The 55,347-nt window shown below is 66.9% G+C and carries 53 protein-coding genes (2 of these 53 only partly in view); 16 read left to right on the top strand and 37 right to left on the bottom strand.

The window, feature by feature from the left end; all coding sequences use genetic code 11:
* Positions 1-572, bottom strand: the beginning of a protein-coding gene (locus H0A72_RS07120) for a gamma-glutamyltransferase family protein (protein WP_218953207.1). Its footprint begins 1,024 nt before the window's first position; only the first 572 of its 1,596 coding nucleotides appear in the window; its start codon is at positions 570-572; the stop codon falls past the left edge of the window.
* 12 nt (positions 573-584) lie between these two features.
* Positions 585-1,550 carry a Bug family tripartite tricarboxylate transporter substrate binding protein gene (locus H0A72_RS07115; protein WP_180154368.1) on the bottom strand — a complete coding sequence of 322 codons (966 nt, stop codon included), beginning with the start codon at positions 1,548-1,550 and terminating at the stop codon, positions 585-587.
* 103 nt (positions 1,551-1,653) lie between these two features.
* On the opposite strand from H0A72_RS07115, the gene H0A72_RS07110 reads away from it, so the two are divergent.
* Both H0A72_RS07110 and H0A72_RS07105 read left to right on the top strand, forming a co-directional pair.
* Positions 1,654-2,493, top strand: coding sequence for an IclR family transcriptional regulator (locus tag H0A72_RS07110; RefSeq protein ID WP_180154367.1), 840 nt, complete (start codon positions 1,654-1,656; stop codon positions 2,491-2,493).
* Positions 2,494-2,620: 127 nt separating this feature from the next.
* A complete protein-coding gene (locus tag H0A72_RS07105; protein ID WP_180154366.1) occupies positions 2,621-3,724 on the top strand; it encodes a mechanosensitive ion channel family protein in 1,104 nt (367 codons plus the stop codon).
* Here the strand turns inward: H0A72_RS07105 and H0A72_RS07100 are convergent.
* On the bottom strand, positions 3,705-5,303 hold the full coding sequence (locus H0A72_RS07100; RefSeq protein ID WP_180154365.1) for a PAS domain-containing sensor histidine kinase: 1,599 nt from the start codon (positions 5,301-5,303) through the stop codon (positions 3,705-3,707). The two genes, H0A72_RS07105 and H0A72_RS07100, sit on opposite strands and share 20 nt — an antisense overlap.
* 191 nt (positions 5,304-5,494) lie before the next feature.
* On the bottom strand, positions 5,495-5,794 hold the full coding sequence (locus H0A72_RS07095) for a DUF1488 family protein (RefSeq protein WP_180154364.1): 300 nt from the start codon (positions 5,792-5,794) through the stop codon (positions 5,495-5,497).
* Positions 5,795-5,980: 186 nt separating this feature from the next.
* Here H0A72_RS07095 and H0A72_RS07090 point away from each other — a divergent pair, with 186 nt between their 5' ends.
* Positions 5,981-6,592: a BPSL1445 family SYLF domain-containing lipoprotein gene (locus H0A72_RS07090; protein WP_180154483.1), complete on the top strand. Its 612-nt coding sequence runs from the start codon at positions 5,981-5,983 to the stop codon at positions 6,590-6,592.
* An 18-nt stretch (positions 6,593-6,610) separates the two neighbouring features.
* Here the strand turns inward: H0A72_RS07090 and H0A72_RS07085 are convergent, their stop codons facing one another.
* The gene (locus H0A72_RS07085) at positions 6,611-8,104 is read right to left on the bottom strand and encodes a M81 family metallopeptidase (RefSeq protein ID WP_180154363.1); all 1,494 of its coding nucleotides are present in this window, start codon (positions 8,102-8,104) and stop codon (positions 6,611-6,613) included.
* Complete coding sequence (locus H0A72_RS07080; RefSeq protein WP_180154362.1) at positions 8,101-9,111, bottom strand: Bug family tripartite tricarboxylate transporter substrate binding protein; 1,011 nt, start codon at positions 9,109-9,111, stop codon at positions 8,101-8,103. The genes H0A72_RS07085 and H0A72_RS07080 overlap by 4 nt, the downstream gene beginning before the upstream one ends.
* A gap of 125 nt (positions 9,112-9,236) precedes the next feature.
* On the opposite strand from H0A72_RS07080, the gene H0A72_RS07075 reads away from it, so the two are divergent.
* Both H0A72_RS07075 and H0A72_RS07070 read left to right on the top strand, forming a co-directional pair.
* On the top strand, positions 9,237-10,577 hold the full coding sequence (locus tag H0A72_RS07075) for an aspartate aminotransferase family protein (protein ID WP_180154361.1): 1,341 nt from the start codon (positions 9,237-9,239) through the stop codon (positions 10,575-10,577).
* Between the two features lie 27 nt (positions 10,578-10,604).
* Positions 10,605-11,468, top strand: a complete 864-nt coding sequence (locus tag H0A72_RS07070; protein WP_180154360.1) for a MurR/RpiR family transcriptional regulator — start codon at positions 10,605-10,607, stop codon at positions 11,466-11,468.
* Between the two features lie 6 nt (positions 11,469-11,474).
* On the opposite strand, the gene H0A72_RS07065 is transcribed toward H0A72_RS07070, so the two are convergent.
* The 5 genes from H0A72_RS07065 to H0A72_RS07045 are packed head-to-tail and all read right to left on the bottom strand — an operon-like array spanning position 11,475 to position 17,665.
* Positions 11,475-13,091: a dipeptide ABC transporter ATP-binding protein gene (locus tag H0A72_RS07065; protein ID WP_180154359.1), complete on the bottom strand. Its 1,617-nt coding sequence runs from the start codon at positions 13,089-13,091 to the stop codon at positions 11,475-11,477.
* Positions 13,088-13,900, bottom strand: coding sequence for an ABC transporter permease (locus H0A72_RS07060; protein WP_180154358.1), 813 nt, complete (start codon positions 13,898-13,900; stop codon positions 13,088-13,090). Before H0A72_RS07060 ends, H0A72_RS07065 begins: the two co-directional genes overlap by 4 nt.
* Before the next feature lie 8 nt (positions 13,901-13,908).
* Positions 13,909-14,853, bottom strand: coding sequence for an ABC transporter permease (locus H0A72_RS07055; protein ID WP_180154482.1), 945 nt, complete (start codon positions 14,851-14,853; stop codon positions 13,909-13,911).
* Positions 14,854-14,911: 58 nt separating this feature from the next.
* A complete protein-coding gene (locus tag H0A72_RS07050; RefSeq protein ID WP_180154357.1) occupies positions 14,912-16,501 on the bottom strand; it encodes an ABC transporter substrate-binding protein in 1,590 nt (529 codons plus the stop codon).
* A gap of 45 nt (positions 16,502-16,546) precedes the next feature.
* The gene (locus H0A72_RS07045) at positions 16,547-17,665 is read right to left on the bottom strand and encodes a C45 family autoproteolytic acyltransferase/hydrolase (RefSeq protein ID WP_180154356.1); all 1,119 of its coding nucleotides are present in this window, start codon (positions 17,663-17,665) and stop codon (positions 16,547-16,549) included.
* A gap of 107 nt (positions 17,666-17,772) precedes the next feature.
* Between H0A72_RS07045 and H0A72_RS07040 the strand changes: the two genes are divergently transcribed.
* Positions 17,773-18,648, top strand: coding sequence for a GntR family transcriptional regulator (locus tag H0A72_RS07040; protein ID WP_180154355.1), 876 nt, complete (start codon positions 17,773-17,775; stop codon positions 18,646-18,648).
* A gap of 149 nt (positions 18,649-18,797) precedes the next feature.
* The gene (gene aptA / locus H0A72_RS07035) at positions 18,798-20,123 is read left to right on the top strand and encodes an omega-aminotransferase AptA (protein ID WP_180154354.1); all 1,326 of its coding nucleotides are present in this window, start codon (positions 18,798-18,800) and stop codon (positions 20,121-20,123) included.
* Positions 20,124-20,157: 34 nt separating this feature from the next.
* Here the strand turns inward: aptA and H0A72_RS07030 are convergent, their stop codons facing one another.
* Genes H0A72_RS07030 through H0A72_RS07000 form a run of 7 tightly spaced genes read right to left on the bottom strand, consistent with a single transcriptional unit; the run spans position 20,158 to position 26,538 of the window.
* A complete protein-coding gene (locus H0A72_RS07030; protein ID WP_180154353.1) occupies positions 20,158-21,051 on the bottom strand; it encodes a spermidine synthase in 894 nt (297 codons plus the stop codon).
* A 45-nt stretch (positions 21,052-21,096) separates the two neighbouring features.
* Positions 21,097-22,473, bottom strand: coding sequence for an MmgE/PrpD family protein (locus H0A72_RS07025; protein WP_180154352.1), 1,377 nt, complete (start codon positions 22,471-22,473; stop codon positions 21,097-21,099).
* The gene (locus tag H0A72_RS07020) at positions 22,473-23,357 is read right to left on the bottom strand and encodes an ABC transporter permease (protein ID WP_180154351.1); all 885 of its coding nucleotides are present in this window, start codon (positions 23,355-23,357) and stop codon (positions 22,473-22,475) included. Before H0A72_RS07020 ends, H0A72_RS07025 begins: the two co-directional genes overlap by 1 nt.
* Positions 23,350-24,138 (bottom strand): ABC transporter ATP-binding protein, encoded by a 789-nt coding sequence (locus tag H0A72_RS07015; protein ID WP_180154350.1) that lies wholly within the window; start codon positions 24,136-24,138, stop codon positions 23,350-23,352. The genes H0A72_RS07020 and H0A72_RS07015 overlap by 8 nt, the downstream gene beginning before the upstream one ends.
* A 25-nt stretch (positions 24,139-24,163) precedes the next feature.
* The gene (locus H0A72_RS07010) at positions 24,164-25,165 is read right to left on the bottom strand and encodes an ABC transporter substrate-binding protein (protein ID WP_180154349.1); all 1,002 of its coding nucleotides are present in this window, start codon (positions 25,163-25,165) and stop codon (positions 24,164-24,166) included.
* A gap of 42 nt (positions 25,166-25,207) precedes the next feature.
* Positions 25,208-26,218 carry an NAD(P)-dependent oxidoreductase gene (locus tag H0A72_RS07005; RefSeq protein WP_484555947.1) on the bottom strand — a complete coding sequence of 337 codons (1,011 nt, stop codon included), beginning with the start codon at positions 26,216-26,218 and terminating at the stop codon, positions 25,208-25,210.
* Positions 26,125-26,538: a carboxymuconolactone decarboxylase family protein gene (locus H0A72_RS07000; protein WP_180154347.1), complete on the bottom strand. Its 414-nt coding sequence runs from the start codon at positions 26,536-26,538 to the stop codon at positions 26,125-26,127. Before H0A72_RS07000 ends, H0A72_RS07005 begins: the two co-directional genes overlap by 94 nt.
* A gap of 138 nt (positions 26,539-26,676) precedes the next feature.
* Between H0A72_RS07000 and H0A72_RS06995 the strand changes: the two genes are divergently transcribed.
* The 3 genes from H0A72_RS06995 (at position 26,677) to H0A72_RS06985 (ending at position 29,837) form a co-directional block, all read left to right on the top strand.
* The gene (locus H0A72_RS06995; RefSeq protein WP_180154346.1) at positions 26,677-28,047 is read left to right on the top strand and encodes an MmgE/PrpD family protein; all 1,371 of its coding nucleotides are present in this window, start codon (positions 26,677-26,679) and stop codon (positions 28,045-28,047) included.
* 83 nt (positions 28,048-28,130) lie between these two features.
* A complete protein-coding gene (locus tag H0A72_RS06990; RefSeq protein ID WP_180154345.1) occupies positions 28,131-28,844 on the top strand; it encodes a GntR family transcriptional regulator in 714 nt (237 codons plus the stop codon).
* Between the two features lie 174 nt (positions 28,845-29,018).
* Positions 29,019-29,837 carry an N-acyl homoserine lactonase family protein gene (locus H0A72_RS06985; RefSeq protein ID WP_218953206.1) on the top strand — a complete coding sequence of 273 codons (819 nt, stop codon included), beginning with the start codon at positions 29,019-29,021 and terminating at the stop codon, positions 29,835-29,837.
* Here the strand turns inward: H0A72_RS06985 and H0A72_RS06980 are convergent.
* Genes H0A72_RS06980 through H0A72_RS06970 form a run of 3 tightly spaced genes read right to left on the bottom strand, consistent with a single transcriptional unit; the run spans position 29,808 to position 33,134 of the window.
* Complete coding sequence (locus H0A72_RS06980) at positions 29,808-30,410, bottom strand: malonic semialdehyde reductase (RefSeq protein WP_180154343.1); 603 nt, start codon at positions 30,408-30,410, stop codon at positions 29,808-29,810. The two genes, H0A72_RS06985 and H0A72_RS06980, sit on opposite strands and share 30 nt — an antisense overlap.
* Positions 30,403-32,121, bottom strand: coding sequence for an N-acyl-D-amino-acid deacylase family protein (locus tag H0A72_RS06975; RefSeq protein ID WP_180154342.1), 1,719 nt, complete (start codon positions 32,119-32,121; stop codon positions 30,403-30,405). The genes H0A72_RS06980 and H0A72_RS06975 overlap by 8 nt, the downstream gene beginning before the upstream one ends.
* Before the next feature lie 17 nt (positions 32,122-32,138).
* Complete coding sequence (locus H0A72_RS06970) at positions 32,139-33,134, bottom strand: Bug family tripartite tricarboxylate transporter substrate binding protein (RefSeq protein ID WP_180154341.1); 996 nt, start codon at positions 33,132-33,134, stop codon at positions 32,139-32,141.
* Between the two features lie 127 nt (positions 33,135-33,261).
* Here H0A72_RS06970 and H0A72_RS06965 point away from each other — a divergent pair, with 127 nt between their 5' ends.
* Positions 33,262-34,236, top strand: a complete 975-nt coding sequence (locus H0A72_RS06965; RefSeq protein ID WP_218953205.1) for a LysR family transcriptional regulator — start codon at positions 33,262-33,264, stop codon at positions 34,234-34,236.
* On the opposite strand, the gene yghX is transcribed toward H0A72_RS06965, so the two are convergent.
* A complete protein-coding gene (gene yghX, locus H0A72_RS06960) occupies positions 34,233-35,120 on the bottom strand; it encodes a YghX family hydrolase (RefSeq protein WP_180154340.1) in 888 nt (295 codons plus the stop codon). The genes H0A72_RS06965 and yghX overlap by 4 nt on opposite strands.
* A 230-nt stretch (positions 35,121-35,350) precedes the next feature.
* Between yghX and H0A72_RS06955 the strand changes: the two genes are divergently transcribed.
* A complete protein-coding gene (locus H0A72_RS06955; protein ID WP_180154339.1) occupies positions 35,351-35,770 on the top strand; it encodes an Hsp20/alpha crystallin family protein in 420 nt (139 codons plus the stop codon).
* A gap of 55 nt (positions 35,771-35,825) precedes the next feature.
* On the opposite strand, the gene H0A72_RS06950 is transcribed toward H0A72_RS06955, so the two are convergent.
* From H0A72_RS06950 to H0A72_RS06895, 12 genes are all read right to left on the bottom strand, one after another.
* Positions 35,826-36,638, bottom strand: coding sequence for an IclR family transcriptional regulator (locus H0A72_RS06950; protein ID WP_180154338.1), 813 nt, complete (start codon positions 36,636-36,638; stop codon positions 35,826-35,828).
* Positions 36,635-37,438, bottom strand: coding sequence for an IclR family transcriptional regulator (locus H0A72_RS06945; protein ID WP_180154337.1), 804 nt, complete (start codon positions 37,436-37,438; stop codon positions 36,635-36,637). The genes H0A72_RS06950 and H0A72_RS06945 overlap by 4 nt, the downstream gene beginning before the upstream one ends.
* A gap of 166 nt (positions 37,439-37,604) precedes the next feature.
* Positions 37,605-39,569 carry an acetyl/propionyl/methylcrotonyl-CoA carboxylase subunit alpha gene (locus H0A72_RS06940; RefSeq protein ID WP_180154336.1) on the bottom strand — a complete coding sequence of 655 codons (1,965 nt, stop codon included), beginning with the start codon at positions 39,567-39,569 and terminating at the stop codon, positions 37,605-37,607.
* Between the two features lies 1 nt (position 39,570).
* Entirely contained in the window at positions 39,571-41,175 is a 1,605-nt protein-coding gene (locus H0A72_RS06935; protein WP_180154335.1) for a carboxyl transferase domain-containing protein, read from the bottom strand.
* A gap of 1 nt (position 41,176) precedes the next feature.
* Complete coding sequence (locus tag H0A72_RS06930; RefSeq protein WP_180154334.1) at positions 41,177-41,488, bottom strand: AtuA-related protein; 312 nt, start codon at positions 41,486-41,488, stop codon at positions 41,177-41,179.
* 10 nt (positions 41,489-41,498) lie between these two features.
* Entirely contained in the window at positions 41,499-42,875 is a 1,377-nt protein-coding gene (locus H0A72_RS06925) for an acyclic terpene utilization AtuA family protein (protein ID WP_180154333.1), read from the bottom strand.
* A 63-nt stretch (positions 42,876-42,938) separates the two neighbouring features.
* Positions 42,939-43,739, bottom strand: coding sequence for an enoyl-CoA hydratase/isomerase family protein (locus H0A72_RS06920; RefSeq protein WP_180154332.1), 801 nt, complete (start codon positions 43,737-43,739; stop codon positions 42,939-42,941).
* Positions 43,736-44,653, bottom strand: coding sequence for an alpha/beta fold hydrolase (locus H0A72_RS06915; protein ID WP_180154331.1), 918 nt, complete (start codon positions 44,651-44,653; stop codon positions 43,736-43,738). Before H0A72_RS06915 ends, H0A72_RS06920 begins: the two co-directional genes overlap by 4 nt.
* 41 nt (positions 44,654-44,694) lie before the next feature.
* Entirely contained in the window at positions 44,695-45,684 is a 990-nt protein-coding gene (locus H0A72_RS06910; protein WP_180154330.1) for a Bug family tripartite tricarboxylate transporter substrate binding protein, read from the bottom strand.
* 67 nt (positions 45,685-45,751) lie between these two features.
* Complete coding sequence (locus H0A72_RS06905) at positions 45,752-47,158, bottom strand: MmgE/PrpD family protein (RefSeq protein ID WP_180154329.1); 1,407 nt, start codon at positions 47,156-47,158, stop codon at positions 45,752-45,754.
* 36 nt (positions 47,159-47,194) lie between these two features.
* Positions 47,195-48,334, bottom strand: a complete 1,140-nt coding sequence (locus H0A72_RS06900) for an acyl-CoA dehydrogenase family protein (protein WP_180154328.1) — start codon at positions 48,332-48,334, stop codon at positions 47,195-47,197.
* Between the two features lie 51 nt (positions 48,335-48,385).
* A complete protein-coding gene (locus H0A72_RS06895; protein WP_246436859.1) occupies positions 48,386-48,922 on the bottom strand; it encodes a MaoC/PaaZ C-terminal domain-containing protein in 537 nt (178 codons plus the stop codon).
* 197 nt (positions 48,923-49,119) lie between these two features.
* Here H0A72_RS06895 and H0A72_RS06890 point away from each other — a divergent pair, with 197 nt between their 5' ends.
* The 4 genes from H0A72_RS06890 to H0A72_RS06875 are packed head-to-tail and all read left to right on the top strand — an operon-like array spanning position 49,120 to position 52,485.
* The gene (locus H0A72_RS06890; RefSeq protein ID WP_180154327.1) at positions 49,120-50,340 is read left to right on the top strand and encodes a CaiB/BaiF CoA transferase family protein; all 1,221 of its coding nucleotides are present in this window, start codon (positions 49,120-49,122) and stop codon (positions 50,338-50,340) included.
* Positions 50,341-50,362: 22 nt separating this feature from the next.
* Positions 50,363-50,860 (top strand): FAS1-like dehydratase domain-containing protein, encoded by a 498-nt coding sequence (locus H0A72_RS06885; protein WP_180154326.1) that lies wholly within the window; start codon positions 50,363-50,365, stop codon positions 50,858-50,860.
* Between the two features lie 39 nt (positions 50,861-50,899).
* Positions 50,900-51,685 carry an enoyl-CoA hydratase/isomerase family protein gene (locus tag H0A72_RS06880; protein ID WP_180154325.1) on the top strand — a complete coding sequence of 262 codons (786 nt, stop codon included), beginning with the start codon at positions 50,900-50,902 and terminating at the stop codon, positions 51,683-51,685.
* Positions 51,682-52,485 carry an enoyl-CoA hydratase-related protein gene (locus H0A72_RS06875; RefSeq protein ID WP_180154324.1) on the top strand — a complete coding sequence of 268 codons (804 nt, stop codon included), beginning with the start codon at positions 51,682-51,684 and terminating at the stop codon, positions 52,483-52,485. The genes H0A72_RS06880 and H0A72_RS06875 overlap by 4 nt, the downstream gene beginning before the upstream one ends.
* Positions 52,486-52,551: 66 nt before the next feature.
* On the opposite strand, the gene H0A72_RS06870 is transcribed toward H0A72_RS06875, so the two are convergent.
* The 3 genes from H0A72_RS06870 to putA all read right to left on the bottom strand — a co-directional run.
* Positions 52,552-53,364, bottom strand: coding sequence for a siderophore-interacting protein (locus tag H0A72_RS06870; RefSeq protein ID WP_180154323.1), 813 nt, complete (start codon positions 53,362-53,364; stop codon positions 52,552-52,554).
* Positions 53,365-53,426: 62 nt separating this feature from the next.
* Positions 53,427-54,446 carry an Ldh family oxidoreductase gene (locus H0A72_RS06865; RefSeq protein ID WP_180154322.1) on the bottom strand — a complete coding sequence of 340 codons (1,020 nt, stop codon included), beginning with the start codon at positions 54,444-54,446 and terminating at the stop codon, positions 53,427-53,429.
* A gap of 42 nt (positions 54,447-54,488) precedes the next feature.
* Positions 54,489-55,347 carry the end of a trifunctional transcriptional regulator/proline dehydrogenase/L-glutamate gamma-semialdehyde dehydrogenase gene (gene putA, locus H0A72_RS06860; protein ID WP_180154321.1) on the bottom strand. Its footprint extends 3,125 nt past the window's final position, so 859 of the gene's 3,984 nt are visible here — the last part of the coding sequence; the start codon falls outside the window, past its right edge — the gene reads right to left on this strand; the stop codon is at positions 54,489-54,491.

Here is a 55,347-nt window from a genome sequence, read left to right as displayed (position 1 = left end):
GGGAAGCGCCACAAGTCGCCGGCCCCGGGCGCGGCGCCGGAGGGCAGGAAAGCCTGGGCGAAACCGGGCTGGTCCTTGAGGACGGCCCCTTGGGCCGCCCACTGGCGGGCGATGGTGGGCGTGACCGCGAAGCCGTCTTCGGCATAGGCGATGGCGGGCTCGAACAGCGCGGCGAACGGCAGCTTGCCGAAGCGGCGGGAAAGCTCGGCCCAGCCGGCGACCTGGCCAGGCACGGTGACCGTATCCCAGCCCAGCGGCGGCATGGCCGCCATGCCCTGGAAGCGGTCGGGCGTCCAGGCTTGCGGCGCGCGGCCGGAGGCGTTCAGGGCATGCAGCCGGCCTTGGTCCCACACGATCGCGAAGGCGTCGCCGCCGATGCCGTTCATGACGGGTTCGACGACGGTCAGCGTGATGGCCGCGGCCAGCGCCGCGTCGATCGCGTTGCCGCCGGCCAGCAGCATGCGCAGCCCCGCCTGGGCCGCCAGGGGCTGGCTGGTGCTGACGACATTGGCGGCCAGCACGGGCAGGCGCCGGCTCATGTGGGGGAATTCCCAATAGGGGTGGACTGGCATGTTGATTTCTCTCTACTGAACAGCGATGTTTGCCCGCTTGACCAGGGACTGGATGATGGGGATTTCTTGCTTGATTTGCGCGGTGAGCGCTTCGGGGCTGCCGTCGGAAGGCTCGATGCCCATGACGAGCATGCGCTTGCGCACGGCTTCGTCATTGAGCGCCGCCCTCAAGGCATCGCCCAGCACGCGGGTCGCCGCTTGCGGCGTGCCGGGAGGCGCGACCAGGGTGAACCATGCCGTCATTTCGAAGCCCGGATAGCCCGACTCGCTGACGGTGGCCAGCTTGGGCAGCGTCGACATGCGGTCTTTGCTGGTGATGGCCTGCACGTCGACCTTGCCGGCATCGACCTGCGGCATGCCGGTGGAGACCATGTCGAAGAAGAGATCGACGTCGCCGTTGATGAGCTGGGGCAGCGCCTGGGTGGAGCCCTTGAACGGCACGTGCAGCAGCTTGATATCGGCCAGCTGCTGGAAGTATTCCGCCGCGAGGTGGGACGACGTGCCCGCCCCGAACGACGCGATGGACAGCGTGCCGGGCTGGGCCTTCGCCGCCTTGACCACGTCGGCCAGCGATTTGAACTGGTCCTTCTTGGTTGAGAGCAGCACCATGGGGCCGATGCCGATCATGCCGATGGGTGCGAAGGCATCGGGATCGTAGGTGAGGTTCTTGAAGAGGAAGCGGTTGGTGACCAGGGTGGAATTGGTGGCCAGCAGGATGGTGTAGCCGTCGGGCGTGGCGCGCGACACGTGCGACGCGCCGATGGTCGTTGCCGCGCCGGCGCGGTTTTCCACCACGACGGATTGGCCCAGCGTCTTGGCCATGTGTTCGGCCAGCGTGCGGGCCAGGCCGTCGGTGGCGCCGCCCGCGGGAAAAGGCGTGATCATGGTGATGGCGCGTTCGGGATAAGCGGCGGCGGCAAGGCCGGCCGCCATGCCGAGTATGGCGGCGGCGATGAATTTGATGCCGGTTTTGAACATTGCTTGTCTCCTGGGTCGTGAAATGAGTGACTTCTTCATTTGAATTCCGTACAATGGAATTCAGTTCCTTTTTTTCAACTAATATAGATCAGCGCCGCGCCGAATGCAATCCCATCGCCCCCCTCCTCCCTCCGCCGCATCCACGGCCGGCCGCCTGCGCCCCGCGCGGCGCAAGCGCACGAGCATGCAAGGCGATTCCTCGTCGCCCGACTTCGTCGATGCGCTGGCCCGCGGCCTGGGTGTGCTGCGCTGCTTCACGCCCGGGGTCAAGTCGCTGGGCAACCTGGAACTGGCCGAGCGCACGGGGCTCGCCAAATCGACGGTCAGCCGCATCGTCTACACCTTGACGGCGCTCGGCTACCTGCGCTACGACAGTGAAACCGGCCGCTATGCCCCGGGCTACGGCGTGCTGGCTCTCGGTTTCGGCTGCCTGGCCAGCCTCGAAGTGCGCCAGCTGGCGCGTCCCCTCATGGAACAGCTTGCGCACGCCACCGGCGCGGCCGTGGCGCTGGGCGTTTTCGACGGCCAGCTCATGACCTATGTGGACGCGGTGCATGGTTCGTCGGCGCTCTATCTGCGCCTGCCCGTGGGGCATCGCGTCGGCATGGACAGCACCATGGGCCGCACCTATTTGGCCGGCCTGCCGGCCGGCGAGCGCGAAGCCCTGCTGGCCAAGCTGGACCTGCCCGCCGGCATGCCCGAGATCATGCGGAAGGCCTGCCGCGATTTCGCCGCCGGCGGCTGCTGCTACGGCATCGGCGACTGGCAGCCGGGCATCAATGCCGCGGCCGCCCCCTTCACCGCGATCACGGGCGAGGGCACTTTCGTATTGAGTTGCGGCGGCCCCGACACCATACTTCCCGAGTCGCGGCTGCGCGGCGAAGTCACCGCGGGGCTGAGCGACATCGTGGCGAAGCTGTCCCTGCCCGCCACCGGCCGCTAGGGCCTGTCGACGTCGGCAGGCCCTGAGCGCCGCGGCCTGCTATTTGCTGACACCGGCGCACGCGGGCCGGCCGCCCGGCAATGTGCCGCCATGGGGCCGCCCGCAATCATTGAAGAACAGGAGGACCATGATGCAAGGCTGGTGGCTGGAAACAACGGTATTGTCGATTCCCGTCTGGAACTGGGTCGTCGCCCTGTCGGTGGCGACGGTCGTATTGTTTCTTCTGCTGTGGATACGGCGGTTCGTGCGCGGGCGGCTGAACCGCCATGCGGACAAGCACCATCTCTGGCTGGCCACCTTGCTGCTGCGCGCCGTCGCCAGCACCAGCGCGTTCGCGCTGTTCGTGCTTTCCCTGCTGATCGGCGTGAAGTTCCTGGAATTGCCCCTGGCCTGGCGCAGCGGGCTCTCGCAGCTGTGGTTCGTGGCGGTGGTGCTGCAGGTCGCATTCTGGGCCGGCAGCGCCATCACCTACACCATGTCGCGCTACATGGAGCGGCGGCCGGACCTGAACCGCGTCACCATGACCATCGTCACGATGACCGCCCGCGCGGTCCTGTGGGTGGTGGCCGTGCTGGCGATACTGGACAACATGGGGGTCAACATCACGGCCTTCGTCGCCAGCCTGGGCATCGGCGGCGTCGCGGTGGCCCTGGCCGCGCAGGTGGTCCTGAGCGACTTGTTCGCTTCGATCTCCATCGGCCTGGACAAGCCTTTCGAGCCCGGAGACTTCATCGTGGTGGGCGGCATTGCCGGAAGCATCGAAAACGTGGGACTGAAAACCACGCGCATCCGCAGCCTCGGGGGCGAACAGATCGTCTGCTCCAACACCGAGCTGCTGAAGCAGACCATCCAGAACTACAAGCGCATGGACTTGCGCCGCATCGCCTTCCGCTTCACGGTCGCGTACGGAGCGACCGCCGCGCAGGCCGAAGCGATCGCCAGCACCGTCAAGGAAATCATCACGGCCGTGGAAGGCACGCGCTTCGACCGCGCCCATTTGCTCCAGTTCTCGGAGCGTGGGCTGGAATTCGAAGTCGTCTATTACGTGCTGTCGGCGGATTACAACCGCTACATGGACATCCAGCAAGGCATCAACCTGGAAATCATGCGCAAGCTGGAAGAACTGGGCCTGCAATTCGGGCGCGGAGAAATGCGGGTGCTGTACGAAGGCGAGGCCAGGCCCGCCGAGCCTTCCAAACTCGACCCGCCTTCTAGGCCTGCCGGGTCTTGAGGCTTTCGATCACCTGGACCAGCGCCTCTTTCGAATACGGTTTATGCAGCAAGTCGAAGCTGCCGGCATCCGCGCGCGACAAGGCGGGGTTGCAACCGGTGGCCAGCATGACCTTGACCTTGGGCCAGCGGGTCTTGATGGTCCGGGCGAGTTCCAGGCCGCTCATTTCGGGCATGACGATGTCCGTCAGGACCAGGTCGAACGCCCCGCCCTCGTTCTGGAGCGCGTCCAGGGCGGCGCCGCCGCTGTTGACCAGCGTGCTGCGCTGGCCCATGTCGTTCAGCATGCTGGACACGATTTCCCCCACGTCCTTGTTGTCTTCGACGACGAGAATGCGGTATTGGACCGGCTTGAGCCAGGACAAGTCGTCGGTACCGCTGGATATCAGGTCTTCATAGCCCGCGGGTTCCGCGAGCGGCAGATAGAGCGTGAAGCTGGTGCCGGCGCCCTCGTCGCTGGACACGTCGACCCGGCCGCCCGACTGCGTGACGAAGCCGATCACCTGGCTCAGGCCCAGGCCGGTGCCCCGGCCCGGCGGCTTGGTGGTGTAGAAGGGTTCGAAGATGCGGTCGCGGACGTCGGCCGGCATGCCGGTTCCCGTGTCGGTGACGCGTATCGCGACGTGCTCCCCCGGCGTGGCGGGGTCATGGTCCGTGGCCGGCAGGAACTTGACGGTGCTGACGTCTATGGTCAGGCGGCCGCCGTCCGGCATGGCGTCGCGGGCGTTGATGACGATATTGAGCAGCGCGGTTTCCAGCTGGTTGGCGTCCGCGCATACATAGCAGGGCCGCGCCGGAAGCGAATAGAGCAGCTCGATGGACGAGCCGGTGGTGGCGCGGAAGAGCTCTTTCATGCACTCTATGCAGCGGCCGACCTCGAAGGTGGTGGGGTGCAAGGGCTGCTGCCGCGCATAGGCAAGCAGCTGCTTGGTGAGATGCGCCGCGCGGTCGGCGGTCTTTGCGATGGCGTCGACATAACGCATGCGCTTGGCGGCCGGGAGATTCGTGTTGCGCAGCATTTCCGCCGCCCCGCGGATGACCGTCAGCAAATTGTTGAAATCATGGGCCACGCCTCCCGTGAGGCGGCCGATGGCTTCCATTTTCTGGGCCTGATGCAATGATTCCCTGGCGAGCTGCAGCTCTTCGGCGGCCTGCTTCTGGCCGGTGATGTCGCGGGTGATCTTGGCAAAGCCGATGAGCGTGCCATGGGTGTTGCGGATGGCGTCGATGACGGCGCTGGTCCAGAAACGGGTTCCGTCCTTGCGCACGCGCCAGCCTTCCGATTCGAACCGGCCTTCGCGGGCGGCCACATCCAGGGCGCGGGCCGGGAGGCCGGCGGCGCGGTCTTCTTCTGTGTAGAAGCAGGAAAAATGCTTGCCGATGATCTCGGACGGCGCATAGCCTTTGAAACGCTGGGCGCCCAGGTTCCAGGTGCGGACATAGCCGTCCGGGTCCAGCAGGTAGATTGCGTAGTCCTGAACGGCCTCGACCAGGAGCCTGTACCGGTAAACTTCGTCCAATTGCGTCAAGCTATCGAGATTGATGTCTATGATGGATGAAGCCGGCGCGGGCGAACTCATGAGGTTTCCTTCTGCAGACGGTATCGGAATTAGACATTTTGCCTCATTCCTGGCCGTTCATCCCGATTTTTTTAAGACAAGGCTTTTGAGTCTGTCGACGCCGTTCAGGACTTTCCGCCGCTGCGTGCGGGGTCGGACGGCGTATGCGCCCGCCCGGCGCCCTCGTGGCGGGCCGGCGCCCGCCCGCGAACTCAGGAAGAGGACCCCGGCTTGCCCGGCGTGCGTTCCGGAAAATCGCCGGTGCCCAGCACGATGACGTCGGCGGCGGGCGTGTTCACGCTCTGCGCGGCCACTTCCATGATCTCCGCCTTGCCCTTCCTGAAGGCCTCCAGCAATTCATCGTCCGAGGTGTCGGCGGCTCCGAAATGCTCGACCAGCGCGTCCGAAGAGACCTCGAAATCCTGGTTGGCCCGCCCCTCGACCAAAACAGTGAAGCGGACCGCTCCATTGACGACTGTCGGCGGTTTTTGCTTGGCTAGTTCGGTACTCATGCACCCTCCATGAAGAAAACTGAAAACTGTCGCCGGCCGGAACCCGTCCGCCCGGCCGCCTTTGTGCAGCACGCGGTGTACCCGGACCGCGCCGCCCCCCTGGCGGGCGGGCCCGCCGGGAACGATAATTGCTGCGGAAGCTATAATTTCGCGCCTTGCGCAACAGGAGAATGAACTGTGAAAACGATGACTCTGCCCTCCCCCCGGCACGTGCTTGCCGCCGCCATCGTGGGCGTTTCGGCCCTGGCCGTCACGGCCTGCACGACCACGCTGCCGCGTGAAACGCAGACCGGCGTGGAAAGGCGCGACAGCATCAACGAGCGCGCCGATGCCGCGCTGAAACGGCTCTACGAGGTGGCGCCGAATTCCCGCGAGCTGGTGTCCCAGGCAAAAGGGGTGCTGATCTTTCCACGGGTGATCGGAGGCGGGTTCGTCGTGGGCTTGGAACACGGTGACGGGGTGCTGCGCGTGAATGGCAAGAACAGGGGCTATTACAGCACTTCCAGCGGCTCCGTCGGCCTGCAGGCGGGCGCCCAGTCCAAGGCGATCGTCATGGTGTTCCGGACTCAGGAAGCGCTCGACAAATTCCTCGCCAGCAATGGCTGGACGGCCGGCGTGGACGCCACCGTGGCCGTGGCCAATATCGGCGCCAATGGCGCTCTGGACTTGAATACGATACGCGAGCCGATCGTGGGCTTCGTGATGACGAACGTGGGCCTGATGGCGGGGGTGTCGCTGGAAGGCACCAAGATCAACCGCATCGATGACCGCGGGGCGGGGACCAAGACGGCGCAGTGACCCCCGCCGCGCACGTCCTCAGGACGCCTGAATATGCGTGTGCCGGAACGGCAGCCGGGTCAGATCCTGGCAGGCCGGACCCGGCACATCGCAGTCGATGATGTCAATGCAGCGTTCCGCGAACGCCGCCCGGAAATGGTTCTTCGCCTTGACGCACAGCAGGCGCAACCGGGCGGGATCCACCCCATGCAAGGCGTAGAACGCCGGATCGTCGGCCGGCGTGATGCGTTCCGTCACGATCACCCGCACACTGGGCGTATCTTCCAATCGCAACAACACGCTCTGGCCGCAGGAACGCGTTATTCCCGTCATCATCGGTCCCGTGTTCCGGAATTCCCCGTCCGTCAGGCGCTCCACGACCGCGCGGACATGGACGCCCGCACCGAACTGCGGACCGTGGCGTCCGCCCAGAGCGACGTCCATGCCGGCGCCGACCCCCGCCGCCAGGGCGGCGCGCACCGTGTCCGGATCGGCGAAGCTCGCGAACAGCGCCGGCACATCCGGGCGCGCCGCCACGAGCGCCCGGAACAGGCCGGGCGTGTCCCCCCCGCCGCCCGACAAGGGATTGTCCCCCGAGTCCGTGACGGCGATCAGCCCTGGCCGCGTATCCGCCAGCGCGGCCGCCAGCGCGTCTTCAGCGCTGGGCAGCCGGATGCGGAACTGGTCCGCCGATGCGCGGATCCGCGCCATGACTGTTTCCGCGGCAGCGGCCGCTTCGGCGCCCGTGGGATCGCGCGAGGCGTCGCTGACCGCGAACACCGACGCGCCGGTATGCGCGGTATCGGAATACGGGAAGCCGCCGAACACCGAGACGTCCAGCACCGCGCCCGCCGCGGCGTCGCGCGCCACCTCTTCCAGCAGGCGCATGGGCCCCGCCGCCGTGCGCATGTTGATGCTGGGCAATACGATGCGTTCGTTGAGCAGGGCCTTGCGGGTCTGCAGCCCGCCGCCGGCCATGCGTGACAAGGCCGCCAGCACGCGCGCCGCGGTTTCGGCCATGTCGATGTGCGGATGCGTACGGTATGCGGAGGCATAGTCCAGGACCCCCGCCCATTCCGGCGGCAGGTTGCCGTGCAGGTCGAAGCTTGCGCCCAGCGGCGTCTCCGGCAGCAGGCCGCGGACCATGCGCGCGATTTCCAGTTCCGGCGTTTCGCGCCGCCCGGTGATGGCGGCGCCATGCAGCGACAGGTAGACGGCGTCCCAGCCTCCTTCCAGTTGCCCGGCCTGCAGGCCTTGCCTGAGTTCATCGATGAATCGCTCGAACACCGCGTCGTCTATGGGCCCGGCGGGAAGCGCGGCGGCGCAGCGCAACACGACGACTTCCCAGTCGGGATGCGCATCGGCGAAGGCGGCGACGGCGCCCAGTTCGTGCGCCGTGCCCCGCATGAGCTCCAGCGCCGAGGGGCCCTCCATCCATTCGTATTGCTCGAATTCCGGCATGCCGGCCGGCGCCGGGCTGAATGCGTTGCCCTCGTACCAGAAGCGCGCCACGGCCAATCGTTTCGGCTTCATTTGCCCTCGACCTTGATGTTCTTCAGGAGTTCGCCGAAGCGTTTCTGCTCGGATTTCAGATGCGCCGCCAGATGCTCGGGCGAGCCGCCGACGGGGATGGCGCCCAGGGCGCGGAACTTCTCGATGGTGTCGGGCTCTTTTTCGAAAGCGTCGATTTCCCGGCTGATGCGGTCCACGACGTCTTTGGGCGTGCCGGCGGGCGCGACGATGACGAACCAGGAATTGAGCAGATAGCCCTTGACGGTGTCCCCGACCGGCTTCACGCCGGGCAGGACTTCCAGTTCTTTTTCGCTGGCGACGCCCAGGGGCACCACCTTGCCGGCGCGGATGTTCGCCAGCGCCGTGGGCACGTTGTCGCCCGAGAGCGTGATGTGGCCGGCCATCAGGTCGGTCGTGGCCTGGGCGGCGCCTTTATAGGGGACGTGCGCGATGTCCACCCCCGACAGCTGCTTGAGCAGTTCCAGCGAGATGTGGCCGGTGCTGCCGACGCCCGGCGACCCCCAGTTGAGGATGCCGGGCTCCGCCTTGGCGCGCTTGATCACGTCTTCCATGTTCTTGAGGCCGGACTGCGGATTGGTCAGGATGACGTTGGGCACGTCCGCCACGTAAGACACCGCGGCGAAATCCTTGGCCGGGTCGAAGCTCATCTGGGGATAGACGTAGGGGTTGATGGCCAGGGGCCCGGGGGTACCCATCAGCAAGGTGTAGCCGTCGGGCTTGGCGCGCGCGACTTCGGCCGCGCCGATGTTCGCGCCGGCGCCGGGCTTGTTCTCGACCACCACGCTCTGGCCCAGCCGCTTGGACAGGCCTTCCGCCACGATGCGGGCCAGCAGATCGGTGGTGCCGCCGGCGCCGAAGGGCACGATCAGCTGTATCGGTTTGGCGGGCCAGGCCTGCGCCGCCGCCGGCGTTGCGCACAGCGCGCCGGCGGCGATGGCGGCGGCGGCGAGGCCCGGCAGCACCGCGCGGCCCGGCTTGCGATGACTGGATTGGAATAGCGGCTTCATGATGTTGTCCCCTCTGGTTGGGAATTCCGGTTTGAAATGAAAGTGAACATTTGATCTAAATTTTGATATCATGGATCATATGATCTGATTTTCCGATCGACAAGTCAACACCGCTGGAATCCCACATGACGCACATTTTTCATCGCAGCCCTTTGACCCCTCCGAAATTGGCAGCGCGGGGGCAGTCCAATTATTTGATCGATGCGTCGGGACGGCGCTATTACGACGGGTCCGGCGGCGCGGCGGTATCCTGCCTGGGGCATGGGCATCCCGAAGTCATCGACGCCATGATCGAGCAATTGCGCAAGCTGGAATATGCGCACACCAGTTTCTTCAGCTCGGAACCCGCGGAACGCCTGGCGGACACGCTGGTCCGGCAGTCGCCCGCGGGCCTGGGGCATGTCTACTTCCTGTCCAGCGGTTCCGAAGCCGTCGAGGCGGCACTGAAAATGGCGCGCCAATACCATGTCGAGCGCGGCGAGCGCACGCGCCGCCACACCATAGGCCGGCTGCAGAGCTACCACGGCAACACCCTGGGCGCCCTGGCCATCGGCGGCCATCAGGGCCGGCGCGCGCTGTACCAGCCGCTGCTCGTGGAAAGCCACCACGTCTCACCCTGCTTCGCGCGCCACTATCGCCTTGCCGGCGAAACCGACGACGCCTACGGGACGCGGCTCGCCCAGGAACTGGAACAGACGATACTCGCCCTGGGTCCGGAGACCGTCAGCGCCTTCATCGCGGAAACCGTGGTGGGCGCGACCGCCGGCGCGGTCTGCGCGGTGCCGGGCTACTTCGAGAAGATCCGCCGCGTGTGCGACCGCCACGGCGTGCTGCTGATCCTGGACGAAGTCATGTGCGGACTGGGCCGGACGGGCGCCTACCACGCCTTCCAACGGGAGGGCGTGGAACCCGACCTGCTGTGCCTGGCGAAAGGGCTGGGCGGCGGTTACCAGCCCATCGCGGCGGTCATGGCCCAGGAGAAAATCGTCGATGCGATCGTGTCGGGCTCGGGCGCCTTCCAGCATGGCCACACCTATATCGGCCATCCCGTCGCCTGCGCGGCCGCCCTGGCCGTCCAGAACATCATCGAACGCGACGGCCTGGTGCGCCGGTCCGCCCAGCTTGGCGAAACCCTGCACCGGCTGCTGCGCGACCGCTTCGGCGGCCATCCCCACGTGGGGGACATCCGCGGACGCGGGCTGTTCCAGGCCATCGAGCTGGTGGCGCGACGCGAGCCGGACACGCCGTTCGACCCCGACCTGCGCCTTCACGCCCTCATCAAGCGGGAAGCGCTTGCGCGCGGCCTGGCGTGCTACCCCGGCGGCGGCACCATGGACGGCGTGCGGGGCGACCACGTGCTGCTGGCGCCGCCCTTCCTCGCCACGCAGGCGGAGCTGGAAGAAGCGGTCGACATCCTCGCCGCCGCGGTGGACGCGGCGATCGCTTCCGTCGGCGTCCTACAATAGCGTTCTTCCATGCCGCCAGGAGGACCGATGGACAAGCTTGCGGTGGACAGGCTCATCAAAGAGCGGTTCGACCAATTATCCCCGACGCTGCAGCGCGCCGCCCGCTACGCGATCGACAACCCGCGCGCCATCGCGCTGAATTCCATGCGCACGGTGGCCTCCGACGCCGGGCTGCAGGCCAGCGCCATGCACCGGCTGGCGCGGCAGCTGGGTTTCGAGGGCTATGAGGAATTGCGCAGCGCCTATCGGGGCTGGCTGGCGCAGGGCGGCGGATCTTTCACGGAACGCGCCACGGCGCTGCAGCAGCACGGCGGAGATGGATCGGAACGCCTGCTGGCGGAGCTGGTCGCGGCCGACACGGACAATCTGCGCAAGATGACGGCGCCGGACACGCTGAAGGCGCTGGGGGCGGCGCGCGACCTGCTGGCGCAGGCGCGTCACATCTATGCCGTGGGCTTGCGGAGCCTGTTTCCGGCGGCCTTCTATTTCAATTATGCCTGCGGGATGTTCATGCGGAATATCACGCTGCTCTCGGGCGTGGGGGGCATATTCGCCGACGAGCTGCGCCGTTCGCGGCGGGAAGACGCGCTGATCATTTTCAGCTATGAGCCGTATGCCAGGGATTCGGTGGCCGCGGTGCGCTTCGCCCGGGAGCGCGGCCTGAAGGTGGTGGCCGTCACCGACAGCGTGGTGTCGCCCATCGCTCCTCATGCGGATGCCTTGATCGTGGTGGCGAATGCCACGCCTTCGCTGTTCCCGTCGGTCGTGCCGGCCCTGTCCGTCGCGCAGATGCTGGTGGCGCTGCTGGTGGCCGACGGGGGCGCCGCGAGCCTGGAAGAGATCAAGAAAAGCGAGGCGCAGCTGCGGGATTTCAATGTTTACCTGGAATGAGGCTCCTCAAGCGGCTTGCCGGCCGAGATCCACCAAAGGCGCGGCCTCCAGCAGCGCCTTGGTATAGGGATGGCGCGGCGCCCCCAGGACATCGCGGGTCGCCCCCTGCTCTACGATGCTGCCCTTTTCCATGACCACCACTCTTTCCGCGATCTGCTCCACCGCCAGCAGATCATGGCTGATGAACAGGCAGGCGAAACCATGATGCGCCTGCAGGTCGCGGAACAGGGCCAGCACCTGCGCCTGTATCGTCATGTCCAGCGCCGATACCGGCTCGTCCGCCACCACGAACTCCGGACGGCGCACCAAGGCGCGGGCGATGGCGACGCGCTGGCGCTGGCCGCCGGACAGCTCATGCGGCCAGCGCTCGGCCAAATGCAGCAGGCCGACCTCGTCCAGGGTTTCATCGGTGCGGCGCTTCTTCTCGCGCGCGTCCAGCCCCGGCACCAGGCGCAGCGGCTCCGCGACGATGGCGTGGACCCGCATGCGCGGGTCGAGCGATGAATAAGGGTCCTGGAAGACCAGCTGGCAGCCCAGCCGGAAACGGCGGCGGTCCGGCCCGCGGGCGCCGCCCACATCGACGCCCCGGTACAGCACGCGCCCGCCCGCGATCGGCACCACGTTCAGGATGGCCCGGCCCAGCGTCGTCTTGCCGGAACCGCTGCCGCCGACGACCGCCACGGTTTCCCCGGCATGGATGTCCAGGCTGACCCGCTTGAGCACGTGGTGAGCCGCATGCCGGCCGAACAGGCCTTTGCGCGAGCCGGGGTAGACGACCTGGAGATCCTGGACGCGGATGACGGCCTCGCCGCCCGCGCGCGGCGGCCTTGCCTGGCCCGGCCTGGGCAGGGCCGCGAGCAGGCTGCGCGTGTATTCGTGCGCGGGCGCGCGCAGCACCTGCCGCACGCCGCCGGTTTCCACCACGTCGCCGCGGCACATCACCATGACCCGCTGGGCGTAGCGCGACACCAGGCCCAGGTTGTGGGTGATGAGGATGACGGCCGTGCGCGCCTGGGCGGCGAGCTCCACCATGAGGTCCAGGACTTCGCGCTGCGCCAGCATGTCCAGGGCCGTCGTGGGCTCGTCGGCGATCAGCAGGCGGGGCTGCAGCAGCATGACGCTGGCCAGCATGATGCGCTGGCGCATGCCGCCGGAGAATTCGTGCGGGTAGGCGTCCAGGCAGCGCTCCGGATTCTCGATGCGGACGCGGCGCAGCATGGCGATGCATTTTTCCCGGATTTCCGTGCCGGTCAGGCGGGTGTGCAGCTTTAGGCCTTCGGCCATCTGGGCGCCGATGCGGTGCGCGGGGTTGAGGGACACCATGGGCTCCTGGAAGACCATGCCCAGCTGCGCGCCGCGCAGCGCCTGCAACTGCCTGGGCTTGCATTGCGTGAGGTCTTGCCCGTCGAAGAGGATCTGCCCGCCGGCGATTTCCACGCCCGGCGGCGTCAGCCCCATGATCGCGCGGGCGACCATGGTCTTGCCGCTGCCGGATTCCCCGACGATGGCGAGGAATTCGCCGGGCGCCACGTCGAAACCGGCGTCCTTGACGATGGGCTGCCCGCCGGCCTGGGCCCGCAGCGACAGGCCGCGGACCTGCAGCAAGGTTTCGTGCGCGCTCATCGGGCCATCCTTGGATCGAGGCGATCCCGCAGGCTGTCTCCCAGCAGATTGACACCCAGCAGCGTCATCGCGATGCAGAGCCCCGGCGCTATGCCCAGCCAGACCGCCGTGTTCATGTAGGTTCGCGCGCCGGCCAGCATATTGCCCCAGGTCGGCGCCGGGGGCGGCACGCCCAGGCCCAGAAAGCTCAGCGCGCTTTCGGACAGGATCACCCAGCCGAACATGCTGGTCGCCAGCACGGCGACGGGCGCGACGCAGTTGGGCAGAATGTGGCGCCACATCGTGTACCACTCGGAATTTCCCATGATGCGGGATGCCTCTATGTGTTCTTTTTCGCGGATGGACAGCACGGAGCCGCGCACCACGCGCACCACCGAGGGCGTGTACGCCAGCGACAAGGCGAGCACGATGCCCCACTTGTTGGGCCCGACGATGACCAGTATGCCCATGGCGAGCAGGATGCCCGGAAAGGCCAGCAGCGCATCGTTGACCATCATCAGCGCCCGGTCGGTCGGGCCGCGCAGGAATCCCGCCACGCCGCCGATGAGCGCGCCGGCCGCGACGGCGACCGCCACGGTGACGATGGACAGCAGCCAGCTCGTGGCCGCGCCCTGCATGATGCGGCTGAGCACGTCCCGGCCGAATTCGTCGGTTCCCAGCCAGTACGCCGCGCTGGGCGCCTGCAGCCGCGCGCGCAGGTTCAGGGCCAGGGGGTCGTAGGGCGTCCAGAACACCGCCGTCAGGGCCAACAGGCCCACGGCGCCGATCAGCAGTCCGCCTATCAGTGTATTGACTTGCATGCGCTTCATGATGGGTCCTACTGCGCCGTCACGCGCGGGTCGAACAAGGGATAGCAGAGATCCACGACGAGGTTCACGCACACGTAGATGAAGGCGGTGAACAGCAGGCATCCCTGGATGACGGGATAGTCGCGGGCGAAGATGGCGTCGACCAGATGGCGCCCCAGCCCCGGCAGGGTGAAGACGGTTTCCAGCACCGCGATGCCGCCCAGCAGATTGCCCAGCATCAGGCCGATGAGCGTCAGGGTCGGGGCGAAGGCGTTGGGCAGCACATGGCGGCGCAGCACGCCGGCTTCCGGCACGCCCTTGGCCCGCGCATGGGCGACGTATTCCAGGCGCAGAACCTCGATGGCGCTGGCGCGCGCCATGCGCGTGAACACGCCGGTTTCGACCATGGCCAGCGTGGCGATCGGCAATATCACGTACAGGATGCCCTGGGAGAAGTCGTCGCGCAGGGCCACATAGCCCACGACCGGCAGCCAGTTCAAGTGCAGGCCGAACCACAGCAGGAGCAGCATGCCCAGCCAGAAGCTGGGAATGGACAGCAACAGGGTCGCCGTCATGACGATGCCGACGTCCAGCGCCTTGTTCTGCTTCCAGGCGGCCACCAGCCCGGCGGGCACGGCCGCGCACACGGCGATGGCGACCGCCGCCACCACGATGGTGGCGCTGACCTGGAAACGTTCGAGGATGACCGGGAGCACGGGCTGCCCGTCGCTGAGGGAATGGCCGAAATCGCCCCGCAGCACGGCGGACAGCCAATGCATGAACTGCGCCGGCAACGACCCGGTCAGGCCCATCTGGTCGCGCAGCCTGGCCAGGGACTCGGCGTCGGCGCCGTCTCCCAGCATCAGTTGGGCCGGGTCTCCCGGGATGAGGCGCAGCAGCGCGAACACCGCCAGCGCGACCAGCAGCAGCGTGGGGATGGTCTGCGCAACACGCCTTGCGAGATAGGCGAGCATCGTCATGCCCCCCTGCCGTTGGCGGCGGCGCCCGCGCGGCGCGTGGACGGCGCCGCCATCATTTGAAGCTCACGTTCCAGAAGCGCGGCTTGTCGGCCGCCCAGCCCTTGTAGCCTTCGATGCCCCGGCGCAGCCCCGTGACGTTGGTGCCGTTATAGAGCACGATGATGGGCACGTCCTTCAGCATGGCCGCGTGCATGCGGTTGAAGAGGGCCTGGCGCTTGGCGGCGTCCGCCTCGCGCATGCTTTCGGCCAGCAGCTTGCCCATTTCGGGGTCGTCCCAGACCTTGCGCGGCTGCTTCTGCTTGTCGCCGGAGATCATTTCGAAGCTCAGCGCGGGGTCCAGCCGAGCCGAGTAGGTGAAGGCCATGGCGGGATAGTCGCCCTTGCCGTAGCGGTCGAGCTGCGTGGCCCAGTCCAGGACTTCGAGTTCCAGATTGATGCCCGCTTCCGAGGCCATCGCCTGCGCCAGGACGACGGAATCGAAGCAGGCCGGATAGCGCTTGTTGGTGATCATCTTGATGGGCTGGCCCTTGTAGCCCGCCTGCTGCAGCAGCTTGCGCGCCTCGGCGAGGTCGCGCCCGTAGGTGGCGGCCTGTTCCTTGTCGTAATAGGGGCTGCTGGTGGGCACCACGGAGCTGTTGGCCTTGGACATGCCTTCGGTGACGGTCTCGGCGATCATGGGCAGGTCCAGCGAAAGCGCCAGGGCCCTGCGGATGCGCACGTCTTTCAGCAGCGGATCCTGGGTCTGCAACAGCAGCGCCACCATGTTCATGGAGGGGCTGACGATGGTCTGCACGTCGGGGCGCTTGCGCAGTTCGGGCACGTCGGCGCTGCTGGCGGTCGCATAGACGTCGATGGCGCCGCTATACAAGGCGGCCTTGGCCGAGGCGGCGTCGGGGATCACCATGTAGCGCAGGGTCTTGACCAGTGCGTGTTTGCCGCCGGTATAGCCGTCGCCCGGGCCGGGCAAAGACGCGTAGTCGTCGAAGCGCTGCAGTTCGAGGTACTGGCCGCGCTTCCATTCCCCCATTTTGTACGGGCCCGTTCCGATGGGCGCCCGCCATTGGCCGGATGCGTCCACCGAATCGGGGTGCATGATGGCGGCGCCGCCGCAGTCGGGCCTGGCCATGTTGTTCAGGAAGAGCGCCGAAGGCCGGTCGAGGGTGAAGACGACGGTTTTCGGGTCCGGCGCCTCGACGGAAAGGATTTTCGTCATGCCGCGCCCGTCGAATTCCGGCAGGCAGCGCCAGGAGGTCTTGGGATCCAGGTATCGCTTCCAGTTCCAGACGACGTCCTGGGCGCTCAGCGCCGCGCCGTTGTGGAAGCGCACGCCGTCCCGCAGGGTGAAGGCATAGGTCAGGCCGTCGTCCGACACCTTGATGCCGGAAGCCAGCAAGGGCCCCACGGAAAGGTCTTCCTTCAACGCGACCAGGCCTTCGGTGAGGTGCAGCAGGACCGCGTCGGTGTTGTCGTCCCGGTTCACGCCGGGATTGCTGGACCGGAGGTCGGAGTTGATCTGGATGCGCAAGGTGTCGGCGGCTTTCTGGGCCGCCGCCGGCATGGCCGCGAAGGCCAGGGCCAGCGCGACGGCGGCGGGCAGCCGCCGTGTGTGGCTGCTGGCGCGGCGATGAGCGATGTTCGGCATGGTCGTCTCCTGGAAGGCGCGGCGGGTTCGCCGGGCGCGCCGAGTTCAAAGTTGGTATTTGGCGAAGTGCCGGGGCGAGGCGTAAGGCATGCGGGCGATGTGCATGAAGCCGGACGCCGGTTCCATGCAGGTGGTGGCCACCGTGGCCGAAATGCTGTCGAAGCTGGAGGGCTTGGGATGGCGCAGCACGCCGTCGGGCTTGGCGAAGTCGTCGGCCAGCGCCGCCTTGATGGTGTCCCAGTCCACGCCCCCGGATGTGGCGCGCATCGCGGCGGAGACGCGGCGCTGCCTGTAGAGGGAGTCGGGCGTCATGGCCAGGCCGGTGTCCCGCAGCTTGGCGCGGGCGGCGGGGCACAGCCAGTGGTTGGCGTGCACCAGGATGCCGTCGTCGGGAGTGAGCCAGAAGATCTCGTCGGGCGCGCATTCCAGGTTCACGGCTTCGCCCTCGGCCTGCGCCAGCATGAGATTGTTGGAGCAGAAGCGGCGCGCGCCCCAGAGCACTTTCATGGCGGCGCACAGGTTGGCCGATTCCAGCATTTTCCGGCGCACCAGCACCAGCGGCACTTCGGCGGGCTGCTGGTAGTCGCGGTCGGAGCCCAGGAAGTTGCCGCTGAGCGAAACGCCGGCGCTGTTGAACCCGTGCCGGGCCAGGGCGCCGGCTTCGGTGAAGACGAGCAGATCGGGGCCGTCGCTGCGCCGCATCAGCAGGACGATGCCGGTGTCGACGCATTCCTGGCGCCAGTCCCAGTTGTGGGCGTGCAATAGCTTGCCGCTGGCGCTGGCCTGCGGCAGCACGATGATGCCGGTGCAGCCGTCGTCGGGCTCTTGCGGGGCCTGGGCCAGCGCGCCGTGGCCGAACATCATTTCCGTGCGGCAATTCACGGTGATGATCTCGGCCAGGCTGAGCCCGGCGCCCGCGGCGATGCCGCGCAATTCTTCCAGATAGGCTTCGTCGTAGGCGGCGATGGTTTTTTCCATGGCCTGCGCGAGCCGGAGCAGCCGCTGCGGCGTCACGCCGCGCCGGTCCAGCTGGCCGCGGTATAGCGCCACGCTGGCGCGGACGCGGCCGGGCACCGCGGCGCCGTGCTGGCGGCCGCGCTCGTAAGGGCTGCCGCTGACTTCGACCAGCGGAAAGATGCCGGCATCGGGTTGCGCTGTTGACATGCCTGGATTCCTGCGATGATGATGGATCGATACAAGGGAATAATGTACTAAAATTCGATTAAGTGCAATATAAATCCAACTAAGGGAAAACCCCGTTACACTACGCCATGACCACGTACAGGCCCACCCCTCTCCAGCGCGATCTGGCCCGCCGCATTGCGGCGCACATCGCCGACGGCAGTTTTCCCGCGGACTCGCATTTGCGCGAAGAAGCGCTGGCCGACATGTTCCAGGTGTCGCGCACTCCCATCCGGGGGGCCTTGAAGCTGCTGGCGAGCCACGGCGCCATCCATTACCGCTCCAACAGCGGCTACTTCGTCCACCATGCGGGCGAGGCGGCCTCGTTGCCCGCGCTCGCGGACGGCGGCGCCAGCGCCGACGCCCTCTATCGCGCGCTCATCCAGGACCGGGCCCGCAAGCGGCTGCCCGACACGCTGATCGAGAAAGACCTGCTGCGCCGCTATGGCTGTTCGGCCGCGGTGCTGCGCAACGTGCTGTCGCGCATGACCTCGGAAAACCTGATCGAGAAACGGCCCGGGCGCGGCTGGCAGTTCATGCCCGCGCTGGACTCGCGCGAAGCCCTGACGGAAAGCTACCGCTATCGGATCATCATAGAATGCGGCGGCCTGCTCGAACCCGGCTTCCAGCCGGACGCGGAAGACATGCGCCGCAGCCGCGCCGCCTTCACCGAGCTCCTGACCCGTTCGCAGGACAGCGTCTCGGCGGCGGAATTCTTCCGCCTGAACGCCTCCTTCCACGAAATGCTGGCGCGCTTCTCCGGCAACCGCTTCATCGTCATGGCGCTCCAGCAGCAGACGCAATTGCGGCGCCTGGAAGAGCACGACGCCTTCTATCGCCACGACCACGTCATGGAAGCCTCGCGCGAACACCTGGAAATCCTGGACGCCATAGAAAGCAAGGACCCGCAATGGGCGGCGGCGCTGATGCGCAAGCATCTGCTGTCTGCCCTGGCGAAAAGCTGAGGCTCCGCCGCCACGGCGCGCGATGCGCGCATGAGGCGTGCGCGTGCCTCGGCAGCCGGGACGCGCCGTGCCCGGCCATTGCGCCATATATTGCATTAAATAGTTGTTTGGTACAAAATAGAACCACCTAAACTTGCAGGTGAGTTCACATGAGCGCCGCCCCGATCCCCTCTTCGCCCCCGCTGGATGCCTATTGGATGCCTTTCACGGCCAATCAGCGATTCAAGTCCAACCCTGAACTTTTCGCCCGCGCCGACGGCATGTATTACTATCGCGCCGACGGGTCGTCCGTGCTGGACGGCATCGCCGGGCTGTGGTGCGTGAATGCGGGGCATCGGTGCGCGCCGGTGGTGCGCGCCATCCAGCAAACGGCCGACGAGCTCGACTACGCGCCTTCCTTCCAAATGGGCCACCCCATCGTGTTCGAATACGCCGACGCCCTGGTCGAGGCGGCGCCGGGCGACCTCTCGCACGTGTTCTTCTCGAACTCGGGCTCCGAGGCGGTCGACACCGCATTGAAGATAGCCCTGGCCTATCACCGGGCCCGCAACGAAGGGCATCGCTACCGCCTGGTCGGGCGGGAACGCGACTACCACGGCGTGGGTTTCGGCGGTTTGTCCGTCTCCGGCATATCGGGGCATCGGCGGCCCTACGGCCCGCTGCTGCCCGGGGTGCTGCACCTGCCCCATACATACGACCGCGGCCGCATGGCCTATTCCCGCGGCCAGCCCGACTGGGGCGCGGAACTGGCCGACGCCCTGCAGCGCCTGCTGCTGCTGCACGATCCGTCCACCGTGGCGGCGGTCATCGTCGAACCGGTGGCGGGCTCCACCGGCGTGCTGGTCCCGCCCAAGGACTATCTGCCCAGGCTGCGCGAGATCTGCGACCGGCACGGCATCTTGCTGATCTTCGATGAAGTGATCACCGGCTTCGGCCGCATCGACGGCATGCTTTCCTGCGAATACTTCGGCGTCCTGCCCGACCTCGTCGTCAGCGCGAAAGGCCTCACGAACGGGGCCGTGCCCATGGGCGCCACCTTCGTTCGCCGGCCCATATACGACGCTTTCATGCAGTCCGGCGGCAGCGGCATCGAACTGCCGCACGGCTATACCTATTCCGGCCATCCCCTGGCCGCGGCCGCCGGCCTGGCCGCGCTGCGCCACTATCAGGAAAACCGGCTGTTCGCGCGCGCGCAGGCGCTGGCGCCCCGCTGGGAGGCGCTGGCGCACGCCATGCAGGGCGAGCCCCACGTCGTGGACGTGCGCAACATCGGCCTGCTTGCGGCCGTCGAGCTCGCGCCCATCGAAGGCAAGCCCGGGCAGCGCGCGCAGCAGGCGCACAAGGCCTGCCTGAAGGAAGGCTGCCTGATCCGCGCCTCGGGCGACACCATGCTGCTGTCGCCGCCGCTGATCATCGAGGACGCGCAGATGGAGCAGCTGTTCTCGACACTGGCCAAGGTGCTGCGCGCGGCGTAGGCGGCGCGCGGCGGCCTGCGCGGCGCGGCTCGATTCAGTCCGTCAGGACGGGGGCGTCCGGGTCCCAGTCCCGGCTGCGCGAATAGCGCCCCAGCGCCTCGTCGGCCTTGATGCCGAACGGCGCCAGCCGGCCCGCCAGCGCCTGCGCATTGCGCGCGAGCGCCGCGTCGTCGGGCAAGGCGGCTTTCGTCGCGATGATCACCCGGTTGCCGGCGATGCCGCTGCGCAGGTTGAAGAAGTCGCCGAACACCGCCGCATAGGTGGCGGATTCGCGTTCATACATGCGGCTGGCGGTGAAGGAATTCGACACCAGCACGCCGTCGTCGGACAGGATGGCGCGCACGTGTTCCAGAAATTCGCGCGTCAGCAGATGCGCGGGTATGTAGTCGACGTCGAAGGCATCCAGCATGATCATGTCGTAGCGCCGGCCTTCCCGGCGGGCCCGCTCGATGAAGGCGCGGCCGTCTTCCACGAACACACGCTGGCGAGGCCCCTGCCGGTATCCGAAATAGCGCTCCGCGACGCGCAGGACCGCCGGGTCGATTTCCACCGTATGGATCATCGCGCCGGGCAGGATCTTGGCGAAGGCCTTGGGCAGCGTCGCGCCGCCCAGGCCGACGAACAGCACGCTGTGCGGGTCGGGCTTCACGAACAAGGCGCTGGTCATCATGCGGGTGTAGGCGAAGACCATGAGGTCCGGGTCGTCGATGCGCATGCAGGTCTGGCGCCCATAGTCCTTCATGGTGTTGAAGTTCATGCAGCGTTCGCCGAATTCTTCGAACACCAGGACGGGGGCGAACTCGGACGGCTCGGTATGCAGCAGCCGGGCGCCGGACGCCTCGGGCGCAAAGAACCGCAGCAGCGCGACGGACACCAGGACCGCCGCGATGGCCGATGCGAGAAGGGTGAGCGGGCGCGCGGGCTTCATGACGGAATCATACAAGGATAGCGGCCCGAGCGCGCCGCGGCCCGTCTATTCCGGCCCGCCCGCCGGATGAGCCAGCATTTCCGTCAACTCCCGGACGTCCGGCAGTTCATCGAAGCCGCGCAGCAGGCGCAGGCTTGCTTGCACCCGCGCCGCGCCCATTCCGGACATCGGCGCGAGCCGCCGATACTTGGCTTCGACGTCTTTCCAGTCCACGCCGCGCGCGCCCGATCCGCGCGGCGCGCGGCAGGTGGCGGCGAACTCCCGGCCGTCTTTCAGGCGGATGGCGACACTGCCGCCGTGGCGATGGGGAAAGCGGTCGGGCAGGGGCGGAGGGTGCGGGTCGAATACGATCTTGTCCTGCACGGCCGCGATGACGGGATCGCGCATCTTTGCGTCGGTCATGGCGTCCCAATCGAACTTGCGCTCGACGATGGAGGCGGCCACGAAATAGAACAGGCTGTGCGCCGCGTCGACCAGGCTGCGCGGATGCGGCTCGCCTTTGAAGCTGGTCCATTGGACCGCGGCCGACACCATGACGCGTTCGATGTCGGCCGGGGAAACGTTGCCGGCCATGGCGGCGTCCGCCGCGGCCTCGGCCGTAGCATGGAAGGGATGGGCGCCGGGCATGAGCTTGATGGCCATGTCGGTGACGATGTCCCATTCCTTGCCCAGGTCCTTGGCGATGTCGCCGACGGCCTGCCCGTTCATGGCGCTCAGGAAACCGCGCGGCGATTCGAGCACGGCCGGCTCGCCTTCGTAGCCGCGCATGGCCGCCAGGGCGGCCTGCACGCCCGCCATGGCCGCGTTGCCGGCATGGTATTCGCGGGCGCAGCTGGTGTCGGCGGCGATGGCCATGCCCCCGATGGACGTCGCCGCCAGCGAAATCGCATGCGCCATGCGGTGCGCGTCCAGGCCCAGCAGCCGGCCCGCGGTCACGGCCGCGCCGAACACCGTCGACACGGACCCGTGGAAGCCGCGCTGCATGCGGCCCGGCGTAAGGGATTCGTCGATGCGGCCGGCGATCTCGTAGCCCAGGACCATGGCGCGCAGCAGGTCCGCCCCGCCGGTGCCGGCGTGCTCGCCCAGGGCGAGCGCCGTGCTGGACACGATGGTGCCGATGTGCGCGATGCTGCGCATGTCGCTGTCGTCCGAGGCGGCCGCGTCGCTGGCCACGGCGTTCACGCGCACCGCCCTGGTGAGCGGCAGGCGGGCGCCCTGGAACCATACGCTTGCCTGCCCGGCCCCGCCCTCTTCGAGCTCCAGGCCGCGCACGATGCGCGCCGAGGGGATGTCCTGGCCCATGGCGGCGCTGGCGATGGTGCTGGCCAGGCTCATCTTGGCGCGCTCCATGGCCAGCGCCGGAATGGCGCCGGCGGGGACGGACACCACGAATTCGGCCAGTGTGCGAGCCAGGGCCGCCATCAGATCTGCATGCCCCAGCGCCCGATGGTGCGCTGTTCGACGACGCGGAAGATCAGGTTCTCGACCAGCAGGCCGAACAGTATGACCGTCAGCAGCCCCGCGAATACGTTGGGAATGTCGAGCATGTTCTTGTTCTGGAATATGTACCAGCCCAGGCCGCCCGAGCCCGAGCTGGAGCCGAAGACGAGCTCGGCCGCGATCAGGGTGCGCCAGGCGAACGCCCAGCCTATCTTCATGCCGGTGAGGATGCTGGGAAAGGCGCCCGGGATGAGGATCTTGCACACATAGCGCAAGCCGGTCAGGCCGTAGTTGCGGCCCACCATGCGCCAGGTCGGGCTCACGGAGCGGAAGCCCGAATGGGTGTTCAGGGCCACCGCCCACAATACCGCGTGGATCAGCACGAAAACGATGCTGGCGTTGCCCAGGCCGAACCAGATCATCGACAGCGGCAGCAGCGCGATGGAGGGCAAGGGGTTGAACATGGACGTCAGCGTTTCGAGCAGGTCGGCCCCCACGCGGGTGGCGCTGGCGAAGGCCGTGAACAGCGCGGCGATGGCCAGGCCCGCGGCATAGCCTTGCAGCAATAAAGAGATCGACGTCCAGGTGGCGTGCAGCAGGGTCCCGGTCAGGATGCCATTGAAGAAGGCCCGCACGGTGGCGACGAAGGTGGGGAACAGCAGCGGATTGCCCGACCAGCGGGCATAGGCTTCCCAGACGAGCGCCAGCAGCGCCAGCATGACGGCCTTGCGGAAGACGCCGTTGTCCAGCAGCCTTTCCCAGACGCTCAAGGGCTTCTCGATGATGCCGTATCCCCTGTCTTCTATCGTGTTGACGATTTCCTCGCGTGGAACAGGTGAAACAGGCTTGGCCGCGGTTTCAGACATGCGCCATCCTCCCTTGCGTTGCGTCTTCCTCGAAGAGCAGGTCCTCGATCCGCTGGCTCAGCAGCTTGCCGTCGGGGCCGGCCGCGTCGACCCCCTCGCTGTTCAGTTCGGCGCGGACCTGCCCGGGATGGGGGCTCAGCAGCAGGATCCTGCTGCCTATCCTGACCGCTTCGGGAATGGAGTGCGTGACGAACAGCACGGTGAAGCGGGTGTCCTCCCAGAGCTGCAGCAGCTCTTCCTGCATTTTGGCGCGGGTCAGCGCGTCGAGCGCGGCGAAGGGTTCGTCCATCAGCAGGATCTCGGGCTCCATCGCCATGCCGCGGGCGATGGCCACGCGCTGCTTCATGCCCCCCGAAAGCGTGTGCGGCAGGCTGTCGGCGAAGTCGGACAAATTGACCTTGTCGATGAAGTGCATGGCTTTCTCGGCCGCGGCCTTGCGGTCCAGTCGGCCGCTGGCCGTGAGCGCGAACACCACGTTTTCCTTGACGGTCTTCCAGGGCAGGAGCTGGTCGAACTCCTGGAACACCATGACCCTGTCCGGGCCCGGCTTGGTGATTTCCGCGCCATTGAGCCGGATATACCCTTCCACCGTGGGCAGGTAGCCGCCCACCGCCTTCAGGAGCGTGGACTTGCCGCAGCCCGACTGCCCCACGATGACGTAGCGGTCGGAACGATGGACGTCGAAGCTGACCCGATAGGTGGCCGTGACCAGGTGGTCTTTCGTGCGGTAGCGCAGGGTTACGCCTTGCACGGACAGGAGCGGCGTTGCGGTATGAGGCATGAGCGGCGGTCTCCGGGGCGGGCGATCAGTTTCCTTGCGACACGGCGGGGCCGGGGAAGAACAGGTCTTCGAGCTTCTCGGGCCGGTTCTTGATCGATTTGATCTCGTGCATGAAGGCGGCGTATTTCATGACGTTCTCCGGCTTGGCCGTGTATTTGGTGGATGGATTGTTCAGGATCTCCACCATGTCGGGCACGGCGCCGCTGCCGCCCATCGATTCGATCAGGACCTTGGCCGCGGCTTCCTTGTCGGCCTTGATCATTTCCTGGGCCTCTTGCAGCGCCGCGACGAAGGCCGCGTATACCTTGGGGTTTTGATCGTGGAAGCGGGTGGTGGTGGACACCATGGTGAAGGTGGTGGACCCGCCCATGACGTCGTCCGAATTCTGGATGGTGCGTATGCCCTTGGTCTTCATCTCGCGCTCGGCCAGGGGCGAAGAGGCATAGTGCGCCGCAATGCTGCCGCTGCCGGAAATCAGCGCCGAAGCCGCATCACCGTGATTCATGGTGACGGTGTAGGGGTCGAACCGGAACGCCTGGTCCTTGCCGTATTTTTTGACCGCGTACATTTGCATCACGATGGACGGGATGGACGACTTCACGGAAGTGACCGCGATCTTGTCGCCTTCCTTCAGGTCATCCAGCGACTTGAGATGGGGCGCGCGGGCGTTCAGGTACATGGGCATGGAGCTCATCGCGGCCACGCCTTTCACGTTCGCCGTGCCCTTGGTGCGGTCCCACAGCAGCAGGAAGGAAGGCGGCCCGGCCGAGATGAAGTCCGCGGAACCCGACAGCAGCGCGTCGATCATGACGGACGGCCCGCCGATGTTCGCCCAGTTGACGGTGACCTTCTGGCCGGCTTTCTCGGCGTGTTTTTCGATCAGCTTGTGCTCCTTCATCATGTGCAGCGGAAGGAAGCCGAAGCCGCCCGCCCCCAGAGGAATGTTCAGCTTGCTGACTTCGGCCTGCGCGCCCAGCGGCAGGGCGGCCGCCGCGGCGAATACAGCCATGGCTATCGTCTTCTTCATTGTCATCTCCTTTGATGGTGTCGACCGCGCCTTCGGGGTGGATCACGACGGCGCGGCGGTATTGCCGATCTGGGTGCCGGCCAGCTGTTCGCTGAGCAGCGCGACGGCGGTATGGTCGGCCTGCGGGCCCAGGATGGCGCCGGCCCCGGCCCACAGATTGCGGCACAGCTCCGCAAACGGCGCGTTGACGTCGTTTTCGTGCGCAATGCCCAGCGCGATGGTCAAGTCCTTGACCATGAGCGCCATGGCGAAGCCCGAGTCGAACTTGCGCGACAGCACGTACTGCTTGAACTTCTTCTGGGTGCTGTTGTTCATGCCCGTGGATACGTTCAGGACGTCGACCATGGTGGCCGGGTCTATGCCGAACCGGGACCCGATCAGCAGGGCCTCGATGCCGATGAGGAACCCGGCCGAGGACACGAGGTTGTTCAGCGCCTTCATGGCGTGGCCGGTGCCGATGCGCCCGGTGTGGATCACCTTGCCCAGCGCCGAAAGAATCGGCATGGCGGCGTCGATGTCGCGTTGTTCGCCGCCCGCCATGATGGTGAGCTCGCCGGTGCGCGCGCGCGGCACGCCGCCGGACACCGGCGCATCGAACAGCGCCACGCCCTGCCGCGCCAGGCGCTCGCTGAACGCCACCGTCTTGCTGGGAACGCCCGACGTCATTTCGATGACCACGGCGCCGCGCCGCAGCGCCGGGGCCATGCCGCCCTGGCCGAACAAGACTTCTTCGACGATGGCGCTGTTGGGCAATATGGTGATCACGGCGTCCGACTGCCCGGCCAGGCCCACCAGGGATTCGGCCGGCCGCAAGCCGTGTTCTTGCGCAAACGCGGCGGCGCGCTGCGCGTTGCTGTCGAAGACGGAGACCTGGTAGCCGGCTTTGATCAGGCAAGCCGCCATGGGGGCGCCCATGGCGCCCACGCCCACCAGGCCGACCCGGGGTTTGGGCGCGGCCATCATTGCGCCCCTGCGCCGGCGCGGCGCGCTTTTTCTTCGGCAATGACTTCCGCGGCGACTTTCATGCCGTCGAGCGCGGCGGGCACCCCGCAATAAATGGCCACGTGCAGGAAGATTTCCTTGATGTCGGCCGGCGTCAAGCCGTTGTTCAGGGCGCCGCGCGCGTGCAGCCGGATTTCGTGCGGCCGGTTCAAGGCCGAGAGCATGGCCAGGTTGATGATGCTGCGCGTGCGCCGGTCCAGGCCCGGGCGGCTCCAGAGTTCGCCCCAGCACCATTCGGTGACGAGTTTCTGCATGTCGGCGGTGAAGTCGTCGGCCGCATCGAGGGATTTCTGGACGTGCTCGGCGCCAAGCACTTCCTGGCGATTCTTGAGGCCCTTGGCAAACAGCTCGGTATTGAATTCTTCACGCATGGTCGTGCCGGCTCCTGTGAGGAAAGATGAAATTAGGGTAAATTATGAATCTCGAACTATCAATCTGTCAATATTACCGTAATACAATATTCTCGTATGCCTGAGTACAAGCGCGATCAACCACCAGAGGGTCCAGCCATGCATTCCTTTCCGTCCGGGCGCCATGATTCCGTGTCCACGCAATTGGCCGGCTTCATCCACGCGGCTTCGTGGGAGCAGGTGCCCGGATCCGTGCGCCACGAAATCAAGCGGGCCCTGCTCAATTATTTCGCGGTGTCCCTGGCCGGGTGCCGGGACCCTACCCTGGACAAGGCCGTGGGCGTTTATGCGCGCTATTCCGCCGCACCCTCCACGACCCTGGTCGGCCGCCGCGAACGCCTGGACATGCTCAATGCCGCGGCCATCAACGCCATGGCCGCGAACGTGTACGATTTCGACGACACGCACATCCCCACCATCATCCACCCCACCGCCCCCGTCGCCGCCGCCCTGTTCGCCCTGAGCGAAACCTTCCCGCTGCGCGGCCGCGATTTCATGATGGCCTTCCTGCTGGGCGTGGAAGCCGAATGCCGCATCGGGAACGCCGTCTCGCCTTTCCATTACGGCAAGGGCTGGCACATCACCTCGACCTGCGGCGTGTTCGGCGCGGCGCTGGCCGCGGGGCGCGCCCTGCGCCTGAACCCGGCGCAATTGTGCTGGGCGATGGGCTCGGCGGCATGCCAGGCCGCCGGCCTGGTCGAATGCCTGGGCACCATGTCCAAAAGCGTCAGCGTCGGCAATGCCGCGCGCAACGGCCTGCTGGCCTGCCTGCTGGCCCAAGAAGATTTCGACGGCCCCGCCCGGCCCCTGGAAGGCGTCCATGGCTTTCTCCCGGTGTACGGCCAGGCGCCCGACCCGGATGCCGTCACCCGCGATCTCGGCCAGCAATGGGAAATCAGCAAGGTGGCGTACAAGCCCTATCCCTGCGGCGTGGTGCTGAACCCCGTGCTGGACGCCTGCCTGTCCTTGTCCGCCCGCCTCGACGAGAACCGCTTGCGCGCCGTCGAGTCCATCACCTTGACCGGCCATCCGCTGCTGCGCCAGCGCACCGACCGGCCCGATCCGCGCAATGGGCGCGAATCCCAGGTAAGCGCCCAGCATGCCGTCCCCATGGCTTTGCTGCATGGGCGCGCCGGCCTGGATGCTTTCTCGGACGAGGCGGCGGCGGACCCGGCGGTGCGCAGGCTGGGGGCGCTGCTGCGCTTCCAGGACGACGCCGGCTATGCGATAGACAGCGCCGAGGTGGCGGTCCGCTTCCAGGGCGGCGAAACCGTTCGCGAGCACGTGGCCGTGGCGCGCGGCGCCCTGGAGCGCCCGCTTACCGACAAGGAGATCGAAGACAAACTGCGCGAGCTATGCCGCCATGGGCGTTCGGGCTGCGACGCCGCGCGCCTGATCGACGCGGTGTGGGGCCTGGACGGCTCGGCCGACGCGGCCGAGGCGGCGGGAATGGCCGCGGCCGTAGGCTAAACTTGCCCCCTATGCGTTCCGACACCCAAGCCGGCGGCGGGAGCGCCGCTTTTCAATGACTTCTCAAGGATACAGGCACTCATATGAAGTCCCCGGAAGACGATGATGATTTCAAGGTGCATCGTGTTGCAGCGGTGCTGCGCCATAGCGTTACGGAAAGCATACGCAACGCCATTCTTGCGGGCCGGTTTCATCCCGGAGACCGCCTGCCGGAGCGCGAACTATGCGAAATGACGGGCGTGAGCCGCACGCTGGTGCGCGAGGCCCTGCGCCAGCTGGAGACCGAAAGGCTGATCAAGGTCATTCCGCACCGTGGCCCGGTGGTGGAGACCATCACCCCCGAGCAGGCCGACGGCATATACCGGGTCCGCGAAGAACTGGAAGGGCTGGCAAGCCAGCTGTTCGCCCAGCGCGCAACGGCCAGGCAGCTCGACGCCCTCAAAGCCGCCTACGCGGAACTGGAGGCCTCCTGGTCCGGCAACGACGCCCTGAGCCAGCTGAAGGCCAAGAACAATTTCTACCGCTGCCTGCTCGAAGGCGCCGGCAACGAGGCCTTGTCCAACAGCCTGCGCCTGCTGAATTCGCAAATCATGCTGCTGCGGTCGATGTCGATGGCGGCCCCGGGGCGCGCGGCCAAGAGCCTGGCCGAACTCAGGGATCTGCTGAAGGCGCTCGAGGCCAAGGATGAAAAAGCGGCGCGCCGCGCGGGCGGGCGGCATGTGCGCAACGCCGCGGCGGTGGCCATCGGGCTGCTGCGCAAGGCCCAGGACGGCGAAGCCGCCCAGAAAAAGGCCTGAAGCGGCGGCCCTCGCCACGGCTGCCGCCCCGTCGGCCCGCCCTCCCTTCGCTGCCAGCCTTGGTCGACCGGTCATACTGTAATACAATTATATTGTCGGGCAGGCCAGCGCCAAGCTCGCGGTCGTCCGGCTCCGCGTAACGACTTCAAAGGCCGATCCATGGGCGCCCAGGGCATGCTTCCTTTCGAACTCTATGCAATCCGGTACGCGCGCCACCAGGGCCGCGCCGCGCAAGACAACTACATGGGGTCGGTGGACTTCCACGACGCGGACTCGGATCTCGATTACTACGTGTGGGTCGCCCGCCGGGGCGATGAAACCTATGTGGTCGACACCGGCTTCGACGAAGCGGCCGCGCGGGCCCGCGGCCGCGAACTGCTGCTGCCGGTGCCGGAAGGCCTGGCGCTGCTCGGCATCGACGCCGCCGCCGTCCGGGACGTGATCCTCACCCACTTGCACTACGACCATGCCGGCACGCTGGACCGCTTTCCGCGCGCCACTTTCCACATACAAGAGGCCGAATCCGCCTATGCCACCGGGCGCTGCATGTGCCACCCTGCCCTGCGCCACCCCTTCAACGTCGAGGACATCGTCCAGTTCGTCCGCAAGCTCTATGGCGGGCAGGTAAGATTCCATCGCGGCACCACCGAGCTGTCGCCCGGCCTGAGCCTGCATCTGGTGGGCGGGCACACCGCGGGCCTGCAGGTGCTGCGCGTCTGGACGCGGCGCGGCTGGGTGGTGCTGGCGTCGGACGCCACCCATCTTTATGGCAACATCGAACGCGGCATACCCTTCCCCATCGTCCACAACGTGGGCGACATGCTCGACGGTCATCGGCTGGTGTACAGCCTGGCCGACTCGCCGCGGCACGTCATTCCCGGCCACGACCCGCTGGTCATGCGCCGCTATCCGGCGGCGTCGCCCGCAACCGAGGGCAAGGTGGCAAGGCTGGATGTCCCGCCCTCAGGCCAGGACGCACGCGTCATCGAATGACAGCCTGGGCAGCCTCGGGCGCAGGCGGGCGTGGTCGCCGTAGCCCAGGTTGCACAGCAAATTGACTTCATATGCGCGGCCCGGAAAAAAAGCATGCGCGATGGCCGGGCCATCGAAGCCGCCCATGGGGCCGCAATCCAGGCCCAGCGCCCTGGCCGCCATGATGAAATAGCCGGCCTGCAGGCTGCCGTTGCGCAAGGCCGCCTCCCGGGTGGCGGCGGGGCTGCCGGTAAACCAGGACGCGGCTCCGGGCTCGTGCGGATAGAGCCTGGGCAGGTGCTCGTGGAAGGCCAGGTCATAGGCCAGGACGGCGGTGACGGGCGCCTTGCGGGTTTTTTCCCGGTTGCCGGCCGCCATCAGCGGCACCAGGCGGGCCTTGCCTTCCGCGCTGCTGACGAAGGCGATGCGCAGCGGCAGGCAGTTGGCCGAGGTGGGCCCCATGATGGTCATCGTGAACAGCCGGCGCAGCAGATCCGGGGAAACCGGCTGGTCCAGCCATGCGCCATGGGTGCGCCCATGCAGGAAGATGGCGGCCGCATCCCCGTGGCCGCCCTGGAGCGAAGCGTCACGCATGGATGCCTCCGGCGCGGCTGCGCAGCAGCTTGCCGGGCAAGACGCCGGTGGCCTGGCCGTGCTCGTAGATGGGCTGGCCGTTCACCACGGTGGCCACGTAGCCGTCGGCCCGCTGCACCAGGCGCCGCCCGCCGGCCGGCAGGTCGTACACCATTTCAGGGCAATGCAGCCTGAGCGCGTCGGGATCGATGATGTTCAGGTCGGCCTTGCGCCCCGCTTGCAGCACGCCCCGGTCATGCAGGCCGTAGACTCGGGCCGTGTCGAGCGTCTGGCGCTTCACCACCCATTCCAGAGGCAGGCGCGGCCCGCGCCGGCGGTCGCGCGTCCAGTAGCTGAGCATGAACGTCGGCATGCTGACGTCGCAGATATAGCCGCAGTGCGCACCGCCGTCGGACAGGCTGTTCACCGTGTTCTCGTGCCGCAGCATCTGATGCAGGTGATCCAGGTGCTCATAGGCGTAGTTGAAGGACGGGTAGTACAGGATCGCCTTGCCGTTCTTTTCGAGCATCAGGTCGTAGATGATGTCCAGCGGCGCCCGCCCGGTCCGCTGCGCGACGGCGGCGATGCTTTCGTCCGGCGACGGCTCGTAGTCCGGGTCGTCGCCCAGGGGGTAGATTTTGTGGAAGCTGCTGAACAGCGTGGTGGCGCGCCGGTCCAGCAAACCGGCGTTCTCCCGCATGATTTTCTTCCTGACGGCGGGGTCGCGCAACTGGGCGATCATTTCCTCGAATGGCAGCTTGCGCAAGACCTTGAAGGTCGGGTGCGCCACGAACGGATGCAGCGTGCTTTCCCAGGAAAACAAGATGCCCAGCGGCCGGCCGCTGATGCCGCCCAGCAGCGGCACGCCCTCTTCGCGGGCCTGGTCCAGTGTGGCCAGCAGCCGCTTCCACACATCGGGCGCATCGTCGGTCTGCTGCAGGTTGAACAGCACCGGCAGGCGATTGTGGCGGGCCAGGGCGTTCAGCCAGGGCATTTCCTGCTCCATCAGCGGATGGTTGGCGGTCATCTGGAACACGCCGTGGCCGGCCTCGCCCATCACGGTGCCCAGCGCCATCAGTTCCTCTTCGGTGGCAAAGGTGCCCGGGGGATACTTGCGCTGGTCGTATTTGTGCAGAAAGGTCTTGGACGTGGAGAACCCCATGGCGCCCGCGTCCAGCGCCTCGCGCAGCAGCCGGCGCATTTCCTGCAGGTCCGGCGGGGACGCCTCGTCGTGATGGACCGACCGGTCGCCCATGACGTACGTGCGCAGCGCCGAATGCGGGACCTGGGCCCCGATGTCCAGCGCCTTGGGCTTGCGGTCCAGCGCGTCCATGTATTCCGGGAAGGTTTCCCATTCCCACTGTATGCCTTCCGACAGCACGGAGCCGGGAATGTCTTCCACGCCTTCCATCACGGCAATCAGCCAATCGCGGCGATCTTGCTTGACGGGGGCGAAGCCGACGCCGCAATTGCCCATCACGGCGGTCGTTACCCCATGCCAGGTCGAAGGGCTGAGATAAGGATCCCAGGTGGCCTGCCCGTCGTAGTGCGTGTGTATGTCTATCCAGCCCGGCGTGACCAGGCAGCCGGCGGCGTCGATCTCCCGGCGGCCCGCGCCGGCGCGCCCGCCCGCCTGGACGATGGCGCCCTGCTCGATCGCCACATCGCCCGTGAACGAAGCCCGGCCCGTGCCATCGACGATGGTACCCCCGCGAATTACAAAATCATGCATGCTGCCGCCTCCAAGTTTCATTCGAGCCGGATGCCCGCGTCCCGGATGACGCTGCCCCAGCGTTCATAGTCGCTGCGTACGATCTTGGCGTACTCCGCCGGACCCGCGCCGCTGACCTCATTGCCGCCGTCTTCGATGTACTTCGCCACCTGCGGCGTATTCAGCGCCTTCCGGAATACCTCGGCGATCCGCTCCGCAAGCTCGGGCGGCAGATTGCCCGGCGCGAACAGGCCCTGCCAGCCCACGATGTTCAGGCCGGGCAAGCCCTGCTCTTCGAGCGTGGGCAAGTCCTTCAGCACTTTCAGCCGCTTGTCGGTGGCCGGCCCCAGAAGCTTGACCTGCCCCGCCCGCCATTTTTCGACGGCGCTGGAAGTGCCGTCGAAATACACTTGCACGTCGCCCGCCAGCAAGGCGCGGCTGGCGTCGGACGTGCCCTTGTAAGGCACGTGCACGATGTCGATGCCGCCCTCGCGCTTGAGGATCTCGCCGTTCAGGTGCGACGTGGAGCCCATGCTGTAAGAGGCGTAGTTCACCTTGCCCGGGTTCGCTTTTGCATACTCGATGAGCTCTTTGGTGGTGCTGAAGGGCGCGTCCTTGTTGGCGGAAAGCACCGTGGCCGAACGCACGACCTGCAGCACGGGCGTGAAGTCCTTGAATGCGTCGTAGGGCAGGTTCTTGACCAGATGCGGATTCTGGGTGTGCGTCACCACGATGGTGTACAGCAGGGTATAGCCGTCGGGCGCGGCGCGCGCGACGTGCTGCGCGCCGATGATGGTGCCCGCGCCGGGCTTGTTGTCGACGACCACCGGCGAACCGGTCTGCTCGGTGACTTTCTGCGCCAGCATGCGCGCCAGGGCGTCGGACCCCGAGCCCGCCGGAAAAGGCACCACGATGGTGATCGTCTTGCCGGCCGCGGGCCAGGCGGGCGCCGCGCCGGAAAGCGGCATGAAAAACATGCCGCCGACTGTCGCCAGACAGACGGCGGATTTCTGAATCCAGTTACTTGCGCGCATATCGTCTCCTTCCGTTTCTAGTTTTCTTGCGGCGGCATGGCTTGCCTTTCCGCCCTGGAAACTTTAGGCTTGGAATTGATATGAATCAAATGCAAACTTTTCCTACAGCTTATGAGTAATACTCATCATGGTTAGCTTGCGCACCTTGCGGCACTTTTCCGTGCTGGCCGAAGAACGCCACTATTCACGCGCCGCGTTGCGCCTGCATCTGACGCAATCGGCGCTCAGCCGCAGCATCCAGGCGCTGGAAGACAGCCTGGACGTCCAACTGCTGGACCGCTCCGCCTCCGGCCTGGCGCTCACTCCGGCGGGGCGCGCGGTACTGGAACATGCGCACCGGGTGCTGCAAGAGGCCGACGCGCTGCATCGGCGCGTGGAATCCCTGCATGGAATCGAAACCGGCGACGTGGCCATGGGCGCGGGCGTGTTCCCGGCCGCCGGCTTCCTGTCGCCTTTGCTGACCCGGCTTGCGCGCGACTATCCCGGCATATGCATGCGCGTCGAGATCGAAAGCTGGCAGCGCCTGCATGAAATGCTGGTGCGGGACAGCCTGGATTTCGTCGTGGCGATCACGCACAGCCTGCCGCCCTCGTCCGACTTCCTGCTGCGGCCCCTGCCGCCCCAGCACATCGGCTTGTTCGTGCGCGCGGGCCACCCGCTGCTGGCCGTCGGCCACCGCTCACTGCGCGCGGCACTGGCGGATTACCGCCTGGCGGCCACCCACCTGCCGCCCCGCGCCCGCAACCAGCTGGCGGCCCTGTACCGGCTGCCCCACAGCGACGCCCTGCCGCTCGCGCTGGAATGCAACAGCGTGGACACCTTGCTGACCGTCGCTTTGAACAGCGACGTGGTGATGCTGTGCGTCCGCGAGGCCATCCGGGAACCGCTGGCCGCGGGCGGCATCGTCCAGCTGCCGCTGGCCTATTCCAGCGAAGCCGAACTGGGCTGCAACATCATCCACCATGCGCGCCGCGAGCTCTCCCCGCCCGCCCTCAAGGTCGTCTCCCTGATCGAAGACCTCATGCATGCGGGCGCCTCGGGCATGCCGGGCGGCCCCGGCGACGCCATCGCCCTCCTGGAAAAGCAGGAAAGCGCGGATTAGCGCAGGTACCGGTTGAACCAGTCCACGGTGCGGCTCCAGGCCAGGTCGGCCGCCGCCTTGTCGTAGCGAGGGGTGGAGTCGTTATGGAAGCCGTGGTTGGTGCCCGGATAGACGTGGGCCTCGTACGTCTTGCCGTGCTGCTTGAGCGCCGCCTCATACGCCGGCCAGCCCTGGTTCACATTGGCATCGTTTTCGGCGAAATGCAGCAGCAAGGGCGCCTGGATGCGGGGCACGTCCTCGGGCTTGGCCTGGCGCCCGTAGAAGGGAACGGCCGCGCCCAGTTCCGGATAGGCGACCGCCGCGGCGTTGGCGACGCCGCCACCATAGCAGAACCCGGTGATGCCGACTTTCCCGCCGGCGCCCTCGTACGAGGCCATGAATTCGATCGCGGCGAAAAAGTCGTTCATCAGCTTCACGGGGTCGACCTTCTGTTGCAGCTGCCGCCCCTTGTCGTCATTGCCCGGATAGCCGCCCTGCGAGGTCAGCCCGTCCGGCGCGAGCGCGATGAAGCCGGCCTTGGCCACGCGCCGGGCCACGTCTTCTATATAGGGATTCAAGCCGCGATTCTCGTGCACCACGACGATCGCGGGCGGCTTGCCTTCCGCCTTGGCGGGCTTGACCAGATAGGCCCGCACCTGGCCGTGCCCCTGGGGAGAGGGGTAGGTGATGTATTCCGCGACGATGTCGGGGTCGGTGAAGGAAACCTGCTGGGCCAGCGCGTAATTGGGGCGCAGCGAAGCCAGAACGGCCGAGGCCGTCAGGCCGCCCAGGGCGAATTTCCCCGCCCGGCCGAGAAACTCGCGCTTGCTGATTTTTCCGTGCACATAGTGGTCGTAAAGTTCGAGCAGTTCGGGGGCGAAATCCTTGGCTGTCAGTCTCGTCATGGCGGCTCCTTTTCGTCGGTGGGCGCGAATGCATCCGCGAATTTCCGATTATGAAGCGGCCGCCCCGGATGATCCAGAAATTTCTTGATCCAGGTCAGGCTTCATGCGGGTTTCGGACCCTTTCCCGACCCTTGAAAACCTTGCGCCAGCCCATATTTATATGCCACGCAAGCCGGTGTCAACGGCCGGCCCGAAGCCAATGTTCAATGACTGATTTCAGGAGAATCAACATGAGCAACATCATCCGACGCGATCCCTTCAGCGATCTCTTCCGCGGCTTCTTCGTCCGTCCCATCGACTTCGGTTTCGATTCGGCTCTCGAATCGCCCGAAATGAGGGTGGACGTCAAGGAAAACGCCGACGGCTATCAAGTCCAGGCGGAGCTGCCGGGCATCAAGAAGGAAGACATCCACGTGCAGATCGACGGCCCGCGCGTTTCCATCACCGCCGAACGCAAGCAGGAAAGGCAGGAAAAGGACGGCGAGCGCGTGCTGCGCACCGAGCGCTACTTCGGACGGGTGTCCCGCAGCTTCCAGCTGAGCCAGGACGTGGACGAGGCCGGCGCCAGCGCCCGCTTCAACGACGGCGTCCTGGAACTGACCCTGCCCAAGAAGACCCAGGCGCAAGCCAAGCGCCTGACCATCTCGTAGCAAGCGGGAAAGAAGGGGCCGGGCTCCGCGGGGGCCCGGCCCCTTCGCACGGGCGTCATGCGGGCAGGCGTTCGAGGTCGCGCGAGATCTCGGCGGACACCTGCAGCAGGCGCGGGCCGATCTCCTCGATCAGTTCGCGCTCACGGTCGCTGCCGCCCAGCGACATGGCCGCAAGGGAATAGGCCGGAGCGCCCCGGTCGTACAGGGGCGTGGCGACGGAGCTCGTTTGACGGGTCACGGGCGACGCCATGAAGCAGAAGCCGCGTTCTTCGAGCTCCTGGAAGGCGGCGTAGACGCCCGGCATGAATCGGTGCGCGCCTTCCGCGCCGGCGTCCTTCAGGGCCTCGAACAGCTCCGCCTGCAAGCCCGGCTTCTGCGCCCACAGAAAGGCGCGCCCCGATGCCGAACGCGCCATCGGCACCAGCGCGCCGGTGGCCAGCCCGAGGTGGCTGAGCCCGCTGGGAACGGCGTGTTCCAGCACGAGCATCTGCAGGCGTTCCCTGGTCATCAGGCTGACATGGACGCCGAACTCTTCGGCGAAGCGCAGCATTTGCGGCGATGCCGCCTGCACGACCGGAAGCCCGCGCTTGACGGCGCGCCCCAATGCCAGGCAGGCCACGTCGGGGCCATACGCGCCGTTGACGTCCTGGCGCAGGAAATTCGCAGCCACCAAAGTGGCGATCAGCTTGGAGGCGGTGGCCCGCGGCAGGCCCAGCCGGCCGGCGATCTCGGCATGCGTGAGCATGGGCTCGCGGCCGTTGAACAGGTGCAGGATGTCGAGCCCGCGCTGCAGCGAATTCACCTGCCCGCCGCCGGCGGCTTCGAGCCCGAGCATGGGCGGATTCGGTTCGGCGGTCCTGCGTCTCATTCGGGGCTCCTGCGCGCCACGTCGCGTTCCAGGCGATGCTTGATTTCCAGCAGCCTGGGCGCGATCGCCGCCGCCAGGTGTTCCGCCGTCACCTGGTTGGCCGGAACGGCGAAGCCGAGCGCGTAGGCGTGCGGCCGGTCGGGCATGTCGATCACGACCGCGATGCCGTTGGTTCCGGTTTCCACGGTGCCTATGGCGATGCAATAGTCATGCGCCTGCATTTGGCGGACGGCGGCCTGGATCTCCGGTTCCAGCCGCTGCCAGTGCTCGGGATGCGCATGCGCGATGGCGGCCAGGAGCTTGGCGCGCTCTGTTTCGTTCATGGCGCCGATGACGGCCCTGCCCAGCGCCGACCGCGACAGGCTCAGGCGCGACCCGGGGTGCACGCGCAACCCGAACAGCATGCCCCGGCCATGGCAGACTTCCCGGCAGACCATTCTGAGCCCGTCCTGCGACGCCAGGACGATGGACCCGCTGTGGTCGTCCGCCAGCTGCTGCATCAAGGGTCTGGCCTGGGTCGTCAGCTCGCAGGCCGAGGCGGCCAGGTAGCCGAGAGCCAGCACCGACGTGCCCAGTTTGTACTGCGCTTTTTCCGGTGAATAGATGAGATAGCCGCTGGCGGTGAGATGCGCGGTGATCCGTGACACCGTGGGCTTGGGCACGCCCGTCCTGGCGGCGAGTTCCGTGTTCGAGCGCCAGGCGTTGTCCGGCTCGAAGGCCTGCAGGATGGCGAGTCCCCGCGCCAACACCCGGACACCGGTTCCACTGCCGTCCGCGCCGCGGTCCTCGATCTGATTCATGTAGGTCCTGTAAATCGAAAACGGAATTATAGGCCACCACGTCGGGGCAAGCCGGCTACGCGACGGATTTTAAAGAGAAACGCGCCCAGGCCGGGATCGATTCAAAACAAAATTAGCGCCTTGCATCCGGACGCCCGCGTATCCGCCGGCGGGCTCGCGTCGCGTTTCAGGACTCGCCGACCTCCACTTCGACCAGCAGGTCGCCCACGTTCACATTGGCGCCCACCGAGAAGTGGACGGCGGTCACCACCCCGCCTGTGGACGCCAGGACCTGGTTTTCCATCTTCATGGCCTCCACCACGGCCAGGACCTCGCCTTCGGCCACCCTGACGCCGACTTGCACGGGCAGCGCCGTGACGATGCCCGGCATGGGGGCGACCGCGGCGCCGGCGGCCTTGGCTTCATCGGCGTTGCGCGAACCGGCCGCCTGGAGGGTATGGCGGCTGCCGTCCAGCTGCAGCTCGACGGCCGTGCCGGTGTCGCAGGCCGCCCATGGGAGCCCGCCCACCGTGCCGCGATGGATTCCGTCCTCCGCCGGCAGGAAGCTTACCTGGAACGGCTGCCCGTCCACGCATGCCCGGATCCCGCCATCGATGAATGGCGCCAGATCGGCATGGACCAGGCGGTCTCCCGCCCAGAATCCCAAGCTTCCAAGAGGCGCCGCCGCGCTCAGCGAGCGCCGGTCCAGCACGCCGTCTTTTGCGCCCGCGCTCCAGGGGGAGGCCGATTCGGCCGGCTTGCCCAGGCGGGCCGCCGCGCAGGCGACGGCGGCCGCCACACCGGACCGCGGTTCATGCAGCGCCGTCGCCTCGTCCAGGTATTGGGTATGGATGTCGCCGCTCTGGACCCTGGGATCTTCGAGCACCCGCGTCAGGAATCCGAGATTGGTCGTCAGGCCGAGCAGGACCGTGCGCTGCAAGGCCTCGCGCATGCGTCTCAGCGCCTCCGGGCGGTTGTCGGCCCGCAGCACCAGCTTCGCCACCATGGGGTCGTAGAAGGCCGGGACGCCGTCCCCCGCGGCGACGCCCGCCTCGACTCTGATGCCTGGCGGCCACGCCACGCGCGACACCCGGCCCGGCGCCGGGCGAAAACCCGCCGCCGGATCTTCCGCATAGACCCTGCACTCGATCGCGCAACCCTGCGCCTCGATCCGCGATTGCGGCAACGGCAGCGGCTCGCCCGCCGCGACCCGCAGCTGCCACGCCACCAGATCCAGGCCGGTGATCTCTTCCGTCACCGGGTGCTCGACCTGCAGACGCGTATTCACTTCCAGGAAGTAGAAATCGTGGTCCTGGTCGACGATGAATTCGAAGGTTCCGGCGTTGACGTATCCGATGCTGGCGGCGCCCCGCAGCGCCGCCTCGTGCAGCCGCGCCCGGACGGCCGGCGGCAGGCCGATGGCGGGCGCTTCTTCGACCACTTTTTGATGGCGCCGCTGCAAGGTGCATTCGCGCTCGAACAGATGCACCACCCTGCCCTGTCGGTCCCCGAACACCTGCACCTCGACGTGCCTGGGCCGCTCGACGTAGCGCTCCACGATCAGCCGCCCGTCGCCGAAGCTGCTGCGCGCCACCCGGATCGCCGCCTCGATCGCCGGACGCAGGCCGGCCAGCGAACGCAGCACCTGCATGCCCTTCCCGCCGCCCCCGGCGCTGGGTTTGAGCAGGACCGGCAAGCCGATCTCGCGGATCATGCGTTCTATTTGCGCCGGGTCTTCGCTCGCCTCGACCATGCCGGGCACCGTCGGCACGCCGGCGTCCCGCATCAAGGACTTGGCGCGGGATTTGTCACCCAGCGCCTCGATCGTTTCCGGGCGCGGACCGATGAAGACCAGCCCCGCATCCTGCACCGACCGGGCGAAGCCCGCGTTCTCCGACAGAAAGCCATAGCCCGGATGGACCGCCTCGCAGCCGTGGCGCAGGGCGGCGGCGACGATCGCATCTCCTTTCAGATAGCTGTCCACGGCCGGCCCCGCCCCCAGGCAGACGGCCGCGGCGGCGCCCCGCAAATGCAGCGCGCCCGCATCGGCCGACGAGTGGACCGCCACGTATTCCACCCCCAGCTCCCGGCAAGTGCGGGCGATGCGGCAGGCGATCTCGCCGCGGTTGGCGATCAATATGCGTTTGAACATGTCACATCCTGAATACGCCGAAGCGCGTGCTTTCGCGAGGCCCATCGTGCGCCAGGGCCAGTCCCAGGGCCAGCCATTGCCGCGTGTCGACCGGGTCGATCACGGAGTCGACCCATAGCCGCGACGCCGCGTGGACGGGCGTGCTATGGCTTGCATAGTGGTCCCGGATGGGCTGCTTGAACGCCTCGACCTCTTCCGCGGTGAGCGCCTTGCCCTGGCGGGCGAGCTGGTCCTGGCGCACCAGGGCAAGCACCGTGGCGGCCTGCTCGCCCCCCATGACCGACGTGCGGGCGTTGGGCCACATGGCCATGAGGCGCGGGCCGAAGGCGCGGCCGCACATGGCGAAGTTGCCCGCGCCATAGCTGCCGCCGATGATCACGCTGAACTTGGGCACCCGGGACGTGGATACGGCGTTCACCATTTTCGCGCCGTCCTTGGCGATGCCGCCCTGCTCGTATTCCGCGCCCACCATGAAACCGCTGATGTTGTGGAGAAACAGCAGCGGAATGTCGCTCTGGGTGCAGAGCTCGATGAAATTGGCCGCTTTCTGGGCGCTCTCGGAAAAGAGCGGGCCGTCGTTGATCAGGACGCCGACGGGGTAGCCTCCGATCGCGCCCGTGCCGCACAGCAGCGTGGGCCCATAGCGCTCGCGATAGGTGTTGAGCTCGCTGCCGTCCATCAGGCGGGCCAGGATCTCGCGCGCGGGTATCGGCTGCTTGGGGTTGGCGGGTATCAGCCCCGGAAGTTCGGCCGGGTCGTAGAGCGGCGGCGCCGGCGTCCTGGGCGGCGGCGAAAAAGGCTTGGGCCCGGGCCGCGCGACGATTTCCCTGATGATCGCCAGGGCATGCGCATCGTCGTCGGCGAAGTGGTCGGCCACCCCCGACAGGCGCGTATGGACGTCCGCCCCGCCCAGCGTCTCCGCGTCGACCACGACGCCGGTGGCGGCCTGCACCAGCTGCGGCCCGCCCAGGAAGATCGTGCCCTTGCCCTTTACGATGACAGTCTCGTCGCACATGGCCGGGATATAGGCCCCGCCCGCCGTGCAGGACCCCATCACCGCGGCGATCTGCTTGATCCCCAGCGAGGACATCTCCGCAATGTTGCGGAAGATGCGGCCGAAATGGTGCTCGTCGGGGAAGATCTCTTCCTGCAGTGGCAGAAAGGCGCCGCCGGAATCGACCAGGTAGATGCACGGCAGCCCGTTCTCGCGCGCGATGGCTTGCGCCCGGATCTGCTTCTTGATGGTGATGGGGTAGTAGGTGCCGCCCTTGACCGTCGCATCGTTCGCCATCGCCATGCAGGGCCGCCCCGCGACCATGCCGATGCCGACGATCAGCCCGCCCGAGGGGACGTCGTCTTCGTACAAACCATGGCCGGCCAGCTGCCCGACTTCCAGGAAGGGCGTCCCCGGGTCGAGCAGCCGGTTGATGCGATCGCGGGGCATGAGCTTGCCGCGCTCGACATGGGTCTTGGCATGCCGGCCCCCGCCGCCCAGAATGGACGGCGCCTGCGCCGCCTGCACCTGCCGGCGCAGGCTTTCGTAAGCCGCCCGGTTCCGTTCGAGGTCCTCGCCCGCGTTGCGCAGCATGGAATGCAGTATTGCCATCTCACTCCACCACGCTCAGGCGCAACAAGGCATGCCCCAGCGATTTGCCGGTCTGATCCAGGCGGAGCGTTTTCGTGGCTCCTCCGCCCAGGGCCCCGTGCATGACGACCACCACCGCCTGTATGTTGTCCATGCGGTGGCAGTGCACCTCGCCCTTTACCCAGTCGCCATAGAGCGCCTTCACCGCTTCCGGGGTGACGCTCGCGAGCAATAGCGGATAGTCGCCGGGGGCCTTGGCCACCAGGCCGGCCGTGCAGACGTCCCCCTTGTCTCCGGACCTGACGTAGGCGATTTCGTGAAGCTGGCGTGTCATGGCGTTCCCCTCAGGCTACCAGGATGTCGGTGGTTTGCCGCACGAATTCGCGCGGGATCAGTGTCGGCCACAAGGCCACGATGGGCCGGGCCTTCATCGGCGTGCCGAACGAGGTGCCGCCGGGCCCCATGATCCACAGATGGGTGCCGGCGCGCCGGACCTTGTCGGCCTCTTCGCGCGTTTTCGTCCGCACCGCGCAGCGCAATCCCACTTCATTCATCTGGTTCGCCAGTTCCCGCTGGGGCGCCGGCGCGGCGGGGCCGTGCAGCATGTTCAGCCCGATGAAGTCGAACTGGATCTGTTCGGCGGCCAGCCCCATCCGCTCGAAGCGCTCGAGCATGGTTTCACGGGCCTTGCAGGCGCGGTCATAGGCGTTCGGCCAGGGAAAGAACGCCATGGTTTCCCCTATCCATCCGTCCTGGTAGCCGACCACGAGCTTGACCAGGTCCGGAGCGGGCTTGCCCTTGACGCCGGACACCCGCACGCGGTCTTCGCCCACGGCCTCCAGGCGCAAGGACGTGAAGTCCGCGACGGCGTCCGGCATGAGGTAATTGCGCGGATCGGAAATTTCGTAGACCAGGTGCTCCTTGATCGTGAAGGGATCGACGCGCCCGCCCGTGCCCGGCAGCTTGGTGATGTCGGCGCTGCCGTCGCGGCGGAACTCGGCGATGGGGAAGCCGACATGGCCCATCCGGGGCATCTCGGCGAAACGGGACGACATGCCGCCCGTACACCCCGCGGCGCATTCCAGGATGTGGCCCACCGTCACCGAGGCGGCCAGCAAGTCGGCGTGGGCCGCGTCCCTGCGCCAGCCGAACTCGTGCACCATCGGACCGACGTACAAGGCGTTGTCCGACACGCGGCCGGTGATCACCACGTCCGCGCCGCCCTCCAGGCTTTCGACGATGCCCGAGCTGTCGGTATACACGTTCGCGGAAACCACGCGCGAGCGTATTGCGGAAAAATCCTCGTCGCCCGTGTCCAGGTTCGTCAGCGGCGCCTTGCCCGCCGCCAGCAGGTCCAGCTTGTCGAGCAGGTCGTCGCCTTCCACCAGCGCGATGCGCGCGCCGGCCGATCCGTTCTTTCTTGCGTCCTCGACGATGCGCTGGGCCGCGGCGCGGATGTTGACGCCGCCCCCGTTCGATATCAGCCGGGTTCCGCGCTCCCGCGCTTTGGGCAGCAGCGTGCTCATGCACTGCACGGCGTCCGGTATGTAGCCGGCGTCGGGACTCTTCATTTTCTGCCTTTGCAGCAGCGCCATGGTCAGCTCGGCCAGATAATCGAAACACAGATAATCCAGCCCGCCTTTCTCCAGCAGCTCAACGGCCGGATCCTGGGCATCGCCCCAAAAACCGGACCCTGCCCCGAGGCGCAGAACGTCTTTCATCGCTATCTCCTAGCTCTATCGATATACGGCGGCTGCCGCAATAATCTTGATCGCCCGCATCGATCACCCGCCGCCTTTCGCCGGCCAGGCATAAAGGGGCGGCGCGCCCGCCCGCAGGCGTTGGACCGCCGCCTCGTGGTAGGCCGTGGAGTACGCGATGGCCTGGGCGGCCATTTCGGCATCGGCCATGGCTCCCACGTCCGCCGACATCGAATGCAGCAGGGCGGTCTTGACCAGGCCGAAAGCGGTGCGCGGCAGGCTCGCCATGGCCAGGGCGATTTCCCGGGCACGCGCCTCCAGGTCGCCGGGAACGGCCAGTTCGTTGACCATGCCGTACTCCAGGGCTTCGGCGCCGCCGATCGCGCGCGTCGAATACAGCATGTCTTTGGCGCGGAGCCAGCCCACCACTCGCGGCAGGGTGAACAAGCCGCATGCGTCGGGCACCAGCCCCAGCCGGAGAAAAGACATGCAGAAGCTCGCGCGTTCCGTGGCGACGACGAAATCCGCGGCGAGCGCGAGGCTGCATCCGGCGCCGTAGGCGCAGCCGTCGACCGCCACCACCACTGGCTTCGTCGTTTCCAGCAGGCGCCGGGCGCCTTTGGTCACGGGGGCGATGCGGTCGCGGCCCGCCTCCGCATCCAAGGCGCCGGGACGCATTTCGCCGATGTCGCCGCCCACGCAGAAATGCTCGCCCGCGCCCGAAAGCAGCACCGCCCGGACCGCGTCGTCCTGGTCGGCGCGGTCGACCGCGTCCCAGAGCGCCGTTCGCATGGCCAGGCTCAGGGCGTTCCGCTTTGCCGGGCGGTTCAGCACGATGTGCCCGACCCCCTGCCTTAAGGTGTATTGGATCGTGGCGTCCGTCATGGGCCGTTCCCCGAATCGGTGTGTTCGAGCGCCCAGTTGGACAGCTGGGTGCGAAGGGCTGCGACCAGGGCCAGGGGCTCGTCCAGCATGACGTGGTGGCGGCAGTTGGCCAGTTCCACGATGGGCATGCGCCCGCCGAAAGTGCGGCGCATGTAGGCGCGCGCTTCTTGGTCGACACGGGCGCTATGTTCCCCGATGAACAAGGCGGCCTTGCAGCGCATGCCGAGCAGCGCGTCGGTGAACGCCGTGGGCCGCGGGTGGCCGACGGCCGCCGGGTCGAATTTCCACCGCCATCCGCCCGCCGCCTCGACGATGGAATGGCGGGCGATGTGGTCGAGGTAGAAAGCGCATTCGACTTCTTGCTGAGGCACGAGGCGAAAGCGCCGCAATGCCTCGGCCCGATCGGCGTAGACGTCGGCCCGCGCCTGCACTTGCACGGCATGGGCGGGAATCCGCCTGTCGGGCGATTCGATGGGCGAGTCGATCACGATGATGCCGGCCAGCCGGCCGCCGTGCGCCGCGCCGGCCATGATGGCGACGAAGCCGCCCATGCTGTGGCCCACGATGAACGGCGGCCGGCCCGGCGCGGCGGCGTCCGCCACCGCCATGACTTGCCCGGCATAGCGCTCGCGCTCGTAGCGGCCGCAATGGCTGCTGTCGCCCATGCCGCCCAGGTCGATGGCCAGCACGTGGTATTGCGTTGCCAGCAGCGGCGCAATGAAGCGCCACCACTCGGCATGGGCGGCATTGCCGTGCACCAGGATCACGGGCGGCCGCCCGGGATCGCCCCAGCTCAGGTAATGAACGCGGCAGCCGTCGGCATCGATCCGCCTGGACCTGCTGGGCATTTCCAGGGCCGCCCGGGCCCAGCCCGGCATCGGATGCGGCGCGGCATCGCCAAGTTCTTCGACCACCTTCGTCTCCCAGGAATCGTTGACGTTGAAAAAGCAGGGGCTCAGGTCGGCTGGATGCCCGCCGCCTTGACCAGCCGGGCCCAGCGATCGATTTCGACGAGCTGGAATTTCGCGAGCTCTTCCGGCGAACCCGGAACCGGCGTCCAGCCTTGCGAACCGAATTGCTTTTCCGCTTCGTCGGACTTCATGGCCCGGACGATGATCCCGTTGAGGCGGTTGATGATTTCCGGCGGCGTGCCCTGCAGGCCGAAAGCGGCGATCCAGCCCGTTACCTCGTAGCCGGCCACCCCTTGTTCGGCTATGGTGGGAATGTCGGCGTACTTGGCGATGCGCTTGCTCGTGGACACGCCCAGCGCTTTCAGCTTGCCGCTTTCCACCAGGGGCATGACGGCCGGGGCGTCGCCGAACACCATGTCGATCTGGCCTCCGATGAGGTCGGTGAGCGCGACGGGCAGGGTCTTGTACGGAACGTGCAGGATATCGACGCCGGCGAGTTCGCGCATGACTTCGCCGCCCGCGCGGGACGACGAATTGCCGGCGCCGAAAGTCATGCGCCCCGGGTTCTTCTTCATCATGGCGACCAGTTCCTGGACGTTTTTCGCAGGGTGGTCCGCTCTTACCACCAGCACGACGCCGCCGATGATCAGGTTGCTGATCGGCGTGAAGTCCTTGACCGGATCGTAGGGAAGCTGCTTGAACAGGCTGACGTTGGCGGCATGCGTGGTGTTGGTGCCAAGCACGAATGTGTAGCCGTCGGCAGGCTGCCTGGCCGCGAACTGCATGCCGATCGTGCCGCTGGCGCCGGCCTTGTTGTCGATGACCACCGGCTGCTTGAGATCGGCGGACAGGTAGGGGCTGAGGAAGCGTGCGACCTGGTCGGTGGTGGTTCCCGCGCCGAAAGGCACGACGATGGTGATGGGCTTGGTGGGATAGCCCCCGGCGGCCGCCCGCGCGCCGGCGTGGGCGCCGAGCAGGGTGGTGCCCAGCAGCGCTGCGCCGGTGGCCAGGAAGTTTCTGCGGTTCGTGTTCATGTCAGGTGTCTCCTTCGAGTTATCGTCATACGATGGTGTGGTTGCTGCGCGCTGCATCGGCGCGGCGTCATCTTCCCGCCATGATGCTTGCGAGAGTGCGAGCGTCCGTACCGTCATCCCAGATCCGTTCCCGGCAGGCCTCCACGTCGACTTCCGAGTCGATCTCCCTGAGCAGGCTGCGCGCCTTTTGGGCGATCTGGTCGGCCGTCATGGGCTTGGCCGGCGTGCCGAAGCTGTCTTGCACCAATGAGGTCTTGATGGAGCCGTCGGTGAAAGCGATGGTGACGGCCGTCGGGAACTGCTTCGGATACATCGCCTCCAGCTCGGCGTCATACTCGAAATGCACCAGATCGGCGATTTCAAGGATGCGCGGATCGTCGAGATGCGCGTCGCTGTAGGCATCGTAGCGGGAAGGGCCGTAAGCCAGCGACGCGCCGACCAGATAAGGGCAGCTGTACTGGGCCGCCATGACGGAACGCGGCCGGCGCATCATGTGCTGGTCTTCGATCAACCGCGGGCCCCGCACGACGATGCGGCGGATGCGCTCGACCGGCGTGCTGTATGCCTCGGTGACCTCGCCCAGGGCGTCGATGGTGGAATGGAAGATCCGGCAGCAGGAATAAGGCTTGAGACTGATGCGGTGGATCTGCAGCGGCTCCTGCGCCCGCCGCGGCGGCGGCGCGTGGACTTCGCCGCCGAACATCCTGGCCAGGCCGTAGCGGCCGTCGAGCGAGCGCCGCGGCGTGCCGATCCCGGACTCCATGGCCAATTCGGCGGCCATCACGCCGTTGCGCGCGGCATAGCCGGCGTGCAGCCGCTTGACGGCGCCGCCGGCCGGGTCCACGGAAAACTGCATGGTTCCGCTCGTCTGGGACAAGGCATGGCCCCAGGCGGTGATCAGCTTGCCGGTGTCTATCGGCTTGCCTTCGCCATGGAGCAGCACCACGCAAGCGGCGGCGGCGCCGAACGACCCGAATACCGGCGTGGGATGAAATCCGCCTTCGATCACGCGCAGCCCGTGCGCCATCAGGCCGGCGCGCGCCATGGCTTCATAACCCGCGGCGATGGCGACGAACAGCAGGCGCTGCGATGCGCCCGTTTCCGCCCCGACCGCGAGCGCCGCGGGCAGCACGGTGCAGGCGGGATGGCTCATCGTTTCGTCGTGCGTGTCGTCGAGCTCGTAGCCGTGCGCCGCCGTGCCGTGCACCAGCGCGGCGACCGACGCGGCCGCCGAGGCGCCGGTCCTGATCACAGGGGCGGCGCCGGTGCCGAAGAACCGCCGGGACCAGTCGGCGATGTCGCGCGCCCAGGGCAGCGCGGCCCCGCGCAGCGCCACGCCGAGCGAATCCAGCATGAGCCTGCGGACTTGCTCGGTGTCCGGGCCGGACAGGCCCCGGTTGACGAGCTCGGCGATCTGGTCCGCGAGGCTTGCGGTGAGGTCGCTTTCGGGGATGGGCGAGGGCGTAGTGGTCATGGGGCCTCCTGGGCGTGGCGTTATGTGAATGGGCGCTCAAAGACGCAGGGACTTGGCGATGATGGTCCGTTGGATCTGCGAGGTTCCGCCGCCGATGGTGGACTGCATGCCTTCGCGGAAGTAGCGCTCCATGTCGGCCTCCGGCAGCATGCTGTGGCCGCCGAGAATCTGCATGCCGTTGCGCGTTACCGTCTGCAGCGTTTCGGACGCGAACAGCTTGGCCATGCTGACTTCCCGGCTGCAGGGTTCGCCGCGCGTGGCCATGTCGGCCGCCCTGTACACCAGGAGCCGCGCCGCATCGACGCTGGTCTGCATGTCGGCCAGCATGTGGCGGAGCACCTGGAATTCGAAAATGGATTTGTCGAACTGAATGCGCTCATGGGCGTAGCGCAAGGCGTCGGTGACGGCTTGCTGGGCGTTGCCGACGTAGGCGGCCGCGACCGCGATGCGCTCGAGCTCGAGGTGATCCGTGATGATTTCCCAGCCCATGCCCGGCGCGCCGAGAATATTGCCGGCCGGCACCTGGGCGCCGTCGAGGAAGATTTCCGTGGTGCCGGTCGCCCGCCGGGCCAGGGTGGGCAGCCTGCGGATATCGACGCCGTGCGTGTCGTTGGGCACCAGCAGGACGCTCAGCCCGCGATGCTTCTTGGCGTCTTTGTCGGTCCTGACCAGCATGGCGATGACGGTGTTCTTTGCCGCGGCGCCGGAACACCACAGCTTCTGGCCGCGTATCGTCCAGTGCCGGCCGTCGGTTTCGGCGCGCGTCTTGGTATTGGCGGCGTCCGAACCCGCGGACGGCTCGGATATCGAAATGGAGAAGCGGATCGCGCCTTTCATGAAGGGTTCGAGATATTGCTCCCTCTGCTCGGGCGTTCCGTACTTGACGATGTTCATCGCGGTGAAGGTCGACACCATGAACGCGGTGGCGAAATCGAAGCCGTAGCGCGCGAGCCCTTCGCACATCAGGGCGTAATCGAAGATGGTGCCGCCGTCGCCGCCCTGCTCTTCGGGTATCAGCAGCCGCAGCCACCCCATGCGGGCGATCTTTTCGTAGGCCTCGTAGGGATACTGGCGATCGGTGTCGCACTGGCGCACGTATTCGCGCGTTACTTCTTTCTCCATCACCCGCGCGACGGTCTCTTGCCAAAGCGCTTGTTCTTCCGTCAAGAAATTCATAAAGGCTCCGTGTATCGAAATTTTCTTGCCCGCCCGGGCGAGGCGGGACGGCTATTCGTCCGGGGATACGATCAGGCGCTCGCGGCGGAGCAGCAGGCTGAACTCGCAGCTCATCACCCGTTCCTTGCGCTGATTGACGGCCGTCAGCAGCGCCGTGGCGACCCCGTGGGCTTCCCCCTTGTCGCGCAACGCGATCACTTCGCTTTCCGCATGCAAGGTGTCGCCGATGAAGGTGGGCTTGAGGAAGCGCAGCCTGTCGACGCCGTAGAAGGCTTCCACCACTTCGGAATCGAAGCCCAGCAAGGCATTGCTGATGACGAAGACCAGGCCGCCCTGGACGACTCTTTGCCCGTACCTGGATTTGGCGCTGAATTCCGCATTGGCGTGGATTTCGAGCCAGTTGCCGGTCAGCATGCAAAAGTTGACGACGTCTGTTTCAGTGATCGTGCGCCCTCGCGACCGGGCGCGCTGTCCGATGGCGAGTTCACCGTAAGGCAGATTCATCATGGCGATATCCAGGTTGGGATCTTGCCCGGCGATGGACGAGATCGATTCGGCTATGACGGAATGGTAAGCAGCGAATTTCAATATGTCAACATCAATTTCATTATAAATTCACGTATCAGCCAAGGCATTTCCTCCTTGTATTCATGATGCATACTAAGAATTTCCCGGTTTCACGAATTTAGTTCCATTTATATTCTTTAGATTTCATTTTAAATTGACAGCACCGGGCATTCCGGATATCGTTCGCTTACTTTCGTCCACTTTCCTGCCTGACCGCCATGACAAAAATGCTGTCCAACATACGGGTTCTCGATTTGTCACGCATTCTTGCCGGGCCGTGGGCCACCCAGAACCTGGCCGACCTCGGCGCCGAGGTCATCAAAGTCGAACGGCCCGGCAGCGGCGACGACACCCGGCACATGGGCCCGCCGTTCCTGCACACCGCCGCAACGAATGAACCGGGCGACGCCGCCTACTTCATGTGCTGCAACCGCGGCAAGCAATCCGTCACCATCGACTTCAGCAAACCCGAAGGCCAGGCGCTGGTGCGCGATCTGGCGGCCGATGCCGACGTGCTGGTCGAAAACTACAAGGTCGGCGCACTCAAGAAATATGGTCTCGACTACGCATCCTTGCGCGAGCTCAATCCCGGGCTGGTGTATTGCTCGGTCACCGGTTTCGGGCAAACGGGGCCGTACAAGGACCGGGCGGGCTATGATTTCCTGATCCAGGGCATGGGCGGCCTCATGAGCGTCACCGGCGAACGCGACGGCCTTCCGGGCGGCGGTCCCCAGCGGGTGGGCGTGGCCGTGGCCGACATCCTGACCGGCATGTACGCAACCGTGGCCATCCTGGCGGCGCTGCGCCATCGCGATCAAGGCGGCGGCGGCCAGCACATCGACATCAGCCTGCTCGACTGCATGGTCGGCTCGCTGGTCAACCAGGGAATGAATTACCTCACCAGCGGGGTGGCGCCGGTCCGCATGGGCACCGGCCACCCCAACATCGCGCCCTATCAGGTGTACCCCGCCCGGGACGGCCACATCATCCTTACCATCGGCAACGACACGCAGTTCCAGCGCTTCTGCAACGCGATCGGGCAGCCGGATTTCGCCGAGGATCCCCGGTTCAGGACCATCCGCGACCGGGTCGCCAACCGCGCGGCAATGAACCAGCGCCTGGAAGCCATCACGCGCACCCGCGGCGTGGAAGAATGGGTGAAGCTGCTGGAAGAGGCCCAGGTGCCTTGCGGGCCCATCAACACGATAGACCGGGTGTTCAACGACCCGCAGGTGATTGAACGCGGCATGCGCCTGGACCTGGACCACCCCCTGTATGGCCGGGTCCCGGGCATCAACAACCCGATACGTTTCTCCGAAACGCCGCTGAACCTGACCGAGGCGCCGCCCGTGCTGGGGCAGCATACGCATCAGGTCCTGTCGGGCCTCGGCTTGAGCGACGACGAGTTCGCCAAACTCCAGCAAGCCGGCATCGTTTGACCATCAGAAAGAGCCATCGATCATGAAACATCAGCCCATCACCAAAGACAAGAACGGCCTGGACGTCTACGGCATCGGCCTCTACTGGGACGACGTCGAAGTCGGCTATCGCTTCCGCACGCTGGGGCGCACCATCACGGAAGCCGACATCACCCTGTTCGTGGGCGCCACGGGCATGGTCGAGGAAATGTTCACCAACGTGGAATACATTTCCGAGGTCTCGGTCATCGGTTCGCGCCCGGTTCCGGGCTCGCTGGTGTTTTGCATCGCGGAAGGGCTGTTGATGCAAAGCACGATGCAGCGCACCGGCATGGCGTTCCTCGAGGCCGACCTCAAGATCCATCGGCCCACCACGGCGGGCGACACCATCCATGTGGAATGCGAAGTGGTGGAAGCGCGCGCAACCAGCAAGCCGGGCCGGGGCCTGATGCGCACCGCCAATCGGGTCGTCAATCAGCGCGGCGAAGTCGTGGCAAGCTACAACCCGCTGCGCATGGTCAAGAGCCGCCCGCAGCCATAAGGCCACCCGGAAGAACAGACGCCAACTGGAGCACAACCCATGGGCCAGACCGATGCGGTACTTTTCGATGTCGACGACGGCATCGCCACCATCACCATCAACCGCCCGGCGCAGCGCAACGCGCTCTCGATCGAAGTCGGCAATCGCCTGCTCGACCTCTGGGAACGAGTCGACGCCGACCCCGCCATCCGGGTGGCCATTCTCACGTCTTCGGACTGCGGCACGTTCTGCGCGGGCATGGACTTGAAAGAAGCGTCCCGGGTCCAGGCCGAATCCAACATGGACATTCTCGATCTCTTCCGCGACCCCTTCCATCAGCGCATGCGCGCCGTGGAAAAGCCCATCATCGCGGCCATGACCGGGCATTTCACGGCGGGCGGCATGGTGTTGGCGGCCAATTGCGACCTGCGCATCGGGCTGGCGGGCACCCTGGGCGGCATCTCCGAGGCCAGGGTGGGCCGGGGCGCCCCCTGGGCCGTGCCCATGCTGTGGATGCTGCCCCAGCCTTTCCTGATGGAGCTCATGATGTCCGCCGAACTGCAGCCCATCGAACGCTTCCGCGAACTCGGCTTCATCAACCACGTCGAAGCCACGCCCGCGGCGGTGCGCGACCGGGCCCGCAAGCTCGCCAAAAGCATACGCGACAACGCCCCGCTGACGGTCTGGGCCGCCAAGCAGAGCATCGGCGCCGCCATGGACCTGGGCTGCAAGGAAGGCTTCGAAGCCGCCAAGCGCATCCATGAACGCGTCTACCATAGCCAGGACGCGATCGAGGGCCCGCGCGCCTTTGCGGAAAAGCGCGCGCCCCGCTGGAGCGGCACATGACACATGACGCCGGCCTGGTGCACACCGAAAGGCGCGGGGACACGATCATTCTCTGGCTGGACCGGCCGGACGAACTGAACCGGCTGTCGACCGAAAACCAGTTCCTGGAACTGGCGGACAAGATCCGGCAAGCCGATCGGGATCCCACCGCGCGCGCCTTGATCATTACGGGAAAGGGGAAAGCGTTCTGCGCGGGCGGCGATCTGCGCAAGATGGCGAACCGGGAGGGGTTTTCCGCCGGAACGCCGCAGGACATCCGCACGCGCTACAAGGAAACCATACATCAGGTGCCGCTTGCGCTGAACGACGCCGACATCCCCACGATAGCCGCCGTTAACGGGGCCGCGTACGGCGCCGGCTGCGACCTCGCCTGCATGTGCGACATCCGCATCGCGTCCGCCAACGCCACCTTCTGCGTCAGCTTCGCGGAGCTGGGCATCATATCCGGCGACGGCGGCTCCTGGATCCTGCCGCGCCTGGTCGGGCGGTCCACCGCAATGGCCATGACCTTCACCGCCAGCCCCATCGGCGCCGACGAAGCCCTGCGCTGCGGCCTGGTGTCCCAGCTCACGAGCCCGGAACAGCTATTGAACAGCGCGCTGGCGCTCGCGGAAAGAATCGGCAGCCATCCCGGGAACACCATACGCATGGCCAAGCGCCTGCTGCGCAGCGCGGAGCGCAGCAGCCTGCCCGATCACCTGGACATGGCCGCCGCGCTGCAGGCCATCGCCCATACGTCGCCGGAGCACATCACGGCCGTCAACGGCTTGCTCCAGCGGCTGCAGAACAAGTCGCCATGAGGCGCGCGCCGGGCCGAGCGCACCGGCCGTCGCGAAAACCCCGGCCCGCCCGCCGAACTGCGGACATCACTCGAAGTTCACGTGGGTCGCTTCGGCGGCCTTGCGCCAGTAGCTGGCCGCGCGTATGCGGGACTTGTCGATTCCGCGTTCTTCGACCAGATGCTCGCGTATGCGCTTGATGTCCGTGTATTCGCCCGCGGCCCAGGCATAGCCTTCGCCCGCGGGCAGGGCCACTGCCCTGACCGCCCGCTCCAGGGCGTCCATGCCGCCCGCTTCCGCCGCTTCTTCGAGCACCCATTCGATGTCCAGGCCGCAGCGTGTTTCGAAGTCCGTGCGCGCGGAGGCATTGCGTGTCTTGATCACGGCGATCGCGCGTGTGTGCGCCGGCAGTTCCGCCAGCCTGCGGCCGATGGCGGGGATGGCGGTCTCGTCGCCGATGAGCAGGTGCCAGTCGTATCCATGGGGAATGATGAACGAGCCGCGAGGCCCCGCCACCCCCAGGAAGTCCCCGGGTTTCGCGCCGGCCGCCCAGTCGGTCGCGGGCCCGGAATGATGCAAGACGAAATCGATGTGCAGTTCCTGCGCGCCGGCGTCGTAAAGACGGGGCGTGTAGTCGCGCGAGACCGGGCGCGGCCGGCCTTCGGGAAACGCGGGGCCCTTGGGCCCGATCACCGGCAAGGCCGGCTTGGCGCCCGGCGCGGGCGGCAGGAAAAGCTTGACGTGATCGTCGAAAGAAGCCGACAGAAAGCCCGCCAGGTCGTCTCCGCCCAAGGTGATGCGGACCATGTCGGGGTTCAGGGGCGTGACGCGCCGCACTTGGAGCATGCGGGCTTTGAGGGGGTGCTGGATCTTCTGGACGGCAAGTGGCGAGAGGGACATGTCGAGGGGCGCTTGAAATTTGAACGAGAATCATTATAAGCACGGCCTGCCGGTTGGCCGCCTTACCCCGCCAGCTCCCGCAAGCGCGCAAGCTGGTCGCCGTCGATGGCCACGCCTTGCGATTCCGCCTCTTTGCGCTGCCGATAACGGCGGTCCCCCGGCATGCGGGGCTGGCCGGCGTCGTGCATCGCACCGACCAGCTCTTCCGCGCGCTGCGCGAAATCGCTCCCGGGGCCCCTGGAAGGATCGATGACTATGAACAACTGCCCCGTCCGTGGCGTCTGCGCGCCCGGATGATTCGCCCAGGTGAAACCGAAGGAAAAATTCCCGCCCGTCAACGCCGCGGCAAGCAGCTCCACCATCATCGACAGAGCGGAACCCTTGTGGCCGCCAAAAGGCAGCAGCGCCCCGCCGTTCAGGATGGCATTCGGATCCTCGGTGGGCGCGCCCGTGCCGTCGACGCCATGGCCGGGCGGCAGCCGGCGCCCCTCGCGGGCGGCGATCTGCACATCGCCGTGGGCGATGGCGCTGGTGGCCAGGTCGAACACCAGCGGGTCCCCGCCGCTGCGCGGAGCGGCAAAGGCGATGGGGTTCGTGCCGAACAGCGCCTGGCGGCCGCCATGTGGAACGACGCAAGCCATGCTGTTGACGAAAGTGAGCGCCACCAGGCCTTCGCGGGCGAAAGGCTCCACGTCCGGCCAGAGCGCAGCGAAATGATGGGAATCGTGGATGGCCAGCAGCGCGATGCCATTGCGCCGGGCCTTGGCCACCAGCGCTTCGCGCGCCGCCGCCAGCGCGGGCTGTGCGAAACCGTTGCGCGCGTCGACGCTGACATAGCCCGGCGCCGAATCGCTGACCACCGGCACCGCCTTGCCGTCCACCCAGCCGCTGGCCAGGGTGGAAAGATAGCCCGGTATGCGGAAAACGCCGTGGCTGTGCGAACCGTCGCGCTGGGCGCGGGCGACATTGTCGGCCAGGATGGCGGCCACTTCCGCCGAAGTCCCGTGGCGCTGGAAGATGCGCGCCAGCAGGGCGGTCAGTTCGGCCATGGGCACGCGGACCGTGGTCGGGATGTTCTGCATGTCGTCGTCGCCTTCCTGTTCGAATGATGAAGAATGCCGGGGTCAGCCTATGGTCATCAGGCTGGCGTTGCCGCCCGCCGCGGCCGTGTTCACGCTGACGGCGCGCTCGACGAGCAGGCGTTCCAGCGGTATGCCGGTTTCCCCCTGCGCCAGGCCGATGACGCCGGCAATCGGCCCGCGGCGCTGCGCGATGCGCTGAGCAGCCGCGCGCAGCTGATCGCCGTCGCCATGATGCAGCACGACGTCGAACAATACATCGTCCGCGGCGTAATCGGCAACCAGGCCGATGCGCGCGCGCAAGGCCGGCGGCAGGCTTTCGTACACGCCGCGGCCCGGCGGGCCGTCTTCCCACAGCACGGCCGAGCCCACGGCCACCGCCGCCGCCAGCTGCGCCAGCAGGTCGTCCTCGTTCGCGGCCAGGCACAGCACGCGCGGCCGGGGCAGCAGGCGGTAGGTATTGCTTTCGCCGGTCGGGCCCGGCAGGCTGCGCGTGAAGCCGCTTTGGGACAGGCCCGCATAATGGTCGCACAGCCGCGCCAAGTCGCCGCGCTCCTGCTGCGCGGCCCAGGCCCTCAAGGCGTCGAGCGCTCCGCCGTCCTTCTTGGCCAGCAGTTCGCGTAGCCGGGTGTCGGGCGCGCGCCCGCCGTCCAGGCGGGCCAGCGTGCGGCCCACGGCGTCTTCCGGCCGGCTGGCCAGCAGGCGGTACAGGTACAAGGGCCCGCCGGCTTTCGGGCCCGTGCCCGACAGCCCTTCGCCGCCGAACGGCTGAACCCCGACCACCGCGCCGACGATGTTCCGGTTCACGTAGATGTTGCCGGCATGCGCGCGTTCGACCACGCGGTCTATGGTTTCATTGATGCGGGTGTGCACGCCCAAAGTGAGCCCATAGCCCGTGGCGTTG

Source organism: Parapusillimonas granuli (assembly GCF_013416525.1).
GTDB lineage: Bacteria > Pseudomonadota > Gammaproteobacteria > Burkholderiales > Burkholderiaceae_B > Parapusillimonas > Parapusillimonas granuli.
This window is presented reverse-complemented; position numbering and strand designations above follow the sequence as displayed.

Bases quoted from the DNA above. Each gene is read 5' to 3' on its own strand.
- H0A72_RS07115 (WP_180154368.1), bottom strand. From the start codon at position 1,550: ATGTTCAAAACCGGCATCAAATTCATCGCCGCCGCCATACTCGGCATG.
- H0A72_RS07110 (WP_180154367.1), top strand. From the start codon at position 1,654: ATGCAATCCCATCGCCCCCCTCCTCCCTCCGCCGCATCCACGGCCGGC.
- H0A72_RS07105 (WP_180154366.1), top strand. From the start codon at position 2,621: ATGATGCAAGGCTGGTGGCTGGAAACAACGGTATTGTCGATTCCCGTC.
- H0A72_RS07100 (WP_180154365.1), bottom strand. From the start codon at position 5,303: ATGAGTTCGCCCGCGCCGGCTTCATCCATCATAGACATCAATCTCGAT.
- H0A72_RS07095 (WP_180154364.1), bottom strand. From the start codon at position 5,794: ATGAGTACCGAACTAGCCAAGCAAAAACCGCCGACAGTCGTCAATGGA.
- H0A72_RS07090 (WP_180154483.1), top strand. From the start codon at position 5,981: ATGACTCTGCCCTCCCCCCGGCACGTGCTTGCCGCCGCCATCGTGGGC.
- H0A72_RS07085 (WP_180154363.1), bottom strand. From the start codon at position 8,104: ATGAAGCCGAAACGATTGGCCGTGGCGCGCTTCTGGTACGAGGGCAAC.
- H0A72_RS07080 (WP_180154362.1), bottom strand. From the start codon at position 9,111: ATGAAGCCGCTATTCCAATCCAGTCATCGCAAGCCGGGCCGCGCGGTG.
- H0A72_RS07075 (WP_180154361.1), top strand. From the start codon at position 9,237: ATGACGCACATTTTTCATCGCAGCCCTTTGACCCCTCCGAAATTGGCA.
- H0A72_RS07070 (WP_180154360.1), top strand. From the start codon at position 10,605: ATGGACAAGCTTGCGGTGGACAGGCTCATCAAAGAGCGGTTCGACCAA.
- H0A72_RS07065 (WP_180154359.1), bottom strand. From the start codon at position 13,091: ATGAGCGCGCACGAAACCTTGCTGCAGGTCCGCGGCCTGTCGCTGCGG.
- H0A72_RS07060 (WP_180154358.1), bottom strand. From the start codon at position 13,900: ATGAAGCGCATGCAAGTCAATACACTGATAGGCGGACTGCTGATCGGC.
- H0A72_RS07055 (WP_180154482.1), bottom strand. From the start codon at position 14,853: ATGCTCGCCTATCTCGCAAGGCGTGTTGCGCAGACCATCCCCACGCTG.
- H0A72_RS07050 (WP_180154357.1), bottom strand. From the start codon at position 16,501: ATGCCGAACATCGCTCATCGCCGCGCCAGCAGCCACACACGGCGGCTG.
- H0A72_RS07045 (WP_180154356.1), bottom strand. From the start codon at position 17,665: ATGTCAACAGCGCAACCCGATGCCGGCATCTTTCCGCTGGTCGAAGTC.
- H0A72_RS07040 (WP_180154355.1), top strand. From the start codon at position 17,773: ATGACCACGTACAGGCCCACCCCTCTCCAGCGCGATCTGGCCCGCCGC.
- aptA (WP_180154354.1), top strand. From the start codon at position 18,798: ATGAGCGCCGCCCCGATCCCCTCTTCGCCCCCGCTGGATGCCTATTGG.
- H0A72_RS07030 (WP_180154353.1), bottom strand. From the start codon at position 21,051: ATGAAGCCCGCGCGCCCGCTCACCCTTCTCGCATCGGCCATCGCGGCG.
- H0A72_RS07025 (WP_180154352.1), bottom strand. From the start codon at position 22,473: ATGGCGGCCCTGGCTCGCACACTGGCCGAATTCGTGGTGTCCGTCCCC.
- H0A72_RS07020 (WP_180154351.1), bottom strand. From the start codon at position 23,357: ATGTCTGAAACCGCGGCCAAGCCTGTTTCACCTGTTCCACGCGAGGAA.
- H0A72_RS07015 (WP_180154350.1), bottom strand. From the start codon at position 24,138: ATGCCTCATACCGCAACGCCGCTCCTGTCCGTGCAAGGCGTAACCCTG.
- H0A72_RS07010 (WP_180154349.1), bottom strand. From the start codon at position 25,165: ATGAAGAAGACGATAGCCATGGCTGTATTCGCCGCGGCGGCCGCCCTG.
- H0A72_RS07000 (WP_180154347.1), bottom strand. From the start codon at position 26,538: ATGCGTGAAGAATTCAATACCGAGCTGTTTGCCAAGGGCCTCAAGAAT.
- H0A72_RS06995 (WP_180154346.1), top strand. From the start codon at position 26,677: ATGCATTCCTTTCCGTCCGGGCGCCATGATTCCGTGTCCACGCAATTG.
- H0A72_RS06990 (WP_180154345.1), top strand. From the start codon at position 28,131: ATGAAGTCCCCGGAAGACGATGATGATTTCAAGGTGCATCGTGTTGCA.
- H0A72_RS06985 (WP_218953206.1), top strand. From the start codon at position 29,019: ATGCTTCCTTTCGAACTCTATGCAATCCGGTACGCGCGCCACCAGGGC.
- H0A72_RS06980 (WP_180154343.1), bottom strand. From the start codon at position 30,410: ATGCGTGACGCTTCGCTCCAGGGCGGCCACGGGGATGCGGCCGCCATC.
- H0A72_RS06975 (WP_180154342.1), bottom strand. From the start codon at position 32,121: ATGCATGATTTTGTAATTCGCGGGGGTACCATCGTCGATGGCACGGGC.
- H0A72_RS06970 (WP_180154341.1), bottom strand. From the start codon at position 33,134: ATGCGCGCAAGTAACTGGATTCAGAAATCCGCCGTCTGTCTGGCGACA.
- H0A72_RS06965 (WP_218953205.1), top strand. From the start codon at position 33,262: ATGGTTAGCTTGCGCACCTTGCGGCACTTTTCCGTGCTGGCCGAAGAA.
- yghX (WP_180154340.1), bottom strand. From the start codon at position 35,120: ATGACGAGACTGACAGCCAAGGATTTCGCCCCCGAACTGCTCGAACTT.
- H0A72_RS06955 (WP_180154339.1), top strand. From the start codon at position 35,351: ATGAGCAACATCATCCGACGCGATCCCTTCAGCGATCTCTTCCGCGGC.
- H0A72_RS06950 (WP_180154338.1), bottom strand. From the start codon at position 36,638: ATGAGACGCAGGACCGCCGAACCGAATCCGCCCATGCTCGGGCTCGAA.
- H0A72_RS06945 (WP_180154337.1), bottom strand. From the start codon at position 37,438: ATGAATCAGATCGAGGACCGCGGCGCGGACGGCAGTGGAACCGGTGTC.
- H0A72_RS06940 (WP_180154336.1), bottom strand. From the start codon at position 39,569: ATGTTCAAACGCATATTGATCGCCAACCGCGGCGAGATCGCCTGCCGC.
- H0A72_RS06935 (WP_180154335.1), bottom strand. From the start codon at position 41,175: ATGGCAATACTGCATTCCATGCTGCGCAACGCGGGCGAGGACCTCGAA.
- H0A72_RS06930 (WP_180154334.1), bottom strand. From the start codon at position 41,488: ATGACACGCCAGCTTCACGAAATCGCCTACGTCAGGTCCGGAGACAAG.
- H0A72_RS06925 (WP_180154333.1), bottom strand. From the start codon at position 42,875: ATGAAAGACGTTCTGCGCCTCGGGGCAGGGTCCGGTTTTTGGGGCGAT.
- H0A72_RS06920 (WP_180154332.1), bottom strand. From the start codon at position 43,739: ATGACGGACGCCACGATCCAATACACCTTAAGGCAGGGGGTCGGGCAC.
- H0A72_RS06910 (WP_180154330.1), bottom strand. From the start codon at position 45,684: ATGAACACGAACCGCAGAAACTTCCTGGCCACCGGCGCAGCGCTGCTG.
- H0A72_RS06905 (WP_180154329.1), bottom strand. From the start codon at position 47,158: ATGACCACTACGCCCTCGCCCATCCCCGAAAGCGACCTCACCGCAAGC.
- H0A72_RS06900 (WP_180154328.1), bottom strand. From the start codon at position 48,334: ATGAATTTCTTGACGGAAGAACAAGCGCTTTGGCAAGAGACCGTCGCG.
- H0A72_RS06890 (WP_180154327.1), top strand. From the start codon at position 49,120: ATGACAAAAATGCTGTCCAACATACGGGTTCTCGATTTGTCACGCATT.
- H0A72_RS06885 (WP_180154326.1), top strand. From the start codon at position 50,363: ATGAAACATCAGCCCATCACCAAAGACAAGAACGGCCTGGACGTCTAC.
- H0A72_RS06880 (WP_180154325.1), top strand. From the start codon at position 50,900: ATGGGCCAGACCGATGCGGTACTTTTCGATGTCGACGACGGCATCGCC.
- H0A72_RS06875 (WP_180154324.1), top strand. From the start codon at position 51,682: ATGACACATGACGCCGGCCTGGTGCACACCGAAAGGCGCGGGGACACG.
- H0A72_RS06870 (WP_180154323.1), bottom strand. From the start codon at position 53,364: ATGTCCCTCTCGCCACTTGCCGTCCAGAAGATCCAGCACCCCCTCAAA.
- H0A72_RS06865 (WP_180154322.1), bottom strand. From the start codon at position 54,446: ATGCAGAACATCCCGACCACGGTCCGCGTGCCCATGGCCGAACTGACC.